Source organism: Nannocystis punicea (assembly GCF_026965555.1).
Lineage (GTDB): Bacteria > Myxococcota_A > Polyangia > Nannocystales > Nannocystaceae > Nannocystis > Nannocystis punicea.
The window spans coordinates 4,598,351-4,655,309 of record NZ_CP114040.1; the positions used below are offsets into that span (position 1 = coordinate 4,598,351).

Annotated in this window: 50 protein-coding genes (2 of these 50 cut by a window edge); 27 read left to right on the forward strand and 23 right to left on the reverse strand. The window is 72.5% G+C overall.

What is annotated here, in order from left to right; translation table 11 throughout:
• The 4 genes from O0S08_RS17800 to O0S08_RS17815 all read right to left on the reverse strand — a co-directional run.
• Positions 1-975 carry the 5' end (the start) of a VIT domain-containing protein gene (locus O0S08_RS17800; RefSeq protein ID WP_269040364.1) on the reverse strand. The gene continues 1,629 nt to the left of window position 1, outside the view, so 975 of the gene's 2,604 nt are visible here — the first part of the coding sequence; its start codon is at positions 973-975; the stop codon falls past the left edge of the window.
• 2 nt (positions 976-977) lie between these two features.
• Positions 978-1,667, reverse strand: a complete 690-nt coding sequence (locus O0S08_RS17805; RefSeq protein WP_269040365.1) for a helix-turn-helix domain-containing protein — start codon at positions 1,665-1,667, stop codon at positions 978-980.
• Positions 1,668-2,014: 347 nt separating this feature from the next.
• A complete protein-coding gene (locus O0S08_RS17810) occupies positions 2,015-3,358 on the reverse strand; it encodes a DUF1552 domain-containing protein (protein ID WP_269040366.1) in 1,344 nt (447 codons plus the stop codon).
• Positions 3,355-5,118, reverse strand: a complete 1,764-nt coding sequence (locus tag O0S08_RS17815) for a DUF1592 domain-containing protein (protein WP_269040367.1) — start codon at positions 5,116-5,118, stop codon at positions 3,355-3,357. The genes O0S08_RS17810 and O0S08_RS17815 overlap by 4 nt, the downstream gene beginning before the upstream one ends.
• Before the next feature lie 402 nt (positions 5,119-5,520).
• On the opposite strand from O0S08_RS17815, the gene O0S08_RS17820 reads away from it, so the two are divergent.
• On the forward strand, positions 5,521-7,032 hold the full coding sequence (locus O0S08_RS17820) for a hypothetical protein (RefSeq protein WP_269040368.1): 1,512 nt from the start codon (positions 5,521-5,523) through the stop codon (positions 7,030-7,032).
• Between the two features lie 4 nt (positions 7,033-7,036).
• Here the strand turns inward: O0S08_RS17820 and O0S08_RS17825 are convergent, their stop codons facing one another.
• From O0S08_RS17825 to O0S08_RS17845, 5 genes are all read right to left on the reverse strand, one after another.
• On the reverse strand, positions 7,037-7,735 hold the full coding sequence (locus O0S08_RS17825) for a hypothetical protein (RefSeq protein ID WP_269040369.1): 699 nt from the start codon (positions 7,733-7,735) through the stop codon (positions 7,037-7,039).
• 145 nt (positions 7,736-7,880) lie between these two features.
• The gene (locus O0S08_RS17830) at positions 7,881-9,599 is read right to left on the reverse strand and encodes a glycoside hydrolase family 71 protein (protein ID WP_269040370.1); all 1,719 of its coding nucleotides are present in this window, start codon (positions 9,597-9,599) and stop codon (positions 7,881-7,883) included.
• Between the two features lie 62 nt (positions 9,600-9,661).
• Positions 9,662-10,063, reverse strand: a complete 402-nt coding sequence (locus tag O0S08_RS17835; RefSeq protein WP_269040371.1) for a VOC family protein — start codon at positions 10,061-10,063, stop codon at positions 9,662-9,664.
• Positions 10,064-10,272: 209 nt separating this feature from the next.
• Positions 10,273-10,770, reverse strand: a complete 498-nt coding sequence (locus tag O0S08_RS17840) for a hypothetical protein (RefSeq protein ID WP_269040372.1) — start codon at positions 10,768-10,770, stop codon at positions 10,273-10,275.
• A 250-nt stretch (positions 10,771-11,020) separates the two neighbouring features.
• Positions 11,021-11,851 carry an amidohydrolase family protein gene (locus O0S08_RS17845; RefSeq protein ID WP_269040373.1) on the reverse strand — a complete coding sequence of 277 codons (831 nt, stop codon included), beginning with the start codon at positions 11,849-11,851 and terminating at the stop codon, positions 11,021-11,023.
• Positions 11,852-12,096: 245 nt separating this feature from the next.
• Between O0S08_RS17845 and O0S08_RS17850 the strand changes: the two genes are divergently transcribed.
• From O0S08_RS17850 to O0S08_RS17875, 6 genes are all read left to right on the forward strand, one after another.
• Entirely contained in the window at positions 12,097-13,560 is a 1,464-nt protein-coding gene (locus O0S08_RS17850; protein WP_269040374.1) for a hypothetical protein, read from the forward strand.
• A gap of 292 nt (positions 13,561-13,852) precedes the next feature.
• The gene (locus O0S08_RS17855) at positions 13,853-14,707 is read left to right on the forward strand and encodes a ketopantoate reductase family protein (protein ID WP_269040375.1); all 855 of its coding nucleotides are present in this window, start codon (positions 13,853-13,855) and stop codon (positions 14,705-14,707) included.
• Positions 14,708-14,940: 233 nt separating this feature from the next.
• Entirely contained in the window at positions 14,941-15,360 is a 420-nt protein-coding gene (locus O0S08_RS17860) for a nuclear transport factor 2 family protein (RefSeq protein WP_269040376.1), read from the forward strand.
• Positions 15,361-15,553: 193 nt separating this feature from the next.
• A complete protein-coding gene (locus O0S08_RS17865; protein WP_269040377.1) occupies positions 15,554-16,069 on the forward strand; it encodes a hypothetical protein in 516 nt (171 codons plus the stop codon).
• 294 nt (positions 16,070-16,363) lie between these two features.
• Positions 16,364-16,966: a hypothetical protein gene (locus O0S08_RS17870; protein WP_269040378.1), complete on the forward strand. Its 603-nt coding sequence runs from the start codon at positions 16,364-16,366 to the stop codon at positions 16,964-16,966.
• A complete protein-coding gene (locus O0S08_RS17875) occupies positions 16,963-17,766 on the forward strand; it encodes a ferritin-like domain-containing protein (RefSeq protein ID WP_269040379.1) in 804 nt (267 codons plus the stop codon). Before O0S08_RS17870 ends, O0S08_RS17875 begins: the two co-directional genes overlap by 4 nt.
• Positions 17,767-18,060: 294 nt before the next feature.
• On the opposite strand, the gene O0S08_RS17880 is transcribed toward O0S08_RS17875, so the two are convergent.
• On the reverse strand, positions 18,061-18,990 hold the full coding sequence (locus tag O0S08_RS17880) for a LysR family transcriptional regulator (RefSeq protein WP_269040380.1): 930 nt from the start codon (positions 18,988-18,990) through the stop codon (positions 18,061-18,063).
• A 53-nt stretch (positions 18,991-19,043) separates the two neighbouring features.
• Entirely contained in the window at positions 19,044-20,024 is a 981-nt protein-coding gene (locus O0S08_RS17885; RefSeq protein ID WP_269040381.1) for a hypothetical protein, read from the reverse strand.
• Between the two features lie 140 nt (positions 20,025-20,164).
• On the opposite strand from O0S08_RS17885, the gene O0S08_RS17890 reads away from it, so the two are divergent.
• From O0S08_RS17890 to O0S08_RS17905, 4 genes are all read left to right on the forward strand, one after another.
• Positions 20,165-20,422, forward strand: a complete 258-nt coding sequence (locus O0S08_RS17890) for a hypothetical protein (RefSeq protein WP_269040382.1) — start codon at positions 20,165-20,167, stop codon at positions 20,420-20,422.
• Positions 20,423-20,825: 403 nt separating this feature from the next.
• Positions 20,826-21,125, forward strand: coding sequence for a hypothetical protein (locus tag O0S08_RS17895; RefSeq protein ID WP_269040383.1), 300 nt, complete (start codon positions 20,826-20,828; stop codon positions 21,123-21,125).
• 25 nt (positions 21,126-21,150) lie between these two features.
• Complete coding sequence (locus tag O0S08_RS17900; RefSeq protein WP_269040384.1) at positions 21,151-22,179, forward strand: hypothetical protein; 1,029 nt, start codon at positions 21,151-21,153, stop codon at positions 22,177-22,179.
• Between the two features lie 510 nt (positions 22,180-22,689).
• Positions 22,690-23,109: a hypothetical protein gene (locus O0S08_RS17905; protein WP_269040385.1), complete on the forward strand. Its 420-nt coding sequence runs from the start codon at positions 22,690-22,692 to the stop codon at positions 23,107-23,109.
• Positions 23,110-23,297: 188 nt separating this feature from the next.
• Here the strand turns inward: O0S08_RS17905 and O0S08_RS17910 are convergent, their stop codons facing one another.
• A complete protein-coding gene (locus tag O0S08_RS17910) occupies positions 23,298-23,939 on the reverse strand; it encodes a hypothetical protein (RefSeq protein ID WP_269040386.1) in 642 nt (213 codons plus the stop codon).
• 301 nt (positions 23,940-24,240) lie between these two features.
• On the opposite strand from O0S08_RS17910, the gene O0S08_RS17915 reads away from it, so the two are divergent.
• The 3 genes from O0S08_RS17915 (at position 24,241) to O0S08_RS17925 (ending at position 26,673) form a co-directional block, all read left to right on the forward strand.
• On the forward strand, positions 24,241-25,506 hold the full coding sequence (locus O0S08_RS17915) for a Ca2+-dependent phosphoinositide-specific phospholipase C (protein ID WP_269040387.1): 1,266 nt from the start codon (positions 24,241-24,243) through the stop codon (positions 25,504-25,506).
• Between the two features lie 116 nt (positions 25,507-25,622).
• On the forward strand, positions 25,623-26,069 hold the full coding sequence (locus tag O0S08_RS17920) for an NADH-quinone oxidoreductase subunit E (RefSeq protein ID WP_269040388.1): 447 nt from the start codon (positions 25,623-25,625) through the stop codon (positions 26,067-26,069).
• A gap of 124 nt (positions 26,070-26,193) precedes the next feature.
• Complete coding sequence (locus O0S08_RS17925; protein WP_269040389.1) at positions 26,194-26,673, forward strand: hypothetical protein; 480 nt, start codon at positions 26,194-26,196, stop codon at positions 26,671-26,673.
• 264 nt (positions 26,674-26,937) lie between these two features.
• Here O0S08_RS17925 and O0S08_RS17930 read toward each other — a convergent pair whose 3' ends face one another.
• Positions 26,938-28,332: a serine hydrolase domain-containing protein gene (locus tag O0S08_RS17930; RefSeq protein ID WP_269040390.1), complete on the reverse strand. Its 1,395-nt coding sequence runs from the start codon at positions 28,330-28,332 to the stop codon at positions 26,938-26,940.
• 467 nt (positions 28,333-28,799) lie between these two features.
• Here O0S08_RS17930 and O0S08_RS17935 point away from each other — a divergent pair, with 467 nt between their 5' ends.
• The gene (locus O0S08_RS17935) at positions 28,800-29,960 is read left to right on the forward strand and encodes a choice-of-anchor L domain-containing protein (protein ID WP_269040391.1); all 1,161 of its coding nucleotides are present in this window, start codon (positions 28,800-28,802) and stop codon (positions 29,958-29,960) included.
• Positions 29,961-29,988: 28 nt separating this feature from the next.
• Here O0S08_RS17935 and O0S08_RS17940 read toward each other — a convergent pair whose 3' ends face one another.
• Complete coding sequence (locus tag O0S08_RS17940) at positions 29,989-30,969, reverse strand: AraC family transcriptional regulator (RefSeq protein ID WP_269040392.1); 981 nt, start codon at positions 30,967-30,969, stop codon at positions 29,989-29,991.
• Between the two features lie 94 nt (positions 30,970-31,063).
• On the opposite strand from O0S08_RS17940, the gene O0S08_RS17945 reads away from it, so the two are divergent.
• The 3 genes from O0S08_RS17945 to O0S08_RS17955 all read left to right on the forward strand — a co-directional run bounded on the left by O0S08_RS17945 (position 31,064) and on the right by O0S08_RS17955 (position 35,022).
• Positions 31,064-32,044 carry a quinone oxidoreductase family protein gene (locus tag O0S08_RS17945; protein WP_269040393.1) on the forward strand — a complete coding sequence of 327 codons (981 nt, stop codon included), beginning with the start codon at positions 31,064-31,066 and terminating at the stop codon, positions 32,042-32,044.
• 203 nt (positions 32,045-32,247) lie between these two features.
• Positions 32,248-32,940, forward strand: coding sequence for a formylglycine-generating enzyme family protein (locus O0S08_RS17950; RefSeq protein WP_269040394.1), 693 nt, complete (start codon positions 32,248-32,250; stop codon positions 32,938-32,940).
• A 288-nt stretch (positions 32,941-33,228) separates the two neighbouring features.
• Positions 33,229-35,022, forward strand: a complete 1,794-nt coding sequence (locus O0S08_RS17955; RefSeq protein WP_269040395.1) for a VWA domain-containing protein — start codon at positions 33,229-33,231, stop codon at positions 35,020-35,022.
• 60 nt (positions 35,023-35,082) lie between these two features.
• Here O0S08_RS17955 and O0S08_RS17960 read toward each other — a convergent pair whose 3' ends face one another.
• Positions 35,083-35,862, reverse strand: coding sequence for an SDR family NAD(P)-dependent oxidoreductase (locus O0S08_RS17960; RefSeq protein ID WP_269040396.1), 780 nt, complete (start codon positions 35,860-35,862; stop codon positions 35,083-35,085).
• Between the two features lie 514 nt (positions 35,863-36,376).
• Between O0S08_RS17960 and O0S08_RS17965 the strand changes: the two genes are divergently transcribed.
• Positions 36,377-37,429: a radical SAM/SPASM domain-containing protein gene (locus O0S08_RS17965; protein WP_269040397.1), complete on the forward strand. Its 1,053-nt coding sequence runs from the start codon at positions 36,377-36,379 to the stop codon at positions 37,427-37,429.
• Here the strand turns inward: O0S08_RS17965 and O0S08_RS17970 are convergent.
• From O0S08_RS17970 to O0S08_RS17980, 3 genes are read right to left on the reverse strand one after another with little or no spacing between them, the layout of a single operon-like run.
• The gene (locus O0S08_RS17970) at positions 37,410-38,684 is read right to left on the reverse strand and encodes a TIGR02270 family protein (RefSeq protein WP_269040398.1); all 1,275 of its coding nucleotides are present in this window, start codon (positions 38,682-38,684) and stop codon (positions 37,410-37,412) included. The genes O0S08_RS17965 and O0S08_RS17970 overlap by 20 nt on opposite strands.
• 4 nt (positions 38,685-38,688) lie before the next feature.
• Positions 38,689-38,817: a hypothetical protein gene (locus O0S08_RS17975; RefSeq protein WP_269040399.1), complete on the reverse strand. Its 129-nt coding sequence runs from the start codon at positions 38,815-38,817 to the stop codon at positions 38,689-38,691.
• 18 nt (positions 38,818-38,835) lie between these two features.
• Positions 38,836-41,010: a type VI secretion system Vgr family protein gene (locus tag O0S08_RS17980; protein ID WP_269040400.1), complete on the reverse strand. Its 2,175-nt coding sequence runs from the start codon at positions 41,008-41,010 to the stop codon at positions 38,836-38,838.
• Positions 41,011-41,343: 333 nt separating this feature from the next.
• On the opposite strand from O0S08_RS17980, the gene O0S08_RS17985 reads away from it, so the two are divergent.
• The 5 genes from O0S08_RS17985 (at position 41,344) to O0S08_RS18005 (ending at position 47,521) form a co-directional block, all read left to right on the forward strand.
• Entirely contained in the window at positions 41,344-42,327 is a 984-nt protein-coding gene (locus O0S08_RS17985) for a DUF2169 family type VI secretion system accessory protein (RefSeq protein WP_269040401.1), read from the forward strand.
• 11 nt (positions 42,328-42,338) lie between these two features.
• Complete coding sequence (locus O0S08_RS17990; RefSeq protein WP_269040402.1) at positions 42,339-43,358, forward strand: 3-oxoacyl-ACP synthase; 1,020 nt, start codon at positions 42,339-42,341, stop codon at positions 43,356-43,358.
• A 212-nt stretch (positions 43,359-43,570) separates the two neighbouring features.
• Complete coding sequence (locus O0S08_RS17995) at positions 43,571-44,950, forward strand: DUF4150 domain-containing protein (RefSeq protein ID WP_269040403.1); 1,380 nt, start codon at positions 43,571-43,573, stop codon at positions 44,948-44,950.
• A gap of 12 nt (positions 44,951-44,962) precedes the next feature.
• A complete protein-coding gene (locus tag O0S08_RS18000) occupies positions 44,963-45,703 on the forward strand; it encodes an SMI1/KNR4 family protein (RefSeq protein WP_269040404.1) in 741 nt (246 codons plus the stop codon).
• Positions 45,704-45,706: 3 nt separating this feature from the next.
• Positions 45,707-47,521, forward strand: coding sequence for a serine/threonine-protein kinase (locus O0S08_RS18005; protein WP_269040405.1), 1,815 nt, complete (start codon positions 45,707-45,709; stop codon positions 47,519-47,521).
• A 96-nt stretch (positions 47,522-47,617) separates the two neighbouring features.
• On the opposite strand, the gene O0S08_RS18010 is transcribed toward O0S08_RS18005, so the two are convergent.
• The 3 genes from O0S08_RS18010 to O0S08_RS18020 are packed head-to-tail and all read right to left on the reverse strand — an operon-like array spanning position 47,618 to position 50,877.
• Positions 47,618-48,553, reverse strand: coding sequence for a formylglycine-generating enzyme family protein (locus O0S08_RS18010; RefSeq protein ID WP_269040406.1), 936 nt, complete (start codon positions 48,551-48,553; stop codon positions 47,618-47,620).
• A gap of 1 nt (position 48,554) precedes the next feature.
• On the reverse strand, positions 48,555-49,523 hold the full coding sequence (locus O0S08_RS18015) for a peptidase associated/transthyretin-like domain-containing protein (protein ID WP_269040407.1): 969 nt from the start codon (positions 49,521-49,523) through the stop codon (positions 48,555-48,557).
• Positions 49,524-49,575: 52 nt separating this feature from the next.
• Positions 49,576-50,877, reverse strand: a complete 1,302-nt coding sequence (locus tag O0S08_RS18020) for a serine/threonine-protein kinase (RefSeq protein ID WP_269040408.1) — start codon at positions 50,875-50,877, stop codon at positions 49,576-49,578.
• A gap of 441 nt (positions 50,878-51,318) precedes the next feature.
• Between O0S08_RS18020 and O0S08_RS18025 the strand changes: the two genes are divergently transcribed.
• Complete coding sequence (locus O0S08_RS18025; RefSeq protein WP_269040409.1) at positions 51,319-52,176, forward strand: hypothetical protein; 858 nt, start codon at positions 51,319-51,321, stop codon at positions 52,174-52,176.
• Here the strand turns inward: O0S08_RS18025 and O0S08_RS18030 are convergent.
• A complete protein-coding gene (locus O0S08_RS18030) occupies positions 52,157-53,512 on the reverse strand; it encodes a monooxygenase (protein ID WP_269040410.1) in 1,356 nt (451 codons plus the stop codon). The genes O0S08_RS18025 and O0S08_RS18030 overlap by 20 nt on opposite strands.
• A 91-nt stretch (positions 53,513-53,603) precedes the next feature.
• Here O0S08_RS18030 and O0S08_RS18035 point away from each other — a divergent pair, with 91 nt between their 5' ends.
• A complete protein-coding gene (locus tag O0S08_RS18035; RefSeq protein ID WP_269040411.1) occupies positions 53,604-54,503 on the forward strand; it encodes a LysR family transcriptional regulator in 900 nt (299 codons plus the stop codon).
• 402 nt (positions 54,504-54,905) lie between these two features.
• Here the strand turns inward: O0S08_RS18035 and ahcY are convergent, their stop codons facing one another.
• A complete protein-coding gene (ahcY, locus tag O0S08_RS18040) occupies positions 54,906-56,177 on the reverse strand; it encodes an adenosylhomocysteinase (protein ID WP_269040412.1) in 1,272 nt (423 codons plus the stop codon).
• A 593-nt stretch (positions 56,178-56,770) separates the two neighbouring features.
• Here ahcY and O0S08_RS18045 point away from each other — a divergent pair.
• Positions 56,771-56,959 carry the 5' portion of a LysR family transcriptional regulator gene (locus O0S08_RS18045; RefSeq protein WP_269040413.1) on the forward strand. 744 nt of this gene lie beyond the right edge of the window, so the window shows 189 of its 933 coding nt (coding positions 1-189); its start codon is at positions 56,771-56,773; its stop codon lies beyond the right edge, outside the window.

Below are 56,959 nucleotides of genomic sequence, written 5' to 3' on the forward strand. Positions count from 1 at the left end.
CGCGGCGGCCCGCCGCGCTGCGACCATCTTCCACCCGCCCATCGAGCCGGAGCGATCGAGCACCAGGACGACGTCGCGCGGCCGGCCCTGGGCGGCGGCGCCGACCGGCGGCACGAGGGTGATCATGGCGGTGGCACCCTCGCCGTCGTCGTCGAGGGCCCACACCGCGGCGCTGTGGAGGGCGGCGCCGCCGAGGGTCCAGCGGAGGATGAAGTCGCGGTCGAGGCGCTGGCCGGGCCGCAGCTCGACGTGCCAACCGTCGCGGTCGGGGACGGCGTGGACCTCGTGCAGGCTCGAGCGCAGGCCGGTGACGGGGAGGCCGGCGCCGTCGAGGGTGACGCGGATCGAGAGCCGCACGGGGCTGGCGAACCCGGGCAGGAGGACGGGCGGGGAGATCCGCGAGGCGTCGGGGACGCGATCGGTGTCGGGCGCGGTGCCGGTGCCGGCCTGCTCGTCGAGCAGCGGGACGCCGGGGATGTAGCGCGGGGCGACCACCAGCGGGAAGGCCCAGGTGACCTCGCCGTCCTCGATCGGCAGCGGGCCGACGGTGCGCAGGGTGAGGACTGCGTGGTCGCCAGGGACGAGGTTGCCGACGCGCAGGGTGAAGACGCCGGGTCGATCCTCCTCGGCGATCGCGGCGCGCTGACCGACGGCGATCGCGTGCTCGTAGACGTCGCGGGCCCGACCGCGCTCGTCGATCACGCCCTCGACGACGCGGTCGCGCAGCTGCATGCGGAAGGCGTAGACGGCGGCGCGATCGGGCAGCGGAAAGATGTAGGTGGCCTCGATCGGCGCGCCGGTGTGGTTGACGAAGGTCTGATGAATCTCGGTGGCGACCTCGAGGCCGCGGACGTGGGCCGCGACGGACAGGGCCGCGAGGGGGAGCAAACCGTGGGAGGTCTCGAGGCGACCGAAGGCGTGCTCGCCGGATGTATGGGTGAGCGTGGGATCGATGGTGAGCGCCGTGGGCATCATGGTCAGTCCTCCTGCGGTTCGGGGTCAGCGGATAGCGAGTGCGCGAGGGAGTCGGGGAGCAGGGCGAGGCCGCGGCGGGCGAGCTCGGCGAGCAGCGGGGCGGCGGCGGCGAGCAGGGCGGCCGCGTCGGCGTCGGTGGCGGGACGCGTAGGGGTGAAGGCGAGGCGGACGCCGGGGGCGAGCGGGAGCTCGAGCGTGGGGGTGAGGGCGGGCGCAGTGGCGGGCGCCGGGGTCGGGGCCGCGGGCTCGATCGGGGCGAGGCTGTTCCAGGATTCACGGATCGCCGCGGTACCGGTCGCATCGCTACGGGCTGGTTCGACCTCGCCGATCGGGGTTTCGTGGCGCCAGAAGTCGCGGCGGCCCGCGGTGCGCGGGGCGGGGTGCAGCGCGACGCCCGAGAGGCGCGCGAGGGTGGCGTCGTCGAGGGTCGGCAAGAGGCGCTGGATCTCCGCGAGCGACTTGCCTTCGGCCTGCAGGCGCTTGATCGCGATCAGCTGCGCGAGGTGCCGCGGGCCGTAGAGGGCGGTGCGACCCTGCAGCGTGGGGCGATCGAGGAGGCCGAGAGTGGTGTAGTAGCGGATGCTGCGCTCGTCAGGGACGGCCCGCACCTGGCCGTTGGCCGGGGCTTCGTCGCTCGCCAGGCGCTGCTCGGCCTGCCGGCCGAGCTCGCGGATGGTCCAGGTGGCGCTCACGGTGATAGCATGACACTGTCATATAACAGTGTCGAGGACGAAGTCTCAAATTGTTGAAATCAAACGGTGAAATGTTTCTGGTGCAAGAGGAAATTGCGCAAAAACGCGCCTTGCTCGGAGCGGCGGTGAGCGCCGCTGGCCAGGGGATGTCTCGAGGGACAGGTGAGAGCGCGGCCCGGCGGAGCTGTCTCGTGAGACAGGTTCTCTGCGAGTGGTTCGATCTGCCTGGAGAGACAGGTTAGAGAAACACTCGCGCGGCTGTCTCGAGAGACAGGTACGTGTCGCCGGGCCGCGGATGAATGTAGCGGGCGGCGGTCGGATCGGGTGTCCTTCGGGACAGCTTGCGATCAGGCCAGGAGCTCGGGGATCGTCTCGCTGACGAGGCCCTCGGCGGCGCCGAACGAGGGCTCGGGGCTGCCGAACAGCTTGAGGAGGGAGAACGGGACCTTGCTGGCGTTGTCGCCGGCGGTGCGGTGGTGGAGGTCGCCGCGGAGGAGGCCGCCGGCCTTGCCGAGGATCAGCAGGGGGAAGTCGTCCATGCGGTGGTCCCACGGCTGGCCGACGCACGAGGTGGTGTAGATGACCGCGTTGTCGAGGAGGTTGCCGGTGGCGTCGGGGGTGTCGCGGAAGCGCTTCAGCAGCTCGGCGAGGCCGGACATGGCGTAGGCGACGCCGGTGCGGAAGCCGCCGGTGGCGTAGTCGATGCCCATCGGGCTGAGGCGGTGGCCGAAGTCCTCGTGGAAGGTGACGTTGCCGAGGCCGGCCTCGGTGTAGGGCGCGTGGCAGGCGGCGCACGAGAACACGAACGAGGCCACGCGGGTGAGCTCGCACGAGAACGCGAAGGCGAGCAGGTCGGCGAAGGCGCGGCAGCGGTCGATGCTGATCGAGCCGTCCTCGCCGCGGTTCGGGTAGGCGACGTCGGGGTCGATTGGGGTGCCGCAGTCGGCGGCGCTGATGGTGGCGTCGATCTGGGTCTGCAGCTCGGCGACGCCCTCGAGGTGGCGATCGAGGCGCGCCCGATCCTCGGCGCCGAGCCGGCTCTGCAGCGCCTTGGCCTCCTCGGCCACCGCGTCGAGGATGCTCTTGCGGCGGAACAGCGAGGGGTCGGGCTCCTGCGCGCCCGAGAGGGTGAGCAGGGTGGCGAACAGGTCGGCGGGGCTGTAGTTGGGCGGGTTGGGGGCGTTGGGGGCGTTGAAGGAGATGTTGAAGTCGAGCGCGCCGGCGCCGGTGACGTTGCTGATGCCGACGTGGACGCCGCTGGGGAAGGCGGTGTCCTTGTTGATCAGGGCGGCGATCTTCTGGTCGATCGAGGGCGCGGTGACGTCGCCGTTCATGGCCGCCTGGGCGCCGGTGAGCACGGCGGCGGGGGCGGACTTGTGGGCGTAGAGCGCGGGGATCTTGACCTCGTAGCCCGACAGCACCGACAGCCACGGCTTGTACTCGGCGAGCGGCATGAGCGAGGGGCTGACGCTCCACGCGGCGCCCTGGCCGGTGGCCTCGGGGACCCATTGCGTCGGGTCGGCGCCGTTGCCGAAGAACCACGTCAGGTAGCGCGGCAGCAGCGGGGTCGAGTCGGCGTAGGCGGTGCCGTTGCCGTCGAGCATGCCGGCGAGGCGCGGCAGCGGCAGGGCCACGGCGACCCCGGCGATCATGCCGCGGAGGACGGTGCGACGCGGGATGGGGCGGCTCACGGCTTGTCTCCTTCGGTGTCGTCTTCGGCGACGACGGTGCCCGCGGGGTGGGCGAAGCGGAAGTCGTCGTGGGTGACGAGGGCGAGCAGCAGCCGGTCGAAGCGGTTGCCGGCGAGCGTCAGCTCGCCCTCGATCTCGGCGATCGTGTCGGTGTCGCGCGTCAGCGGCAGGCGGCCGCCGGCGTAGGTGTAGAGCTTGCGTGCGAGGCAGTTGGCGACCATCGGGTGCTGGCGCAGCAGGACGGCCAGCTCGCCGCCGTCGGCGAAGTACTCGCCGTCGAGCTCGCCGCTGGCGTCGATGGTCAGGCCCTGATCGTTGTCGCGCCAGCGGCCGATGGTGTCGAAGTGCTCGAGGGCGAGGCCGAGCGGGTCGGTGATGTTGTGACAGCCGGAGCACTCCGGCTTCTCGCGGTGGGGCTCCAACTTCTCGCGCAGGGTCTTGGGGCCGGGGTCCTCGACGTCCTCGTCGTCGAGGTTGGTGTCGACGGTGGGCGGCGGCGGCGGGACGGTGCGGCAGAGCAGGGACTCGGCGATGAACTGGCCGCGCTCGGTCGCCGAGGTGCGGGCCGGCAGGGAGTTCATCGCCAGCACGAGTGCGCTGCCGATGAGGCCGCGGCGCGGGCTGCCCTCGGGCAGCTGGGCGGCGCGGAAGACGTCGGGCTGGACCTCCTCGAGGCCGTAGATCCGCGCCAGCTCGTTGTTCACGAACACCTTCTGGCCGTCGTACAGGCTGAAGAAGTCGGCGGGCTGATCGAACACGACGTCCTCGACGCGGGCCAGCAGCTCGTCGCGCATGACTGCCTTGAGGGTCGGGGTCCACTGGGGGAAGAGGGTGTCGTCCTTGACCTTCTCGCCGAGGGCCCACAGGCCGTAGAGCTCGGCGATGAAGTTGTGCACGCCCTGGCGCGCGCGCGGGTCGGCGAGCATGCGCGCGGCCTGCTCCGTCACGCCGGGGCCGTCGCTCAGCTGGTCGGCCTCGGCGGCGTCGAGCAGGGCCTCGTCGGGCAGGGTGTTCCACAACGTGAAGGCCAGGCGCGAGGCCATCTCGTAGGAGGTGAACTCGAGGCGGCCGCCGTGGTCGGGCGAGGGCTCGCCGAGCTCGACGCGGTAGAGGAAGTGCGGGGCCTGCAGCAGGGCCCACACTGCGTGGCGCAGGCCGACGACGACGTCGCCGGTCTCGCTGCCGATCGTGGTGGCGATGCCGAGGTAGCGCTCGAGCTCGACGCCGGTGAGGGGGCGTCGCCAGGCGCGGCGGCCGAAGGTGGCGAGGGCGTCGCGCATGCAGGTGACGTCGGTGAGTTGGGTCGGCACGCAGCGGAGGATCTGGGCGACGCGCGCCGGATCGGCGAAGGCCTGCGCGGTGGCGTCGCCGATCGCCTGCTCGTACCTGGCGACGCCCGCCGGCGACAGGGCCACGCGGGCGGCGCCCACGGCGAAGAAGCCGTCCTGCAGCGAGTCCGCCTCGACGTCGCCGAGGGTGACGGGGCCGAGCAGGTCCTGCATGCTGTGCGTGAATTCCGAGGCGGTGAGGCGGCGCAGCGTCGGGCCGGGGACGGCCTGCGGGGGGGCAGGCTCGTCGCCGTCGCTGTCGGCGGCCGTGGTGGTCGGTGCGGTGGCGTCGGTGCTGTCGCCCGTGGCGGTGGCGGCGGTGGTGGTGCCCGCGCTGCCGTCGGCGTTGGCGGTGTCGCCCTGATAACAGGCCGGGGCGCCGAGCAGCGCCGCGAGCAGGGCGCCGAGGTGGTGCGAATCGCCGCGTCTCATGGACCTCCAGGCGCTCGCTTCGCGCAGGCGAAGGCGGACGCCCGGGCAACGTAGCCGCCGGCGGATACGGGCGTCAACGCGGGTCTGCACGATCGGGCGAGGCGGCGCACGGTCTCGGGACGGGGCGCGCGATTTGAAGTCGGGGATTGTCCCGGGCAGGCGCGAGGTCGGGGCCCGCGGCCCGCACGCGAGGTCGGGGGCGACCTCGCGGCCGCGGGGCCGGGCAGGCGGCGGAGGGGCAGCGGGGGCGTGGGATGGCGTATGTCCTTCGGGACATGTAACTGGCGAGGCGGCGAACGGAGTGTTTGAATGGACATGTTCGAAGAGACATGCCATGAATGAGGTGCGCGCGAGCCGCGACTACCGCGGGCGCGGGGGCTGTGCTAGCCTCGCGGCATTACCATGACCTATCTTGATCGCTTCTCATTGTTGTTCATCGCCTCGATCCTGGCCGCCTGCGGCCCCGGCGACCCTTCCGATACGGACACCGCCACCGACACCACGGGCGAGCCGACCTCGACCACGACCGGGCCGACCTCCGGCGAGCCGACGACGACGTCTGCAGGCGAGGAGACGACGGGCGATCCGCCGATCGTGGGCGTCGAATGCGAGCAGCTGGCGGGGCCGGCCGACAGCGCGGTCGACTGGTACCTCCGCTGCGGCGGCAAGCAATACGAGGACGTCAACGGGATCGCCACCGACGCGGCGGGCAACATCTACCTCGCGGTCGAGACGCGCGTGTTCGACGGCTCGCAGACGCTGAAGTTCGGCGAGTTCGTGGTCAAGCCCGACGAGTTCTCCGACATCCTGCTGATCAAGCTGTCGAGCGCGGGGGTGCCCCAGTGGGTGCGCCACTTCGGCGGGCCGATGGAGCAGAGCGTGTCCGGTCTGGTCGGCTGCGGCGACGGCTTCGCGATCCACGGCTGGGCCTCGCCGGGCGCGCTCGACCTCGGCGATGGGCCGATCGACGGCACCTACGTCGCCTCGTTCGACCTCGACGGCGAGCTCCGCTGGAGCCGCTCGGTGCCGGTGCTCGGCGAGGACGCGCGGGTGACGTTCCGCGGCATGGCGTGCGACGACGCAGGCAGGGTCGCGCTCACGGGCAACCTCGAGATCGGCGTCGACTTCGGCGGCGGACCGGTCGAGCCGCCCCAGCTCCACGACGGCTTCGTCGTCTCGTACGACGCCGCCGGCGAGTTCCAGTGGGTGCGGGGGTTCAACCCGAGCTCGAGCGACCGCGGGGCGCGTGGGAGGGCGCTGGCGTTCACGCCGGGCGGCGAGCTCGTGGTGACCGGCTCGTTCGGCGGGACCGTGGATCTCGGCGGCGGCCCGTTCACCTCCGACGACTACGACGACATGATCGTCGCCGAGTACAGCGCGGCCGGAGAGCACCTGTGGAGCCGGCAGTTCGGCGGCGCGGGCCAGCAGATGGGCAACGCGGTCGCGGTCGATTCGGCCGGGCGACGGGTGGTCGGCGGTATGTTCATCGAGGAGATCGCGGTCGGCGACGACACATTCGTCAACGTGAACCCGGAGCCGCACTCCGACGAGTTCGGGAGCCTGCACGACGGCGTGCTCGCGGAGCTCGATCCGTCCGGCGCGGTGCTTGGGTCGCAGCAGCTCGGCACCACGCTCGACGACCAGATCCAGGGCCTCTCGTTCGACGCGGTGGACTCGCTGGGGATCGCCGGCATCGCCGACTCGGCGGTCAGGCTGCGCGCGTTCAGCGGGCAGGAGCAGACCTGGGAGTGGTCCACGGAGGAGACTGAAATGGTGTCGTTCCTGCGGTCGGCGTGGTCGGGCGAGGACGCGGTCGTCCTCGCGGCGAGGCCGCTGGGCAACGTCGACCTCGGCTCGGGCCCGCTGGGCCCGCGCGGCAACGGGGACATGCTGATCGCGCGGATCCGCCGCTGAGGCGTCAGACCGGGCGGGTCAGGTCGACCTGGTCGATGGGATAGGTCGCGTGCAGCGGCGCGAGCACCTCGTCGACCAGGCGGTGCACGTACGGGACGATCCGGTGGTTGCGATAGACCGGGACCTTGTTGATGCGGATGCCGGTGGCGCCGGAGATGAGCCCGCTGCGCAGGACGAGGTCGCGGTCGCCGGCTTGCTGGACGCCGGGGTTGGCGTCGATGCGGCCGAGGACGCCCTGCACGAGGTCGAGCGGCGGGGTCTCGCCGGCGAAGCGGACCTGGACCATGAGCACGGCGCCGGACACGGGCCTCTGCTGCAGCGCCTCGAAGTAGCCGCGGACCGGGAACGGGCGCCCGGCCAGCCACGCGCGCTCGCGTTCGAGCTCACCGGCGCCGGCGACCGGCTCGACGAAGGAGACGCCGAGGACGCCGAGCAACAGGACGGCCATGCCCGCGGTGAGGTAGTCGACAGCCAGGTAGCCGGAGGCCATGCTGGCGACGAGGCCGGCGCCGACGACCAGGGGGACGTAGAACGCGCGCTGGCGTCCGCTGCCGTGGTGGACGCCGAGGGCGACGCGCATGTGCTTGTCGGCCTGCGCCAGCTGGCTCTGGTCGGCGCGCTGGATGTTGCGGGCGCCCTCCTCGGCCAGGCGGAGCAGCTCGGGCGACGGGGCGCGACCCGGTTCTCGTGCGTCGTGGGACACGGGCGGACGATAGCGGTGCGGGCGGCGCCCGGCAACCGCGCGCAGATCCACGCGGCTGGCGCGGGCGCGCGAGATGACATGTCTCTCGGGACATCTATGTCCATAGCGGCGGACGCGCGACGGTCTGCGCGAGCCGCGGCGAACGCTATTGCATGAGCGGGGCGCGGTCGCACGGGAGGCTGCCGCCGGAGCGGTAGAGCATGTCCTGGTAGACGATGGCGTTGCTGATCGGGAAGGCGCTGTCGACTTCGGCGACGGTGCTGCCGTCGCGCACGATGCGGAACTTCGGCGTGCCCTCGACCAGCGGGACGCGCAGCGACTGGATCCCGGCGGGCGCCGCGGTGCTCTCGATCTCGCCGGCGATCTCGATCTCGAGCGTCGCCGGGGCGGTGAGGAACGCCAGCAGCTCGATCTCGTCGGCCGGGGTGCTGCCGTTGACGGGCTCGTAGACCGACTCCTGCAGCATGAGGTCGGGCTGGGCGGCGGTGGCGTGCAGGCGGTGCGAGTAATAGATCGCGTCGCGCACGATCGGCGGCTGCTGGCCGGTCTTGAACCAGGCGACGTAATAGGCGGTCAGGTCGAACAGGGCCCATTGCGTGCCGCTCGACGGCGAGACCTCGGAGGCCTCGGAGTAATCGTTCCAGGTGACGAGCTGGACCCACTCGGCGTCACCGGCGACGGCGGCGTCCCACAGCGATCGCATGAGCTGCGTGTTGCCGGCCTCGCTGTAGATGAGGTCCTTGGGCCGCGAGTCCTGCGGGCGCACGGGCGACATCCACTGCACGCCGAGGGCGTGGGCCTGCTCGGCGTTGCTGGCGTAATCGGCGGCGCCCGGGACCGTGGCGGGGCCCCACGAGGAGGTGCCGAGGAGCGGGAGCTCGGCCTGGAAGCTGATGGTGGCGGCCTCCCACGGCGAGACGAACACCGGCCACAGGGCGGCGTCGACGCCCGCGGCGGCGAGGGCCTGCAGGGTGCCGGCCCACCACGCGGGGCTGCGCTTGTCGGCGGCGAACGGGGCGAGGACGAGCTCGCCGCCGCCGAGGCGATACACTGCGGGGTGCGCGGCGACTGCGACGATCGAGTCGACGAAGGCAGTTTGGGCCTCGGGGTCGCTGCCCTGATAGGTCGAGGTCATGTCCGGCATGAGCACGATCCGGAACTCGGGGTCGGCGTTGCTGGCGGCGTCGAGCAGCTTGAGCAGGCGGTTCCAGTGGGTGCCCTCGGTGTTGAGAATGTCGTACGTGAAGCCGTCGAGCCCCAGAGCGGCGGCGCGCCGGACCTCCTGCTCGAAGTTCAGCAGCTCGTAGTCGAGGCCGCCTTCCCGCGGCGGCTGCGGCAGCGGGCGCTCCTTGATGAAGCCGCCGCAGTAGGCGAACTTGCCGTTCTCGCCCTCGGGCTCGAGGTAGTTCTTGGCGTAGTAGTCCTCGGCGGGATCCTTGTTGTCGAGCGAGAGCGGGTAGGGCGAGAAATAATGGGCGAAGACCTTCTTGTCGGCGGCGCGCAGCTCGGCGAGCGGCGGCTGGTCGAAGGGCCAGCACGGGGTGACGTCGCCCTCCGTGCCGGTGTCGTCGGTGTCGCCGGTGGTGGGGTCGGTGGTGCTGGTGGTGGGGTCGGTCGCGGCGGAGGTCGGATCGGCGGAGGTCGAGGTCGAGGTCGACGTCGTGGTCGTGGGCGAGGACGGATCGGCGGCGCTGGCGGTGGTGCTGGCGTCGCCGGTGCTCGTGGTGCCGGCGGTCGACGTGCTCTCGGCGGTGCTGTCGCCGCAGGCGACGGCGAGCAGGGCGGTGAGCAGGAGGTGGCGGCCGCGAATCGTCGACGTCGGCATGGTGGCGGGCAGCAGACCGAACGGGGTGCGAGGTGTCAAGGGGCGCTCGCCCCCACGGAGCGGGTCCGCGCGAGGTCGACGGCGCAGTGCCGTGATATGTCCTAAGAGACAGACTCGCGGGTGAGCATCACGAGGTTGCCGTCCGGGTCGGCGACGTAGGCGATGCGCTCGCCCCACGGGGTGTCGCGCGGGGTCAGCACGATCGGCGCGCCGGCGCCGGCGAGGCGGTCGAGGGTGGCGTCGACGTCGTCGACGTAGACGCACAGCTCGACGCGGTGGCCGCTGGCCGGCCGCAACGGCTGACCGTGCAGCGCGGGCGAGCCGTCGATCCGACCGATGCCGAGCTCCGAGCCGCCGAATTGCAAGGCGACGAACGCGGGCGGACCCGCAGGCGGGAATCGATACGACTCGCGGCCGCCGAGCTGGTCGCCGTAGAAGGCGAGCGAGCGCTCGAAGTCGACGGCCGACACCATGGGGAAGAGCTTCTTCGCGGGGGAGTGCACGCGGCGAGTATGGCCGGACGCTCGAGGTCGCGCCAGGCGCTCGCGCGGGTGAGCCGGCGAGCGGGTGTCGATATTCGTATCATCGAGGGGGGCCCGCCGAAGTATCACAGCGGCGCGAGCCCCTGCGAATGCTTCGAGCAGGGGCCATTCGGCGAGCTGCGGAACGCGGGCGGGATTGTCAGTGCCGCCGCGTCGCAGCTCGCGCGCGCTCAGGGGGCCTGCAGCTGCCCCATGAGCCAGTACGGGCCGACGCACGCGGCGTCGAGCGGCGCCTTCAGCTGCTTTTGCAATTCGTCGCTCATCGGGACCTGCCCGCCGCCCGTGCGCAGCGGCTCGCCGACGCGGGCGACCACCTTGCCGGTGCCGTCGACGACCTCCAGCTGCTCGCCGGTGCGGCGCGCGGTGTAGCCGGGCTGCCAGATCAGCAGGTGACCGGGCTGCTTGCCGTCGGGGCTGACGCGCAGGCAGCCGGACTGCTCGATCAAGGTGCCCGAGAGCAGGGCCTCCATGAAGGCGTCGCTGGCCTGGCGCAGCTCCGGCAGGACGGGGATCGATCCGGCCGCTGCGGGGGGCTGCGCGGCGGGCTCGGGGGCGGGTGCGGGGGCGGGCGCGGGGGTCGTCGGGGCCGGGCGCGAGCCTGCTTCCTGGGCGGGCGCGGAGCAGGCGAGCACGAGGGCGATCATGGAGAGGATAGGTAGGGCACGCATGTGGTGATTGTCGCACGGAGGCGACACCGTCCACAAGCGGAGGCGTCGTCCGCGGCGCGATGGCCGAGGGGTCGGAGAACGCCCTCCAGGTGCCCCGGAGCGGGCGTTCCGGGTTGTCCGCGGATCTGCAACCGTCGGAAACCTCGGTGTAATCATCGGTGAAGCAGTCCGCGCAATCCCTGAAATCGTGCGCCGGACGTGCGATTGGACGGTCGGGTGAATGCTCGGCGAGCCCGACCGACTGCGAGCGTCACGCGAGCTTGAACACGCGCTGGGCGTTGCCGGCGAGGAACAGGGCGCGCGCCTCGTCGTCGAGGCCGAGCGCGTCGAGCCCGGCGAGCGCGTGCGCCGGGCTTATCATCGGCCAGTTGGTGCCGAACAGCACCTTCTTGCGCCCGTGCGCGGCGAGGTACTGCACCAGCGCGGGCGGGTAGCGCTTCACCGTGTACGCGGAGGTGTCGATAAACACGTTGGGGTGCTTGGTGCACACCGCGACCATCTCCTCGGTCCACGGATAACCGATGTGGCCGCCGACGATCACGAGCTCGGGGAAGTCGATGGCGATCTGGTCGATGTAGGGGATCGGGCGTCCGACCTCGGAGGGCTTGAGCGGGCCGGTGTGGCCGACCTGCGTGCAGAACGGGACGCCGAGCTCGCAGCATTCGGCGAACAGGGGATAAAACCGCGGGTGCGTCGGCGGCAGCTCCCATAGCCACGGCAGCACGCGCACGCCGCGGAAGCCGAGCTGCTTGACGCAGCGTCGGAGCTCGCGCACGGCGTCCATCGGCCGGGTGATGTCGACCGAGCCGACGCCGACGAGGCGATCGGGCGCCTGCGCGACCCAGGCGGCGACCTCGTCGTTGGCCACCAGCGCGCCCATGGGCCCGACCCACGCGCTGATGATGCCGCGCGTGACGCGGCCCTCGTCCATGGCCGCGAGCGTGGCCTCGAGCGGCCACGGGCCGGCGAAGTCGTTGCCGGTCCAGCGCTTCAGCGAGTCCAACCACGGCTGCGCCATGAAGCGCGGGGTCGGGTGTTGCATCCAGGCGTCGATGATGGTCGGCGGGGCGTCGGAACGCATGCGCGCGGAGCCTATCACGAGGCGCCCGGCAGAATGATCGGCGATCGAGCGTGGAGATGCTGCGGAACGAAGACGCTCCGCGCCCACTCGCGCGGGGCGGCCGCGAACGTGTGGCGGAATTGCTGACAGCGACGATCGAGCCGCGGACGGCCCGGGTCTGCGACGGCGATGAATCATCGATCTCGCGCCCAGGCATGCCGTGGGATCGGGTATAAGTCCCGCCGCTCTCTGGAGAGTGAGGACTGATGAGACAATTGCTTGGATTCGGGATGGTGGTTGCTGCCGCGCTGCTCACCGCGTGCGGCGACGGAGGCAACGGAGGGACGAGCACCGGCACGGACGGGAGCGGCACGACGTCGCCCTCGACGACGGGAGGAGACGGCACGAGCTCGAGCGGCCCCAGCCCGTCCTCGCCCACGACCTCGAGCGACGGCTCGAGCTCGAGCGAGCCCGGCACGTCCGAGCCCAGCACGTCGTCGCCCACCACGACGGGCGACGAGGCAGCGCCCGACTGGGTCGTGGAGGTGCCCGAGGGCGGCGGATGGTTCGAGCTCACGGCCTCCGAACCGTTCGAGCAGTGGGCCGCCGCGAACCTCGATCCGCCGACCGGCTACCTCGGCTCGGCGGCCATCGGCGCAGTGCGCGACGCGTACTGCAACCCGATCTTCGATCACGCGGGCAAAGCCTTCTACATGTTCGGCGGCGGTCACTCCGATGGCAGCATCAACGCCGTCTTCAAGCTCGATGCGGCGACGCTGAAGTACAGCATCGCCGTGCCGCCGACGCCGCCCTCCGCCTACCCGCCGGACTACACCGCGCCGAACTCTCCCATCGTCTATCCCTCGGGCGCGACGAACGGGTTCTTCCAGAGCGCGGAGACGCTGACGGACCCCGCCGACCTGCCCTACGCGGCGCCGTTCGCCGCGCCGCAGGCGAGCCACACCTACTCGGCGATGAGCTTCGTCGACGGCAAGTTGATCCTGCACTACGGCCCCGTGCGCGACGCCGACGTGGTGAGCGGGACGTGGACCTACCTCGACAAGGACACCTACGGGCCGCAGCTCGTCAAGTTCGACCCCAACTACGGCGAGGCCGTGCTCCAGTCGGGTACGCACACGGCCAACGATCCGGAGACCGGCAAGGCGTGGACGACCCTCGTCTCCGGCGATGCCGGCCTGAACTGGCGCGCCCGCGTGCTCGTGATCGACCCCGCGACGCACACGATCGAGGACGTGGTGAACGCCCCCTGGGACGTGAACGGCAGCTCGTCGATCGTGGTCGGCGGGTCGCACGTCTACCTCTTCACGCCGACGGTCGCCGACGACATGGCGACCTCCACTCGCGGCTGGCGCATCGACAAGGCGACGCTCGCGGTGGAGCACCTGTCGCTCACCGGCGACCTGCCGAGCTGGCCGGACGGCGCTCCGACCCAGGAGAGCGTCGTCGTCTTCCATGACGGGACCCGGCTGAACTTCTGGAACTACAGCGTCGACGCCGATCGCGACGCGTTCTTCCGCCTCGATCTCGAGCCCGAGAGCGGCGCCGGCACCCAGGAGGACCCCTTCGTGCTGGCGGCCGAGCGAGACCAGCGCCCGCTCTCGGCGATGCCCTCGCCCGCGCTGACGTACGATCTGACCTACATCGCGGACTGGGGCGTCGTGCTGTTCCTGCCGAAGGCCAGCGCCAAGCTCTGGGCCATCAAGCTCTGACTGGTTCGGGGCGCCGCGAGCCCGACGAACTTCCCGCTGGTCTGTCTTCACGCTTTCTTCGAGCAGGAGGCGCCGGCGGGGTTTGGCCACGGTGGCCGCGAGCGAGGACCCGACGACGTGCGCCGGGATCGCCGCGGACGCTGCCGCGGTGTCGGGTGGCGATGGGCGACGCCGCGGTCGGGGTGTGAACAATGGCGGTATCATCGATGTTACCTTCGCCCCGAAGCGCTTCGCGGCGGTCCGGGGCGGGTGCGGGTTGTTCGGCGCAGGAGGGCGTGCTATTCGCGGCGGCATGCGGATCGCGGTGATCGGACCGGGCGGAATTGGCAGCACCTTCGCGTTGCAGCTGGCGCGCGCGGGGCACGAGGTGACGGTGGTGGCGCGGACGAAGCGGCTGGCGCAGCTCCAGCGCGACGGGGCGATCGTGACGGCGAAGGGCGAGCGCGCGGCGGTGCGGGTGAGCGCCGCGCTCGACCCGGGCGAGGCTTATGACTTGGTGCTGGTGACGGTGCTGGCGTCGCAGGTCGACGCGGTGCTGCCGGCGCTGGCCGCCAGCGCGGCGAAGTCGGTGATGTTCATGTTCAACACGTTCGAGCCGCTGACGCGCCTGCGCGAGGCCGTGGGGGCGGAGCGGTTCGCGTTCGGCTTTCCGGCGATCCTGGCGAGCGTCGACGAGGGCGTGTTGACGACCCAGATCGTCTCCAGACCGATGCGCACGCCGGTGACCGAGCGACGCTGGGCGGAGCTGTTCACTGCGGCGGGGATCCCCAGCGTGGTGGAGGCCGACATGGAGAGCTGGCTGCGCACGCACGCGGCCTTCGTGGCGCCGGTGATGGTGCTCGCCGGGCACAGCTACCAGCGCAAGGCGGGCGCGTCGTGGGCGGAGGTGATGCAGTACGCGCGCGCCCTCCAGGAGGGGTTCGGCCTGGTGCGCCGGCTGGGCAATGCCATCATTCCGGGGCCGATGGTCGCGACGGATCGGATGCCGCTGCCGGTGCTGGCGTCGCTGCTGTGGTCGCTCAGCCGGGTGCCTGCGATTCGCAAGTCGGGCGCGGCCGGGTTCGGCGAGCCGCGGACGCTGATCGACGCGATGCTCGCGGCGGCGGGGCCGAACGAGTTGCCGGCGCTGCGGGCGATTCGGCCGTGAGGGCGAGGGCGCGACCAGGTATCGCGCGGTCCTGCATCGATCGCGGTGCGGGTCCACCTCGACGAGAACGACGCGGCGGCGCGATGCGCCTGGCGAGGCCGCGGAGCGAACGCGCGGCGGTCGTCAGGGCAGGGGCGAGGCCGACGTGATATCGTGCCGGGGTCGACGACGAGGAGTGGTAGATGGCTGATTTCGCGGATGACGACGAGCAGAGGCGGCAACTGAATCGACTCGTGAGCCGGGCGGCGATCGAGGTGTTGAAGGCGGAGTACGCCCGCAAGGCCGACGCGGTGTTCAACAGCCCGGGGGCCGCGAGCGCCGCGGCGCTCGCCGACCTCTTCACCGAAGACGGTGTCCTCGACCTCGGGCCTTTCGGGCGCTATCAGGGCCGTGCGGCGCTGCGGAACGCCTGCGAGAACATCCTCCCGCAGGCGACGAAGTGGACCACGCACTACATCGTCAGCCCGATCCTCGAGGTCGGCGCTCACGAGGCGACCGGCTCGTGGTACTTCCTCATCAAGTCGGTGCCGCAGAGCCCGCCCGGAGCGGGGGTGAGCGAGATCCTGGGCAGCTACGCCGACAAATACGCGAAGACGGCGGACGGGTGGAAGATCCGCGAGTCGATCAGCAGCTTCTTCGTCCCGCCGAGCTGAGGTCGGCCGGAGCTCCGCGAGCATTCGTCGCGACGCGCGAGACGCGAGGTGTGACGACGACGGCTGTGATGCGCGGCGGTTCGCGCGGCCTCGCGCGGACAGGCCGCCGATTTGCGTCGAGTCCGGAAATGGATGCCGCGAGCAATTGTTCCGCGGGGGGCGGTCACTGTCCGAACGAGTACGGAGGAAAACCATGAATTCATCGAAGATTGTCACCCTCGTTTCAATGACTCGTATCCGCGTGTGGATGCCGGCGCTGGCGCTGGCGGCTGCGGCCTGTGACGACGCGGAGGAGCTCGGCCAGGACTCCGAGGCGGAGCTCGCCGAGGCCGCCGACGCGGCGGACGAGCTGGCCCTGCCGGAGGAGGACGCGGACGCCGAACAATCGCCGCTCGAGGGCCCGGAGTCCTTGCAAGCCGCGCCCCAGGACCCGGCGGCGTTGACCCCGAGCGTCTGTTGCGAGCTCGAGTTCGAAGACCCGTTCCTGATCTCCGTCCGGTTGACCAACCCGGGCCCGGTAGGCATCGGGCCGTGCAGCGATTTCTTCGCCGGTCAATCCAACCTCATCTACAAGGTGACGCACGCCTTCGGTAGCCCGGCGCCCTTCTTCGGTACGACCGGTCCGCTCCCGCTGGGCTCGACCCGGAAGATCCCGCTGTCGCACACGGGCTACTTGAATGCGATCAGCTGCGAAGCCTTCCGCCCGTAGGCGAATGGCACGTTCGTCGGGGCCGGCCACGAGCGGGGTTCGAGGTTCGGACACGAGGACGGGCGCCCCGCGCTCGTACCCGTGCGCTTCGTGGTGGACGCGAGTCGAGGAGCGCGCGGCTCGCGGTGCCCGATGTGATTATGAACATGTCCTTGTGAGCATGTCTTTAAGAGCATGTGATTGCCTGACCGGGCCCGGGCGATTGTAAACCGGCCGTTGACAGCGCAGCCAATGCAAGATCGCTTCCGCAGGCGCGGTCCGTGGGCCATCGTCGATGCGGGAGGAACCTTGGATATGGCTCATTTGTTAAAGACATCGCATCACGAGCGGGCGCTGGCGGCTGCGGCGGGGCTGGTCGGGCGGCCGCGGCTGCGCCTCGGGCTCGTGTTGACGCTGGTGGCGGCGTGCGGGCCGGGGGCGGGCGAGGGCGAGACGGAGTCGCCGGGCGAGGGGTCGACGGGGTCGAGCGCGGCGGAGGCGACGACGCTGGCGGCGACGACGACCGAGGTCGGCGAGACCGGCGGCGCGACGGGGGCCGGAGCCGCGACGACGGGTGCCACGAGCACCGGCGAGGCGAGCACCGGCGAGGCGAGCACGACGATCGGCGAGGACACGCTGCTCACGGACGCGACGACTCTGGCGAGCACGACGACGTCGACGAGCACGGGCGAGACCGGGACGGGCGAGGCGACGGACACGGACTCGGGCACGGGCAGCAGCTCCGGCGGGCTCGACGATTGCGTCGACATGCGCACGGGCGAGGTCGACTGGGTCTGCTGCGAGCGGCAGATGTGGGAACCGGCGCCGCAGTGCACGCCGTGGGGCCCGCCGGCGCCGCCGGCCGCGGCCAACGAGCGCATGCTGCGGGCCCGCGCGGCCCGTGGGAGGTGGGTATGACCAGCCTCGATCTGCGCGGCGCGGCGGACCGCGCCGAGCTGCGCCTCGACGCGCGCGCGCTGGCGGAGCTCGACGAGGTCGAGCGGACGGCGGCGATCCTGACGTGGCGCGCGCGCATGCTCAACGAGCACGTGTCGGCCCGCGTGTTCACGGCGCTGGCGCGGCAGCTCGAGCGGGCCGGGCTCCACAGCGGACGGCCGGCCCGCGTGGCGGCGATGGTGGCGGAGGAGTGGCGCCACGCCGATCGCTGCGCGGCGGTGGTCGAGGTGCTCGGCGGCGCGGCGGTGGTCGAGCTGCCGGCGCTGCCGCCGGTGCCCGAGCACGAGGACGCGGACGCGCTCGAGGCGGTGCTGCGCAACGTGATCAGCGTGTCGTGCCTGAGCGAGACGGTGGCGGTGGCGCTGATCGACGCCGAGCGCCGCTCGGCGGGGCCGCCGGCGCTGCAGCGACTGCTGAGCGAGATCCTCGCCGACGAGGTCGGGCATGCGCGATTCGGCTGGCGGCTGGTCGAGGATCTGGCGCCGTCGCTGTCACCGACGCTGCGCGAGCGGCTCGGCGACTACCTGGTGATCGCGCTCGACGAGCTGGCGTCGCACGAGCTGGCGCACCTGCCGGCGCGTCCGAGCCCGTCGGTCGCCGCGGAGGCGCTCGGGGTGTGCGACGGGCACGCGGCCCGGCGGCTGTTCTTCGCCACTGTGAACGAGGTGATCGTGCCGGGCCTGCAAGCGTCGGGGCTGCCGGCGCTGTCGGCCTGGCGCGCGGCGCAGGAGAGCGGGGCCTGGGCCGGGTCGGCGGCGTAGGCGAGAGAGCGCCGGTAGCCTCGGGTCGTTCGCTCACGACACCGTGGGTGACTGATTGGACATGTTTTTTAAATCATGTCTTTTGGGACATATAATCTACGGCTGGGCCGCCGCTCGGGACATCTCCCGCGGCCGTCTGCCTCTGCACCGCGCCCTCTTCCGACGCCGTGTGGGATCGGCGCGGCACGGCGCATCCTTCACGATCCGCTGCGGGATGTCTCTTGGGACATTCCCTTCAGAGCATGTCCATCGTGACATGCTCCGAAGGGCATGTCCATGGGGACACCCGCGTGCTCAGGCGATCGGGGTCCGGGCCAGCTCGGCCGCGAGGGCGCGGTAGACGGCCTGGCGCGGGTCGTGGTCGCGGTAGAGGAGGCGGAAGTAGTCGATGAGCAGGGCGACGGCGGGGAGGACCCGGCGCAGGCGGCCGGCTCGCAGCTCGGGCTCGATCATGTAGAGCGGCAGGACCGCGACGCCCTCGCCGGCGAGGACCTGGACCTTGACGGCGGCGCCGAGCCCGAGCCAGCGGTGGCCGCCGAAGCGCGGCAGGGCCGGGGCGGCCGGGGCGGCGCTGAAGTACTGGAACAGGGGGGTGCGGGCGTCGATGTCGAGCAGGACGTGGCGCGGGACGTCTTCGGGGCGCGCCAGCGGGATGCGGTCGAGCAGCTCGGGCGCGGCGACGAAGGCGTAGCGCTCCTCGTGCAGGCGCTCGGCGAGCAGGCGGTTGTCGTCGATCTTGGCCGAGGTGACGGCGCAGTCGACGAGGCCGCTGCGCAGGCGGTCGACGATCTCCTGACCTGACCCGAAGAACAGGTGCATCGTGACCCGGGGGAGGGCGGCGCGCAGCCGCGGCAGGCTGGGGACGATCCACGACATGCCGAGCTCGAAGCGGGTGCCGAGGGTGAGCTCGACCGGCGGCGGGTCGTCCTCGCCGCGGACGACGCGGACACACGCGGCCGCCTCGCCCAGGCAAGCGCGCGCGCGCGGCAGCAGCGACAGGCCGGCGTCGGTGAGCCGCACGGAGCGGGTGGTGCGGACGAACAGGGTCGCGCCGAGCTGCTCCTCGAGCAGGCGGATCCGCTGGCCGACGGCCGCGGGGGTCAGGGCGAGGGCGCGTGCGGCTGTCCTGAAGTTCAGGTGCTCGGCGGCGGCGACGAAGCAGCGCAGGCTGTCGATCGCGGGCAGGTCGCTGGCGGCCGGCGGGGCCGGGCGGGGCGGGCTCACGCGTGGTCCAGGCGGCAGGTCGCTGGCGGTCGGCGGGGCGGGGCGGGGCCGGCTCACGCGTGGTCCAGGCGGTACGACGCCAGCGCCGACTCGTGCGCGCGGCGGCCCCGGGCCTGCGCGCGCTCGCGTTGCTCGGCCCAGCCGGCGGCGGCCAGCCAGTCGGCGAGCGGGTCGATGACGCCGGCGAGGGCGCCGGCGCGGCGCAGCAGGGTGACCCGCTCGGACAGCCACGGCTCGCGGATCGCCCGCGTGGCCTGCATGGTGTCGGCGCCCGGGTCGATGATGACGGGCATCGGCGGCAGCGCGGCCTGGTCGAGCGCGGGATCGCCGAGGCGCAGGGCGTCCCAGCCGAGCACGTACCACGCGCCCGCGGGAGTGACCCGCAGGTTGCCGGGTCGCAGCAAGGCGCCGTGCACCGGCAGATCGGCGGGGACCGCGAAGGCGGTGGAGCTGCGGACCTGGGCGGTCACGCGGTCGACCTCGGAGGCCAGCCAGGCGAGGGTGGCGGTGTCGACGAAGTCGAGGCACGCGGCGCGAGCGGCCCGCAGGGCGGTGGTGCAGCGGGCGAATTGGTCGGCGAGGTAGGCGTCGCGGCAGCTGGGCGCGGGCCCGGGCAGGCGCGAGGCGAGGTCGCGGTCGGCGTGCAGGCGGCCGACCAGCTTGCCGAGGGCGTGGGCCAGATCTGGCGCTTCGGACAGGTCGCGTACGACGACGCCGTCGACGTGCTCGAGCAGCAGGCCGGCGTACGGCGTGTCGACGATCTCGAGCCAGCCGCAGATCCGCGGGGCGTGGTAGCGGCCGGCCAGCGTGGCGCCGAGGTCGTGCCAGCGGCGGAGGGCGGCATGACCGGGTTCGTCGCCGGCGAGCTCGAGATCGTAGCGCGCGCGGGCGTCGGCGATCGAGAACGAGGCCCGCGCGGCGTCGCCTCGCTCCGGTGCGTGACGCACGGCGAGGGTCGCCGGGTCGAGCGCGAGTCCGGCCGCGAGCATGCGGACCTGAGCCGTGACGCGCGAGATGAGCTCGGACAGGATCATGCGAGGCGGGACACTATACGACCGCCCGGGCTCCAGCAGGAGGGGCCCGGCAGATCGGCGCCGGCGCCCGGGATCGCGCGGTTTCTCGGGGGCCGCTCCGCGCGCGCCTCCGCGGGGGCCGCCGTGGTAGCCTGGCGAACATGTCCAAGCCCGACTCGATGCAGCGGCTGGCCTCGCGGGGTGTCGCCGCGGCCGCCGTGATGGTCCTCCTCGGCGGCGCCGCGCTCCTCGGCCTCGAGAGCTGCGCCCAGAGCGGCGGCAGCAAGCCGATCCAGGCGGCCGAGCCGAAGCCGTCGCAGGACCCGATCGCCGACCCGGCGCCCGAGCCGAAGCCCGAGCCCGAGCCGCAGCCGGAGCCGGACGCCCCGCTGCCAGACCGCCCGCAGCCGGTGACCTGAGCGGCGCCGAGAGCGTGTAGGGACATGTCCTGGCGGACATGCGACGAGGGGCATGTCCGGAAGGACGTGTCGTGAAGAACATGGCTGAATACGCATGTCCCCGGGGACAGGTATGACAGGGCGCCGGCGGTGTTCATGGCGCTCGGCAGAGCGCTCGCCGAGTCGCGCTCGGAGACCTCTGGGACCGCCGCGAGGGCTCCGTTCGTTCGCCACCGTTGCTCGCGTCATCGAGGAGCCTGCGGCGACTGTGGACGGTGCTCGCGGGCGCTGCGTGGCTCGGCGCCATCCTCCTCGAGGCGCGAGCGGGAGGCTCCGCGGCCCTCGGCGATTGCTGCTGCCTCCGTCGCTCGCGCGCGCTGCTTCGCTCCACCCTCGCGGAGGGGCGGCGTGGTAGCGTGGGCGTATGTCGAAGCCGCCCGAACGCTCCGTCCTCTCGTCTCGTCGCGCGCCCCTCGCGGCGGTGACGACGGCCCTGTGGCTCTCGCTCGGCGGCGCGGTGGCGCTGGCCGGCTGCACCGGCGGGGCGCCGGCGCCGAAGACGGGCGACAAGGAGGCCGCGCCCAAGCAACCGGGGAATCAGCCCTACGCGCCGCCGCCGCCCGACGCCAAGCCCGACGTCAAGCCGCAGCCCGAGCCGCAGCCCGAGCCGCAGCCGAAGACCGACCCCGAGCCGCCGCGGCCGCGGGTGCCGCCGCCGACCTGATCGTTCGAAAGCGAGGAGCGTGGCGGTGGCGGTCGTCGAGCACGCGCCGGCCTTCGCGGGGTCCGTCGACTGGCTCCGCGGGCCGCGCTTCGATCTGTCGCTGATCGTCGGCGTGCTGGCGCTGGCGCTGGTGCTCGGCGCGGCCGGGTGCGCTTCGCCGGCGCTGTTCGCCGCGGTGCTCGTCGTCGACTTCTGGCTGCTGGCCTACCCGCACGCGGCGTCGACGTTCACGCGGATCGCGTTCGACCGCGAGGGCGCGCGGGCCCACGCGTTCCTGCTGTTCGGTCTGCCGCCGCTGGTGTTCGCGGCCACGGCCGGGGCGGTGGCGCTCGGCGGGGTGCTGGCGCTCAACACGATCTACTTCTTCTGGCAGTCGTGGCACTACACGCGCCAGAGCTACGGGATCGCCCGCGCCTATCACCGCAGCGCCGGCGTCGACCCGGCCGGCGATCGCCTGAGCGATCTGGTGGTGTTCTCGTGGCCGCTGTGGGGCCTGCTGCACCGCGCGCACGAGCAGCCTGCCCTGTTCTACGGCGGGCCGATCTGGTTGCCCCCGGTGCCGAAGCCGGTGGTGGTGGCCGGGGGCGCGCTGGCCCTCGGGGCGCTGGCGCTGTGGACAGCCCGTCATCTGCGAGCGCTCGGCTCGGGGCGGCCGCGCAGCGCCGGACACGCGCTGTTCGTGCTGTCGCACGTGGTGATCACTGCGGTCAGTTACCTGGTGGTCCGCGAGATCACCCTGGGCTGGCTGTTCATCAACATCTGGCACAACGCGCAGTACCTGCTGTTCGTGTGGGCGATGAACGCCCGTCGCTTCCGCCACGGCGTCGACCCGCGCCGGCCGTTCCTGTCGCGCCTGTGCCAGCCCGACCAGGCGCTGCGCTACGCGCTGGTGTGCCTGGCGCTGTCGTCCGCGTTCTACTTCACGTTGGGGCAGGCGATGGGGCGTATGGCGTGGGAGGTGCTGCCGTTCGTGCTGATCTGTCACCAGACGGTCAACTTCCACCACTACATCGTCGACGCGGTGATCTGGCGCTCGCGCGGGCGTGCGGGCTGAAATGCCGAGACATGCTCTCGAGGACATGTAGGAAAGGGGGAGCGTCGACGCGGCGGTCCGGCGCTCGCGGCGATCCGGTTCGCGCGGCGAGAGGGCTGAACATTGCGACATGCTCTGCGGAGCCTGGCGAAGAAGGCATGTCGTTCAGGATATGTTCTCAAGGTCAGATCTTTGCGGGCTGCGGCGCGGGGCTCGCGGCGTCGCAGGCGCACGGTTCTGCGGGCTGCCCCGAGCGGGCGGGCGCCGACAGGCTCCGCGGTGCACCGACCCCGGCTCGGGCTCCAGGTGCCGGACGGCGGCGGCCCGGCAGGCGGTGCAGGGCGCCGGACGGGCGCGCAGCGTGCCCTGCAGGACAGGCGCGGCGCTCTCGAGGCCGGACGGCCACGGAGAAGACGCGTTCACGCTTCGGCCTCCGGCTTGCGACCGCCACTCGCCGCTGCTCTCCCTGCCTCGCGGCAGCCGGCTCGCGCCTTCATGGGTCGGGACGACCCGTGCTAGCTTCGTCCGCGAATGCGCCGCCTGCTCGCGCTCCTGTTCGTCCTCGCCTCCGCCTGCGCCGAGGGCGAGGGGCACATATGCGTCGACCCGGCCGCGGCTGCCTCCTTCGAGGAGGGGGACGATCTCACGGTCCATGTCATCCTCGAGAGCTGCATCAGCTCGTGCGCCCGCCGCGTCCGGACCTCCTGCGAGGTCAGCGTCGACGGCGACTCGATCCACCTCGACGCGCGCGGCTCGTACATCAAAGGCAACCCGCTCCAGCCGTGCATCCAGCTCTGCGCCGATCTGACGGCCGAATGCGTCGTCCCCGATCTACCCCCCGGGACCTACGAGATCCACGCCGGCGACAACATGATCACGCTGGTCCTCCCTGCCACCGGGCCGATCAGGCTCGCCTCCGAGTGCGGCAGCGTCGTGGACGTCTCGCCGTAGGGGCCAGGCGCTGCGCCTTGCGCGGGTTTCTTCACGCTTCGGGCAAGCGACGGGCGCGCGCCGTGTCGTGATCGACGACGTCACCGCGGGCTCGTCGACAGGCGGCGCTCGAGAGAGCGGGGAGCGTGAGTATCACGACATGCCCTGAAGGGCATGTTTTTTAGGGCATGCGAAAAAGAACATGTCTCTCAGGGCATGTCCTCGAGCGCGGCGGCGCGGGCGAGGTGCTCGCGGGCGGCGCGGTGGGTCGTTCCGCGGGCGGCGGCTCGCTCGCGGTGGGCGAAGGCGACGAAGCGGCGGAGCTGGCGGTCGTCGGGCCGATCGCGTGCGAGGGCCTCGTAGACGGCGAACACGCCCGGCCAGCCGGGCTCGGGGCAGCGCCAGCGCCGGACCTCGGCGCAGCCCTCGGCGAGGGTGTACTCGTCGAGCCAGCGGTCGTCGCCGTCGCCGGTCGAGCGCACGAACAGGCGCGCGTCGACGAGGAAGACGGCCAGGCGGTCGAGGGCCCAGTGCAGGTTGCGGGCGTCGATGTAGCAGACGTCCGACAGCTGCTCGAGCGAGAGCAGATCCTGGCCGGGCTCGCCGCGGTCGAGCGACCAGCCCCACGCGTGCTCGTCGCGGTTGATGCGCTGCAGCGGCCAGTTCTGCTCGGGCAGGGCCGCGATCACGGCGTCGAGCTCGGCGGTGGCTCCCGGCCGCACGGGGATCAGGGCGCGATAGTCGTCGTGCCACGGCGCTACCTGCTGGAACCACAGGCGATAGCGGCCGAAGAAGGCAGGATCGCGGTCGCGGATGAATTCGCGGACGACGGGGAAGGGCTCGGGGAGCATGCGGCCAGGGCGGAGCATGGCACGGCGCGGTGGACCGGGCAGCATGCGGGCGCGTGGGCGAGTGCCGGAGCAGAGGCACGAGGGCGCGCGAGCGATGGCGGCGGCCTGGGCAGGGGCACGAGGGCGCTCGAAGCGTGCGGGTGCGCGAGCGATGGGGCTCGAAGCGTGCGGGTGCGCGAGCGATGGGGCTCGAAGCGTGAGGGTGTGCGAGCGATGGGCTCGAAGCGTGCGGGTGCGCGAGCGATGGGGCTCGAAGCGTCTGGCCGTGACACGGGCGCGGTGCACGTGCGAGGATGGCCGCATGCGCGCGAACGGGCTCATACGCGGGGTGTTGTGCGGGGCGCTGGCGGGGGCGGCGTGCGGCGAACCGGCCCCGGGCGGGGCGGCGAGCGAGACGGACGGCTCGTCGGGCACGAGCTCCGGCAGCAGCACGACGGGGAGCACGAGCACGACGGGTGAGGCGCCGACGACCGAGGTCGTGCCGACCTCCGGTTCGGGGTCCGGCGGGGAGACGACGTCGACGAGCTCGGGGACGTCGACGTCGGAGGGATCGAGCTCGACCACCGAGGCGCTGACGTCGTCGACGACGACGACGTCGACGTCGAGCACGAGCACCACGGGGGACACGACCGACGGCGAGACCGGCACCACCGGCGGATCCCTCGACGAGGTGTTGACGCTGCAGCACGTGCAGGTCAAGGGCACCCACAACAGCTACCACGTCGAGCCCTTGCTGCCGTTCGACGCCAGCCACGAGTACAGCCACGCGCCGCTCGACGTCCAGCTGGGCGAGCAGGGCGTGCGAGCGTTCGAGCTCGACGTGCACAAGGGCATCAGCGAGTTCGAGGTCTATCACATCACCGTGATCGACTCGTCCGCGACCTGCACCGACGTGCCCGAGTGCCTCGGCCTCATCCGCGACTGGTCGCTGGCGCACCCGGGCCACCTGCCGATCGTGGTGTGGATCGAGATCAAGGACTCGACCGGGGGGCTGCCGATCGGCGCGTCCGACCTCGACGCGCTCGACGACACGATCCGCGAGGTCCTGCCGCCCGAGCAGCTGTTCACGCCCGACGACCTTCAGGCGGGTCATCCGAGCGTGCGGGCGGCCCTCGAGGCCGACGGCTGGCCGACGCTGGCGCAGCTGCGCGGGCAGATCGTGATGGTGCTGCTCAACGTCGAGGACGGGCACGCGGACAACTACACCGCCGGCTACACGTCGCTGGCCGGGCGGGCGATGTTCGCCCGGGCGACGCCGGACCAGTTCTCGGCCGATTGGGCGGCGATCGCCAAGCTCGGGATCGACGACAGCGAGGCGATCGCGGACGCGCACGCGGGGGCCCTGTTGATCGCCACCAACGTGTGCGGCGCGGGCGAGGAGGACGCCGACTGCGAGGCGAAGGCGGCGGCGGCCAAGGCCGCCGGGATCCACATGCTCAAGGACGACTTCCCGGCGCCGGTCGACGGGATGACGTATTTTCTCGATTTTCCCGACGGCAACCCTGCTCGCTGCAACCCGGTGACCGCGCCGCCGGAGTGCACGAGCGTCGCGCTGGAGGACCTGTGATGCGGGCGATCGTGATCTTGGGGGTGGTCGTGAAACTCTCCCGACTGGAACCGTCCTCGCTGCAATCCGAGAACCGTGGCTGGCGAGCGCACGAGCGCCGCATTGGAGGGCCTGGGATGCGTGCGAGCGTGATCGTGGCAGTGCTCGTCGGCGGCTGCGCTCGCGGTGAGACGCCGGCCGAGGCGGTGCGTCCGTCGCCGGACGCGGCGAAGGTCGCGGAGCCGGCGGAGGCCGCGAGCTCCGTCCCTGCGAGCGAGGGGAAGAGCGGGGCTGCGGAGCCTGCGGAGACGTCTTCGAAGCGAGCGCCCGGGGGCGCGAAGACGGACGACACGGTCGGCGGGGCTCCGAGCCCCGCGGGGGACGCGAAGGGCGAGCGAGCCGAGCCGCCGAAGCTGCGCCGAAGCGTCGACGGCCGCTGCGAGCCGATGCCGAAGGGAGGCGACCCGTGCCGCGCGGACGACGGCTACTGCGTGCTGTCGTGGGGGGAGCCCGGCGGGTACAGCGAGGCGCTGTGGTGCCGCGACGGGCGCTGGGCGCTGGAGCAGGAGCGCAACTTGGAGTGAGATGGGACCGATTGGGCATGTCCTGAAGGTCAGGATTAAAAAGTCTCGCAGGAGCGCGGGGACTCCCGACACCAGCCGTCAGGGCTCGAGCATTGGTTCGGAGCGGCGCGCGCCGAGCGGAGGGATGGATCTTCGTCCGCTCGCAGCCCTGCAGATCGGCGTCACGCCGGCTAGACTCTCCGCCGTGACGGACCACCTCGACGACCCTGCGGAGAGCACCGAGCGTCGTCCCGACGAAGCATGGCTCGCGCACCAGGAGCGCCTCGCACGCCTCGCGTACGCGGCGCAAGGCCTCGGGCCCGAGCGCGGGGCCGAATTGCTGCGGCGCGTGTGGTCAGCCGCGGAGTACCGCGATGTCTTTTGGCAGATCGCCAAGCTCGTGGTGACGTGGGGCGCGGGCAGCGTCGCATTCTTGCGCACGAAACTCGCGGAAGACCCCTCGCGCACGATCGGCGTCGTCGTGCAGGCGAAGTCCTACGGCGCGGAGGGGCTCGACGCACTGCTACCCGACCTTCGCGCGCTCGCCTCGGACCCCGACCCGGACCTGGCGGACGCCGCGGGGAGCGCGTGCGACTGGCTCGACGGCACCCGCGACGCCGACTGACAGTGAGCCCTGCCGTCGTCCGGAGTGCGCGCGGGCCGGCCGTGTCGCGAGGCCCGGACGATGTGGGGTGCAGAGACGGGGTGACGCTGGTCGTCGTGAGAATGTCCGGACGGGCGTGCTCGCGTGGTCGTGCCCGAGTCGTCACCACGAAGGCGGCAGGCCGGTGGTGATGTCTTATTGGACATGCTCTCTCGAGCATGGTTTTTAGGGCATGGTTATAAGGACATGCCCATGAGGGCATGTTTTAAAGACCACACTATGCGCTCAGGCCGGCGGGAGCGCGGCGAGCACGGCGGCGGCGAAGCCGTCGAGGTCCCAGGCGGCGCGGTCGTGGGTCATGCCCAGGCGGACGATCACCGCGTCGCGGGAGGGCACGACGAGGACGGCCTGGCCCTGGAAGCCGGAGGCCTGGTAGGCGTCGGCGGGGACGTGGGGCAGGCGGCGCTTGGCGGGGTCGGCAGGGTCGGCGGCGTTGGCCCAGAAGTGGGCGGCGTAGTCGCCGGGGCCGGTGCGGGTGGGCGTGCGGCTGTACTCGACCCAGCCCTCGGGGAGGAGCCGCCGGCCGTCCCACACGCCGTCCTGCAGGTAGAGCAGGCCGAAGCGGGCCCAGTCGCGGGCGGTGGCGTAGACGAAGGAGGAGCCGAGGAAGGTGCCGCTGGGGTCGGTCTCGAACACGGCCGAGCGCATGCCGATCGGCGCGAACAGGGCCTCGTGGGGGAAGCGGTGGTAGTCCGCGAGGGCCGGGAACTGGTTGCGGACGATCCAGCTGAGGATGTTGCTGGTGCCGCTCGAGTAGGCGAACACGGTGTCGGGGTCGTGCGCGAGCGGCTTGGCGAGGGCGATGTCGGCGGCGTCCTCGACCTCGAACAGCATGTGGGTGGCGTCGGCGAGCGGGCCGTAGCGCTCCTCGAACTCGAGGCCGCTGCTCATGCGCAGCAGGTGGTCGAGGGTGATCGCGCGGCGCGAGTCGGCGGCCCAGGCGGGCACCGGCGCGGGCGCGTCGCGGCTGAGGAGGCCGCGGCCGACGAGGATCCCGACCAGCGCCCCGGTGACGCTCTTCGACATCGACCAGCCGAGGTGACGGGTGGCGCGATCGAAGCCGTCGGCGTGGCGCTCGGCGACGATCGCCCCGCGGTGGACGACGACGACGGCGCGAGTGCGACGCAGCGAGTCGGGGTTCGGCTCGGTGAAGGCGGCGGCGACGGCCGCGTCGAGGGCGGCGCGGTCGAGGCCGGGCGGGTCGGCGACGAGGCGCTCGCCCTCGCCGGCGGGCCACGGGGCGTCGCTGGGCGGGGCGTGGGAAAAAGCGACGGTCTGGGCCTGCAGGGCGTCTGCGGCTGCGCCGATCGCCAGGGTGCAGCCGAGGCCGTCGCGGTGCACCGCGGTGCGCCCGGCCAGGCCGAGGACGCTGGCGTGGACGCGACGCCGCTCGCGGTCGACGCTGAACGAGACGTACCACTGCGGCGCGAGGTCCTCGACGCCGAGGCGGTCCGGCTCGCGGCCGGCGACGAACACCGCGGAGCAGGCGTTCTTGGCCACGTAGCCGGTCGCGGTCGGGAGGACCCATCCGGCGGCGAACACCACGGCCGCGAGCAGGACGAGCGCGAGACCGAGGAGGAGGCGCCGACGCAGGCGAGAGGATGCTGGTTTTTCCGGCACGGAAGGCGAGTGTACCGCGGCGGAGCAGCAGTGACTTCGGGCATCGCCGAGGCGCTGCGGAGGCAGGCGAGACGGCGGTGGGCCACGGCGGCGAAGGAGTGACTTCAGGCGTCGCCGGTGAGGAGCCGTGGAGGCAGGCGTAGATGGCGATGGGCGAAGGCGAAAGAGTGACTTCAGGCGTCGCCGGCGAGGAGCTGCGGAGGCAGGCGTAGATGGCGATGGGCGACGGCGAGGGAGTGACTTCAGGCGTCGCCGGCGAGGAGCTGCGGAGGCAGGCGAGAGGATGCTGGGACGGACGGCGAGGGGTCGCGGCGGCACACCCGTGATTGCAGGCATCACCGGTGAGGAAATGGCGACGAAGGCGAGAGGAGGGAATGGACCGCGGCGGCAAACCAGTGACTTCAGGCATCTCCGGCGCGAGAGCGCGGCGGCTCGGGGGCTGGCGCGGCGTGATACGGTGCGACGCAATGCGATCTTTGTCCTGGCATGGTCTGGTGGGCTCGTCCGTGGCGCTGCTGTTCGCGTGCGGCGACGACGGCGGCGGCTCGGGCACGAGCGCGACGGGGGTGACTGGCGCGACGTCGCTCACCGCGACGTCGACGGCGACCGAGCCGACCACCGGCGCGCCGCCGACGAGCGCGACGGGTGATGCCAGCTCGACGACGGCGGAGGACAGCACCGGCGCGCCGACGCCGACGAGCTCCGCGACGGGGGGGCCGCTGCTCGACGTCGGCGTGCCCGACCTCGGCGGTCCCGGCGAGTGCGCGGCGGAGCAGCACGCGGCCTGCGACGCGGTCGACGGCGATCCGCTGCAGGCGATCGGGCTCAACTGCCCGGGGGAGCTGACGGTCACCGGCGGCTTCGACGGCAACGCGGCGGGCCTGCGGGTGCTGTCGCAGTGGGGCCAGGCGGACACGTTCACGCCGCGCGAGGGCAGCAGCTTCCTCGTGCTCAGCACCGGCGACCTGGACGAGATGCACGACGTGCCGGCCGACGAGGGCGACGTGGCGTATCACTGCAACTCGTGGTTCGAACCGGGCGACGGGATGGACACGACCAAGTTCCCGCCGCCGATCACCAAGCAGCCGGTCCAGGGCGACTGCCTGGTCGACCCGTCGCTGGTCGGCACCGGCGACTGCTCGAAGACGATCAAGAACCAGTTCGAGCAGAGCGGCTTCAAGTACGACTACCAGGAGCTGCGCTTCACCGCGGTGGTCCCGCCCGGCGCGGAGTCGTTCAGCTTCGATCTGGCGTTCTTCACCAAGGAGTACCCGACGTGGAAGAACCAGCCGTATAACGACATGTTCGTCGGCTGGCTGGAGTCGACCCACTGGACCGGCAACATCTCGTTCGACCAGCAGGGCAAGGCGCTGTCGCTCAACGCGGCGTTCCTCGAGCTCTACGACGACGCCGGCGACCTGCCCGAATTCGCCGGCACGTGCATGCGCTACAGCGCCGGCACGAAGTGGCTGACGACCACGGCGGACGTGGTGCCGGGCGAGACCATCGAGCTGGTGCTGGCGATCTTCGACCTCGACGACGTCAACTGGGACAGCTTCGTGCTGGTCGACAACTTCCAGTGGCACTGCGGCGACGCCGGCGGGCCGGTGACCGAGCCGGTCGGCTGAGGCGGCGCCGCGGCGGGCGGTGCGTGGGTCAAGCGGGCGGCGGGGGGTCCTTGCGCCGGAACTCGCCCGGGGTCAGGCCGACCCGGCGCTTGAACGCCTTGCCGAAGGCGCTGTCGGTCTCGTAGCCGACGGCGCGGGCGACGTCCGCCAGCGAGGCGTCGCGCTCGCGCAGCAAGGTCATGGCCCGGTGCATGCGCCAGCGGGTGACGTAGGCCAGCGGCGCCTCGCCGACCAGCGCCTTGAAGCGCTCGGCGAACACCGAGCGCGACATGCCGGCCTGACGCGCCAGCTTCGCCAGGGTCCATTCGGCCTGCGGCTGCTCGTGCACGCGCTGCAGCACGGCGCCGATCCGCGGGTGGACGAGCGCGCGCAGCCAGCCGCTATCTCCTGTCCTCGAGGACATGTGAGCCCGCAGCGCCTGGACGAACAGGACGTCGGCGAGGCGGCTGACGACCGTCTCGTGGCCGGGCTGCTCGGCCTCGATCTCGGCGGCGACGAAGCGCAGGGTCGACTCGAGCCAGCGCGGCGAGTCGGGCGCGTCGCCCCGCACGTGCAGCAGCGTCGGCAGGTGCTCGAGTAGGGGGCTCAAGGTCTCGCCGGCGAAGGTGAACGAGCCGACGACCAACGTCACCTCGACGCCGCCGCCGCCGTAGTGGAGGAGGCCGCCGCAGCGGAGCGGGCCCCGCGTGGCGTAGACCTCGGCGATCGGCAAGGCCCGGGTGCCCCGGCGGTCGCGCAGGCTGAAGCGCGTGCCGGCGGGGATGAACACGAAGTCGCCGGGCGCCAGGGCGAGCTCGTGATCGCCGGCGGTCAGCAGGCAGCTGCCGCGCATGACGGCGTAAAACAGCGGGTGCGGCGAGCCGTCGATGCGCATGCCCCACGGGGCGGTCAGCTCGTAGCGCGCGTGCACGCGGCTCTGCAGGCGAACGCCGCGTAGGACGTCGGCGAGGACGTCGATGCCCGGCCGCCGGCCGGACGGTTGGACCAGAGATCCGGACTTTTGGCGCATGTTCGTCCCGTCGCCGCGGACTATAGACCGATCGACGCGAGGCGGCAGGCGGCGAGCAGGTTCGCCGGGCCGGCGGCGCGCGAGGAGTTTTTTTATGAGAGCGGTGCGAATTCACGAGTTCGGCGGGCCCGAGGTGCTCCGCTGCGAGGAGGTGGCCACGCCGACGCCGGGGGAGGGGGAGATCCGGCTGCGGGTGCATGCGGCAGGGCTGAACTACACGGATCTCGGGCTACGCGCGGGACGACTGCCGGGGGCGCCGCCGCTGCCGTTCATCCCGGGGCTCGAGGCGGCGGGGGTCGTCGACGCGGTCGGGCCGGCGGTGGAAGGGTTCGCGCCCGGCGATCGGGTGGTGGCGCTGCTGCCGGGTCAGGGCGCGTTGGCCGAGTTCGCGGTGGCGCCGGCGGCGACGGTGCTGGCGATCCCCGCGGCGCTGTCGTTCGCGCAGGCGGTGGCCCTGCCGGCGCAGGCGCCCACGGCCCTGCTCGGGCTGCGCCGGGCGGCGAAGCTGCAGGCGGGAGAGTCGGTGTTCGTGCCGTCGGCGGCGGGCGGGGTCGGGACGTGGCTCGTGCAGCTGGCGCGCGAGCTCGGGGCAGGCCAAGTGATCGGTGCGGCCAGCAGCGCCAGCAAGCGCGAGCTGGTGCGACGACTCGGCGCGGCGGCGATCGATCCCGCCGATCCGGAGTGGCCGGCGCGCGTGCGCGAGGCGACCGAAGGACACGGGGCCGACGTGGTGTTCGTGGCGGGCGACGGCGAGGCTGCCGGGCGCAGCCTGGAGGCGCTCGCACCCGGCGGGCGACTGGTGCTGTTCGGCGCCGACACGATGGGCTCGGTGCAGTGGAGCCGCGAGGAGATGACGCAGTTGATGATCGGCAATCGATCGATCGTCGGCTTCGCGACCTTCACGCTGCCGCTGGCCGAGCGACAGGCGGCCCTGGCCGAGGTGATCGAGCTGGTGAGCCGCGGCCGCGTCGCGGCGGTGGTCGGGCAGACGTTCGCGCTCGCGGCGGTCGACGAGGCCCACGCGGCGATGGCGGCGCGGCGGACCACCGGCAAGGTGGTGATCCTCGTGCCGTGAGGGCGGAGCATCGGGTCGTGCAGTTCGTTCGCGGCGAGGTTGCGCTGACGGCGTGGCCGCGACGGCGAACGAATCTCCGGTCCGCGAGTCTCGCTCCTCGACCGCGAGCGCGCGGGCATGCGCGGTCGGCGACGCGCGGGGCCGCGTTGACACTCGCCGGGGGCGTCGGTAGGACACGACGTCTTCGTCGAAGCGCCGCCGTGATGTCCGTCGAATCGTCGCTGTTCCATTCGCTCGCTGCCGGGATGATCGCGGTGCCTGCCGGGGAGATCGTCCTCCGCGACGAGGGCTCGAAGACCAACTGGAAGGTCGCGCTCGCGGCGTTTCGCCTGGCGCCGGTGCCGGTGACCCGCGAGCTGTACGCGGCGGTCTGCGGCGAGGCGCCGGCGTCGTCGGCGGGGCCGCGGACGCCGGTGACCGAGGTGTCGTGGAACGACGTGGTCCGCTTCTGCAACCTGCTGTCGGCGCAGGCGGGGCTGCGCCCGTGCTACGCGCTCGGCGGCGACCCCGAGGCCCGTGACGTGACCTGCGACCGGGAGGCCGACGGCTACCGGCTGCCGTCCGAGGCGGAGTGGGAGTACGCGTGCCGGGCGGGGACCGGCGGCGAGCGCTACGGCGAGCTCGACGCGATCGCCTGGCACCACGGCAACTCCGGCGGCGCGCCGCACGACGTGGCGACCCGCGAGCCGAACGCGTGGGGCTTTTACGACATGATCGGCAACGCCTGGGAGTGGTGCTGGGACGTCTACGATCCCAAGGTCTACGGGCCCTACCGGGTGTTTCGCGGCGGGGGCTGGAACGATCGGCCCCGCGGCTGCCGGGCCTCGTGCCGGCGCAAGAGCCACCCGACGTTCGTCGTCGACGACCTCGGCTTCCGCCTCGCGCGCTCGGGTTGAGCGCGGCGGCGAGCGTCGAAGGTCGAATGTCCTTTCGGGCATGTCCGAAAGGAAATGCGTGACGGCGCGCGCCGACGAGCTGCAGGACGCGTACGTCTGTGTCTAAAGAGACATGCCGTAAAAGCCATGTTCATGAGGACATGTCCATGAAGACCGGCGAGCCGGCCGCGCGGGAGCGCCCGCTAGCGACGCACGTGTCGCTCGGGTCCTCGGGCCGGACATTCGCGTCGTGCGATCGCGCGCCGTGGGCGGCCGGTGACCCGTCGGGCAGTGCGCTATAACTGGGCCATGCACGCTTATTCCTGGCTTTATTTCGCGCGTAACCTCGGCCTCGGGGCCGCGATCGCGGCGGCTTCGGGCTGCACCGAGCGAGACCCCGGCGAAGAGACCGACAGCGCCGGCACCACGGACGGGCCGGCGACCGACGGGTCGATGACCGAGGGGCCGACGACGAGCCCGCCGACGACGAGCCTGCCGACGACCACCGATCCGACGACCACCGATCCGACCGGAGACCCACCGCCGGACCCCACGGACGGGCCGGAGGAGCCGGCGCCGGTCGTGCCGATCGCGCTCGGGTCCGACGCCGACATCCTGTTCGTGATCGACAACTCGCTGTCGATGGCGACCCGGCAGGCCAAGCTGGCGGCGGCGATGCCCGCGTTCGTCGACGCGCTCGCCGGCCTGCGCTATCGGATCGGCATCACCACCACCGACAGCGGCAACCTGCGCTGCAACGCGCAGGACACCGGGCCCGAGCGCGGCGAGCTGGTGCTGACGAGCTGCCTCGAGCGCGTGGCCGCGGGCGAGTTCGAGGTGCCGGGGATCCTCGAGGACGTGTCGGAGGCGTGCACCGCGGCCTGCGCCCTGGGCGACGCCGACTTGCCGATCAAGCCCACCGCCACGCATTTGTCCGAGGGCGAGCTGACGCCGCGCAAGTGGGTCGAGGTCGCCGGCGGCGTGAACAACCTGCCCGACGGGGTGTCGCCGGCGCAGGCGCTGCAGTGCTTCATGCCGCAGGGGGTGACCGGCTGCGGCTTCGAGTCCCACCTCGAGTCGATGTTCATGGCGCTGAAGCGGACGGAGGACGCGGGCTCGCCGAGCAACTTCGGGTTCATGCGCCCGCTGGCGAGCCTGTCGGTGGTGCTGTTCAGCGACGAGACCGACTGTTCGCCGGTGTCTGCCTTCGACGAGATCTTCACCACCAACAAGGTCTTCTGGGAGGACCCGGACGCGCCGGCGCCGACCAGCGCGCTGTGCTGGAACGCGGGCGTGCGGTGCGAGGGCGCGGGGCCGCAGTTCGCGGGCTGCTTCTCCGAGAATCACGACGTCGGCGGCGTGCCGGGCGCGGCCGACGACGCGGCGGTGCTGCAGCCGCTGTCGCGCTACGTCGGGTTCCTGCAGGGGATCGAGGACCTGAAGCGGCAGAGCGATCCGAAGTCGGAGGTGCGCGTGATGATGATCGCCGGCGTGCCCCAGGGCTACGAGACGCACGACGCGGAGATCGTGTACGAGGAGGCGCCTGACCCGCAGGTCCAGAACGACTTCGGCATCGGCTTCGGCTGCCTCGACACCGACTCGCTCGGCGGGGTCCCGCCGGTGCGCGAGCGCGAGGTCGCCGAGGCGTTCGCGGTCGGCGACGAGCGCGACATCTTCTCGATCTGCGCCGACGACTACAGCGCGGCCCTGGCCACCATCGCGGCGCGGATCTCCGATCAGATCCGCCCGGCCTGCATGCCGCTGTGCGTCGCCGACAGCGACCCGAACTCGTCCGTGGTCGAGCCGAACTGCTCGGTGTTCGAGGTCGACTCGGCCAACCAGACCCGCATCGAGCTGCCGAAGTGCGAGGAGGTCGACGGCAACTGGGTGGTCCCCGCCGGCGCGACGCGGTGCGTCGTCCACCTGATCGACAAGGGCGGCGAGACGCCGAGCAAGATCGACGACATGTCGCCCGAGTGCGTCGCCCAGGGGCTCAACCTCCAGTTCTTGCTCGTCAGCAGCACGGCGATCGGCAGCGAGTTGAACTTCGAGGCGACCTGCGCGCTGTCGACGAACCCGGCCGTCGATTGCCCGGCCCTGTGAGCCGCGGCGACGCGTGACCTCGCGGCGCGGCTGCGAGGTCTTGTTGCGGGCGGCGGCGCTTCAGAGGATCGTCGAGACGATGCCGCCGTCGCACCGCAGCGCCGCGCCGTTGGTGGCGGCCGCGAGCGGGCTGGCGAGGTAGACGATGAGGCTGGCGATCTCGCGGTCCTCGGCCATGCGCTGCAGCAGCGAGTTCGGCTGGTCGCGCTGGAAGTACTCGCGCTCGGCCTGCTCGGGGGTCGCGTCCGGGGTGGAGGCGCGGCGCTGCAGGAACTCGCGGATCGCCCCGGAGCGGGTGGGCCCGGGCAGCACCGCGTTGACGGTCACGCCCGTGCCCCGGGTCAGCTCGGCCAGGCCGCGCGAGACGACCAACTGCCCGGCCTTGGTCACGCCGTAGTGGATCATGTCGGGATGGACCCGGACCGCGGCCTCGCTCGAGACGAACACGACGCGCCCCCAGTCGCGCGCGAGCATGCCGGGGAAGTAGTGGCGCGCGAGGCGGATCCCGCCGAGCAGGTTGACCTCGAAGTAGCGCAGCCAGTCGTCGTCGCGAATGTCGGCGAAGTCCTTCGATTCGTAGATCCCGAGGTTGTTGACGAGGATGTCGGTCTCGGGCTCCTGGCGCACGAGCGCCTCGGCGCCCGCGCGGGTGGTCAGATCGGCGACGAGGCCGCGCACTGCCCCGGGCACCGACGCGAGCGCCTCCATCAGCTTTTCGTGGTTGCGGCCGGGGACGGTCACGCGGACGCCCTCCTCGGCGAGCATCCGCACGACGGCCAGACCGATCCCCGCGCTGCCGCCGGTGACGATCGCTCGCTTGCCTTTCAACTCGAGATCCATGGGCTCGTGCTCCTTCGTTCGTGCGCGGCAAGGATGGCCAGGAGACGGCGCGGTCGAGCCCGACGCGGAGGACGTCGCCGTGGCGCCGGTGTATTGGTCGCGGCAGGTCCGCCGCGCGCGGCTGCGCGGCCGACGCCCGTGGCTCGCAGTTCGAGGTCGCCGACGTCGGCGTGACGGACGCCGGAGGGATTGGCCACACCGTGAATGATCGCACCCCGATCGGGGAGCGAGGCGACGGACGTCGCGTCGGCCGGCCATGCGGTGCGCCGCTGCGGACGAGCGCACAGAGAGCGGCTCGCAGGCGACGGACGGGGCTTCGAACGGCCATGCGCGGCCGGCTCCTTCGCGGCGACGCGCCGCGGTGACGGACGCCGCGCCGCCCGGCCACTGCAACGATCAGGGGCGCGAGCGCGGGTCTGCTTCGAGATCGGCGGCGGCGTCGCGGAGGTTTTTTCATGATGTCTCAAGAGACATGTGTTTGCATTCATCGGGGCCGCGGGCAAGAGGTGCGGTCATGACGAGCGCGTCGCCCTCGGGGGGCTTGCTCGCGCGGGCGCGGCGGCTGGTGGCGAGCTCGCCGGCCGCGGTCGCGCTGGCCAAGCGGGTCTATCGCTCGCCGCGGCTGCAGCGGACGCCGGCGTTCCGCAGCTTCGTGCGCACCCGCGCGGCCCGGGCCGACGCGGCGGTCCGCGCCGGGGCGCCGCCGCAGCTGTGGCTGGAGACGGTGCTGACGTGCAACGCCCGCTGCTCGATGTGCGTGCACAGCGAGCGCAAGATGGTCGGGGTGATGGACATGGACCTGTTCCGCCGCCTGGTCGACGAGGCGTCGGCGTGGGGCGTCGACTCGGTGTGCCTCAGCATCTACGGCGAACCGATGGTCGACCGGCGCTGGCTCGAGCGGCTGCAGTACGTGCGCATGGCCGGCATGACCTACAACTTCTTCTCCAACGCGAGCATGCTGACGCCCGAGCTGGCGGCGGCGATGCTCGAGCTCGGCGGCTGGACGGACGTCAACTTCAGCGTCAACGGCTTTTCGAAGGCGGTGTACGAGGCTGTGATGCCGCCGCTGGCGCGCGAGCGGGTGTACGGCAACATCGAGCGGTTCCTCGAGCTGCGCCGCGCGCACGCGGGCGCGGTGCCGCGGGTCACGGTGTCGTGCGTGACCCTGGCCGAGAACGTCGACGAGCTGCCCGAGTTCGTGCGCTACTGGCGGCCGCGCGTCGATCGGGTCAGCATCGCCGACCGCACCGACTGGCTCGGCGAGCTCAAGAAGACCGACCGCGCGGTGCCGGTGCGCGGGCGCCTGCGGGTGATGGACGATTCGCAGTGGCAGACGCCGTGCCCGGCGCCGTGGCACAAGATGTACGTCTACGCCGACGGCCGCGTGTCGCCGTGCTGCGAGGACGCGGCGCTGCGCCAGCTGATCCTCGGCGACACCAATGTCCACACCCTGCGCCAGATCTACCACGGGCCCGGCTACACGGCGTTGCGCGAGCAGCACCTGCACGACCGCCGCGGCCAGCACCGGATCTGCGGCGGCTGCCGCGTCAACCCGCCGTGGATCTGAGCGAGAGGCCCATCGCTCGCGCCCACCCGTCCAGAGCTCGCCGCTGGTGGGCCGTGGGCGCGCCGGGCTGGAGGCGCGGCCGACTCGCCGGCGGCAGGTCGAGCGCGAGATCGAGGAGGTGCCCGGGGCGGCGCCGCATCGGGCCGGAGCGCAGCGCCGCGAGCAGCGCGTCGGGGGAGCGGGGCGCGCCGGCGAGGTACCTCTGGCCGTCGACGAAGCGGTCGCGGTGGCGGGTCCACCACTGCAGGACCGGCATCGGGTTCGGTCGCGGCAGGTCGTCTTCGGGGTGATGATCGAGCGCCTGGTCCTCGTCGCGCGGGAGAGACATGTGCGCGGCGTCGAGGTCGATGCCGGTCGCGGCCGAGAAGACCTCGCCGGCGAGGGGACCTGCGGCGGGATCTTCGAGCCAGTCGAGCGCGGCGTCGACGACCTCGGGCGTGCCACGGAAGCCGAGCGCCCACAGAGCGGCGAGCCGGCGCTTGCGGTCGGTCAGCGCCCTCGTGAGCGTGTCGAGGTCGCCGGCCTCGCCGCGCAGCGCGAGCAACACCATCGCCGCGGCGCCGTCGGGATCGTGGACGCGCTCGCGCGCGCGGGCCCACGCGGGGGCGAGGCCGAGGCGGACGCCGGCGTCGATCGCCGCGTCGAGGACGGTCGGGTCGAGCTCGTGGAGGCCGGCGTGGACCGCACGCACGAATCGCCCGGGGTCGGGTTCGTGGACCACGGCTCGCAGCGCGGTCGCCCGCGCCGCAGCGTCGCCGGCGGCGAGCAGCAGGCCGAGAGCGTCGCCGAGCGGCTCGTGGTGAAAGGCCAGGACCTCGGCCGTGGCCGCGACGACGCCGACGTCGTGGTCGGCGAGGAGGTCGCGCAGGCGCGGTCGAAGCGAATCCATGTCGGCGCACGCGAGCGCGAGGACCAGCGGGGCGCGCAGCGCCGGGCGGGCGCGCAGGACGTCGACGACGGCGGCGAGCGCCGCGTCGCGCTGCGGGCCCAGCAGCAGCGCCAGGGCGGCGACGCTGACCCGGGCCGGCTCGCCCTGCCGCAGCCCCGGGAGCAGCAGCTCGTCCGCGACGCGCGGCCCGTTCACCACGAGCGCCTCGAGGTGGGCGAACAGCCGCTCCTCGGGGCCCTCGGCGACGTCGTCGAGCGTGTAGTCGGGGGCGATCAGGCTCTGTCTCCACACGCCCCACAAGAACTCCGCCTCGTCGAAGTGCTCCTCGACGATGTCCCACAGCGGTTCGACCTCGGCGCGGCGCATGATGTCAATTGATCTGGACCGAGCCGCCCTTGATCCGATGGGTGCCGCGCGCGTGGGTCTCGACGTAGGCGCCGCGGAGGAGCAGCGGGACGAGCTGGAGGACGGCGGAGGAGCGAGACTTGCGCGCGGCCATCGAGGACTCCTGGGCGGCTCAGTTGAGCTTGATCGTGGCGCCTCTCACGGTGATCCGGCCGCTCGCCTGGATGTCCAGCTTGGTGGCCTGGATGGTGAGCTCGCCGGTCTTCTTGACGACGATCGTCGCGCCGCCGCACTGGAACGTCAGCTTGTCGGCGACGACCACGTTGGCGAGCTTGCCGACCGAGACGTTGAGGTTGTGCCCGGCGCCGACGTTGACGTGGCGGCCGGCCCCGAGCGCGAGGTTGTTGCCGGCGCTCTCGGTGATGTTCTCGGCGGCGGTCACGGACTTGCCGCCGCCGACGCTCTCGGAGCTGTCGCCGCCGACCGCGACGGTCTTGGCGAGGCCGACCTGCTCCGCCCTGGCGAGGCCGACCGTCTCGTTCATCGCCCCGCCGACGCTGACCTGATACGCGGCCCCGATCGACAGCGCGCTGGTCGTTGCGACGGACTCGGTCTTGGCCGCGCCGACGGCCTCCGCCAGGTTCGCCGCGACCGCGAGGGCCATGTTGCCGCCGATCGTCTCGACGTGGTCGTTGCCGACGCGGATCGTCCGGTCGCGGCCGATCGCGTCGCTCTGATCGCGGCCGACCGACTCGCTGCGATCGTTGCCGATCGCCAGCGTCGCGTCGTGGCCGACCTGCTGTGATTCGTCGTGCTCGACGACCACGTTCCAGTCGCGCTGGGCGTGGAGGAACACCTCCTCGCGGCCCTTGGCGTCCTCGAAGCGGAGCTCGTTCGAGCCGCCGCCGCCCGGGGTCGACTCCGACTTGAGGGTGCTGCGGGTCTTGTCGGCGGGGAGCGGGTAGGGCGGCGCGTTGAGGCCGGTGTAGACGCTGCCGGTGACGATCGGGCGGTCGGGGTCGCCCGCGAGGAACTCGACGATCACCTCGTGGCCGACCCGCGGGATGAACAGCGCCCCGAAGCCGTTGCCGGCCCACGCCTGGCCGACGCGGACCCAGCACGAGCTGTCGTCGTCGCGCTCGCCCTTGCGGTCCCAGTGGAACTGGACCTTCACCCGGCCGTGCTCGTCGACGTGCACCTCCTCGCCGGGCGGACCGACCACCGTCGCAGTCTGCGCGCCGTGGACCTGCGGGCGCGCGGTCCTCCGCGACGGACGGTACGGCAGCCGCTTGTCGGTGCACTCGAACTCGTTCGCATACTCGAAGTTGCCGGCGGCTCCCTCGTCGAGCGCCTGCGGCTGCTCGCCGCGATGGCTCACGCGCACGATCCGGTAGTCGCCCTCGAGGTGGCCGCGGCCGGGGTCCGCGAGGGTGAAGGCGAAGCCGGGGACGAGGCGCGGGCTGTCGCTGGTGCCGAGGCCGCGGCGGCGAGAGGCCTGCAGCGCCTCGAGCCGCAGGCGCGCCTGCTGCCCGCCGTGGTGCGGCGCGCCCTTCCCGGGGTCCTGAAAGCCGCCCGGATAGTCGTAGACCTCGCGCTCGCGGCCGTCGCCCTCGCTCGCCTCCATCGCCCGGTCGGGCTGGTGCAGGTTGCGATCGCGCAGAGAGACCCGCTGCGGCCGCAGGCCCTCGCTCAGGCGGAAGGTGTCGACGTGCTCGCGCTCGTCGGCGAAGTTGAAGCGGAGCGTGGGGTCGCCCTCGATCGGATCGCTGCTGTCGCCGCGATCCGTCATCACCAGGACGTGCCGCGCCTCGCTGTGCTCGTGGTAATGATAGATCCCCGCGTCCTCCATCAGGCGGTCGATGAAGTCGAGGTCGCTCTCGCGGTATTGCACGCAGTAGTCGCGCGGCGCGTAGTCGGCCCGCAGGTCGAGGCGAAAGTCGGAGCGCGGGATGCCGGCGGCCTCGAGCACTTTGGCGAGGATCTGCGGGGTCGACTGCTTCTGGAAGATCCGGCAGTCGAAGCGCTGCTGCAGGCGCCAGAGCGCCGGCGCGAGGGTGAGCTCGTACAGCGTGTAGCTCGAGCTCTCGCCGATGTAGCCCGCCTCGCACACGAGCCCGTGGACGTGGCGGGTGGCGTGCACGCCCTCGATCGTCAGGACGGCCGGCTTGCCGACCAGGTCGTCGAGCGGGATGGTGGCGGCGGCGAGCTCGACGCGGAATTCGAACAACGTCGAGAGCGCCTCGCGGCCGGTGAAGCGGACGACGCGCAGCTCCTCGGCGCAGCCCTCGACCGCGAACGTGAACAGCGCTCGATTGCCGAGGAGCGCCGGCAGACCCTCGGAGGACACGGCCGAGAACGTGACATGGATCGCGGGAGCGGCAAGCCGATCGATCGCGGCGATTCACGCCGGACGCTCGGGCTCGCCGGCCCGCGGGCACGAGCGAATCATCGAATTGGGGGCGAGCGGATCCTCGATGAGGTCGATCGGCTGCAATTGCGCGAGTTGCTCTCCTGCCGCATTCGCGCCGCTTCGTCGCGCGCAGGGGCCCGCCGTGGCGATGCATGGCGAATCGTCGCGGTCCGGGCCGTGCCGAGCGCCGCGGCATGTGCCAGGAGAAGGCGGCCGTGGTGACCGCATGAGTGTGCACATTCGAGCGCGCGCGGGGCGACGGGAGGGGCAATGACGGCGCTCCACAACCTGACGCCCTTCGCGGCGCAGGCGAGCCCATCCGTGGACGCGGAGGGGCGCGACGTGCTGGTCGTGTGCGTCGCCGCGACGTTCGTGATGGACGAGCCGCCGCGCGTCGCTCACGAGCAGGTCGCGCCGCCGAGCGAGGACGTCTATTGGGGGGAGCCCGGGGCCTCGAGCCTCCGGATCGCCGGGCAGACCGCGTATTTTCGGCCGGGCACGGACATCTACCTCGAGGGGTGCGCGTGGACCCCGGGCGGGCGTCCTGCGGAGCGCTCGCTCGTCGAGCTCCGCGTCGGTCCGTGCCGCGTGGCGGCGACCGTCACGGGCGAGCGGCGGTGGACCCGCGGGCTGGTGGGGTTGCGGCCGTCGGCGCCGCAGCGGTTCACTCGATTGCCGCTGCGGTTCGAGTTCAGCGCCGGCGGTGCCGACGATCCGCGCAATCCGGTCGGCCGCGGCTACGCGTCGGCGCAGGCGGCCGAGGATCAGCCGCTGCCGGCGATCGAGGCCGTGCATTCGCCGTGCGAGCGCTGGGAGGATCGCCCGCCGCCCGTCGGGTTCGGACCCGTCGCTCGTTCATGGCAGCCCCGATTGGGCTTCGCGGGCACCTACGATTCGCAATGGGTGGAGCAGCGCGCGCCGCTCTGGCCGGCGGACCTCGACCTGCGCTTCTTCAACGCGGCCGCGCCCGAGCTGGTGGCCACGCCCGGGCTCGTCGGCGGCGAGCTCGTGCATCTGGAAGGGGTGAGCCCGGACGGAGCGATCGCGTTCCATCTGCCGCGCCTGCGCCTGCGCGCGACGCTGCAGGACCGGCGCGGGCGGCGGGGCCAGGCCATGGTCCTGGACGGGCTGGCGCTGGCGGCGGAGGACCGCCGCTTCACGCTGACCTGGCGGACGTCGTTCGCGGTGGCGGAGGACTGGCTCGACCTCGAGGGGGTGTTCGTCCGCGTCCTCGAATCGTGGGAGGTGGCGTGAACGCGGGCGAGGTGGGAGTCGGATTGGCGGTGCTGCGCGTGGGGCTGGGGACGCCGCTCGGGCTGTCGGCGGCGACGACTCTGGCCGCGGTGCGCGCGGGCGTGGTGCGCTTCGCCGAGACGAAGCACTGCGATCGCCGCGGCGAGCCGCTGCGGGCCTCGCGGCTGTCGCGGCTCGATCCGTCGTGCGAGCGCAGCGGGCGGATCGCGGCGCTCGCCGGGTGGGCTGCGCGCGATTGCCTGGCGGGGTTCGAGTCGGCGTCGCCGCTCCCGCTGTACTTCGCCGCGCCGGCGCGGAGCGGCGCGCCGGTGGACGAGGCGGCGATCGTGGCGGCGCTGCAGGCCGAGGTCGCGGCGCCGCTCGAGCTCGGCGAGGTCGTTCGAGGCGGTCGCGCGGGGATGTTCCAGCTGCTGGATCGACTCGCCCGGCCCGACGCGCCGCCGCTCGCTCTGGTGCTCGCGGCCGACAGCCTGTGCGATCCGTCGACGCTGCGGCGGCTCGGGCGGCGCGACCGGGTGCTCGGCGCGCAGCGCGACGGGATCATCCCCGGCGAGGCCGCGGCGGCGCTGTTGCTCGCGCGCGGCCCGGGCGAGCAAGCGCGCGAGGGTCCGCCGGCGGCGCGGGTGCGGGCCTGCTCTTTGGGACAGGTCACCGGCGGCCGCGGGCGCGTGCAGGCGCTGGCCGACGGCCTCACCGACGTGTTCGGCCGGCTCGCGCGCGAGCCGGCCGCGCGCGGCTCGCGGCCCCGCTGCGTGGCCAGCTGTCAGACGGGCGAGGTCGTCGAGGCGCGGGCGTTCAGCTACGCGGCGCTGCGACAGGCGCCGCTGATGCCCGAGCCGCTGGTGCACCTGCGGGCCTGCGAGAGCTTCGGCGACACCGGGGCGGCAGCGCCGGCGCTGGTCCTCGCGCTGGCGCTCCATCGCCTGCGGGGGCGTGCCGGCCGCGCGCTGCTCTACGGCAGCGCCGACGACGGAGCGCTCGGCGCGTGCGTCCTCGAGGTCGCCGGCAGTCGAGCAGGAGCAGGACGATGAGCTTCGGCGACGGCGGCACGATCGTGCACGAACCAGGAGCAGGACGATGACGAGGACCTTCGGCGACGGCCGCACGATCGTGCACGAGCGGGACGGACGGGCCGACCTCGCCGACGAACCAGGAGCAGGACGATGACCTTCGCCGACGGCCGGACGAGCGTGCACGAGCGGGGCGGACGGGCCGATCTCGCCAGCGAACCAGGAGCAGGACGATGACCGGGACCTTCGCCAACGGCCGCACCATCGTGCACAAGCGGGACGGACTGGTCGACGTCGCCGGCCCGCCGGACGTGTGCAAGACGCCGTCGCCCGCGGGGCCGGTGCCGGTGCCGTACGTCAACGCGGCGCGCACTGCCGACCTGGCGCAGGGGGCCCGGCGCACGCGGATCGACGGCGCACCGATCGCGCTGGCCAGCTCGGCGATCGCCACCAGCACCGGCGACGAGCCCGGCACCGCCGGCGGCGGCGTCATCTCCAGCAAGATCCGCGGCAAGCTGAGGTGGCAGTCGACGAGCCTCGACGTCAAGGTCGAGGGCAAGGGCGTGGCCCGCTTCACCGACGCGGTGAGCCACAACGGCAACACGTTCAACACCTCGTTCTTCCAGCGCGGCACCGGCTGGGCCTACGGCGACGACTTCACCGGGCCGTGTCCGATCTGCCGGCGCGGCCCCGCCAGTCACCGCGTGCCCGAGACCGCGGAGAGCCATGGCCGCGCGCGCGAGCTGTACGAGGCGCTCGAGGCGGCCTACGGCGAGTACGCGGAGCGCGACCGCCAGCGGCAGGCGCTCGCGCCGGAGGTCGATCGGCTGCGGGCGGACAAGCGGACCTTCGAGGACGGGCTGGAGGAATCATCGAGCGGACCGGGACCGTCGAGCGGGCCGGCGGAGGCCGGGCCGTCGAACAGCCGGCCGCGGCACTCGAAGGAGCAGAAGAAGCAGCTGAAGGAGTACGACAAGCGGATCAAGGCGGTCGCCGGCGAGATGCGGAGCATCGAGGGCGAGATGGGCAAGACGGTGGTGCACAAGCGGACCACGGACCACGGCGGGTACATGATCGGGGTCATGGTCTGCAAGTCGAACAAGGTCTTCGCCGCGATGTCGGGGCAGACGCTCGCGGGATTCGCCAAGGTCGTCGCCGAGCTGGGCTGGACGCTGTGCGACGCGACCTCCGGCGTGGACGACTACATCGCCGCGAACCCGAAGATCGCCGACCTCGACAAGCGGTCCACCGTCCACGAGCGCTGGGACGACGTGCAGCGCCGCACCGACGCCCGCGAGGCGCACTACAACCTGCCGGGCATGTGCGCGGCGGCCAAGCTGCTGACCCGCAACGAGCAGCACATCCCCAGGACCATGACCGAGATGTTCTTCGCGCCGCGGCAGGCCCACCAGGTCCAGCTCCACTATCGCCATTACGAGCGGTTCCACCCGTTCCGCGTGGCGCTGGGCTACCTGACCTGCGGGCGGTTCGGCCCGGTCGACGTCGAGCGCGACGTGGCCTTCGACCCGGGGACCACGGTGCCGTCCTGCCTCACCTGCCAGACCTTGCTGCCGCTGGTCCTGTGCGACCGCAAGCGGCGCCAGTGCCCCTAGATCGGTGCAGCCATGTCGTTCTCGCAGATCCTCGCCTTCCTCGTCGCCCGCGCCCCCGACCTGCGCGCGGAGATCCGCGGCGCCGGCCCCGACGACATCGCCGAGCTGGCCGAGCTGTGCCCGCGGCCGCTGCCGCGCGAATACCTCGAGTACCTGCAGGCGATGGGCGGCTCGAGCGGCAGCTTCCAGGCGCTGCCGGTGGCGGACTGTCGCGCGGACTCGTTGTGGCCGCACCTCCTCGCCACTGCGACGTCGTACCCGGCCGATCGCTACTTCAAGATCGGGCTCGATCTCGGCATCGGCCGCGACGTCCGCCTCGACTGGTTCCTCGATCTGAAGCGCGGCGACCCGGACGACCCTCCGGTCGTGACGTTCGAGGACGAGGGCGATCCTGCGAGCTTCGTCGAGGCGCGCGCCCACGTGGTCGCGCGCGCGTGGACGGCGATGCTGCAGCGGCAGGCGTTCCTCGGCCACGCCGTCGCCCCGCGGCCGTCGCAGCACCACGAGGCGGTCGCCGGCGAGGCGGCGCGCCTCGACGAGATCGCGGCGATCTGCGGGCGGCTCGGCCTGACGCCGACGCTGCCGTCGCAACCGGGGCTGCACACGCTGGAGCGCGCGGACCTGTCGGTGCTGCTCGAGCTGCCCCCGAAGGCGCGGCGGATCGAGATCGAGGTCGGCGCGGACACGGCTCGCGCCGGGCTGCACTTCCTCGAGGTCCTCCGCGACAACCTCGACACGAGCGCGGGCAGGTGAGGCGTGAGCGCGATCGGTGACACTCTGGCGGATCGATTCGAGCTGCGCGAGCGGCTGGGAGGCGGCGGGCTCGGCGAGGTGTTCGTCGCCCGCGACCTGCAGGCGCGCCGCGAGGTGGCGGTCAAGGTCCTCGACGTCGCGCCGATCCCGGTCGAGAAGTTGACGCGACTGGCGACGTCGCTGCGCTCGGCGGCGGCCGTGGAGCACCCGGCGATCGCGTTGCCGCGGATCCTGATCGGCACGTCCGAGAGCCCGCCGTTCCTGGCCGGCGAACGGGTGGTCGGCGAGGACCTGGCCGCGCTGCGGCGACGCGTCGGGCCGCTGCCGTGGCAGCGCGCGCTCGAGGTGGTGCACGCGTGCGCCGAGGGGCTGTCCGCGCTGCTCGCGGCGACCGGGACGCCGCACCGCGCCCTGAAGCCGGGGAACGTCCGCGTCACTGCCGATGGCGAGGTCCGGGTGCTGGACTTCGGGATCGCGGAGCTCGGGGTGCAGCCGGTCCCCGCCGACGAACACGGCGTGGTCGCCGAGTACCGCGCGCCGGAGCAGCTCGCGGGCGCGCCCGGCGACGCGAGCTCGGACGTGTACACGCTCGGGGTGTTGTTGCTCGAATGGACGACGGGCGTCCACCCGTTCACCGGACCGACCGCGTTCAAGGCGGCGCGGGCGGTGCTGGCCCAGCGATCCGCGCCCCGCCCGTCGGAGCTCGCGCCGGCGATGCCGTTGCCGTCGCAGGTCGAGGCGCTGATCGTCCGTGCCCTCGCGCCGCAGCCGTCGCAGCGCTTCCAGGACGTCGCCGAGCTGGCGCGTCACCTGGCGCTGATCCGGCGCTCTCCGGGACTGACGCCGCGGACGCACGCGGCACCGGCGTCGCCCGCGATCGCCGACGAAGATCCGACGCACCGGGGCGAGACGCCGGCGCTCTCCGAGGACCGGACGACGATCGTCAGCCTGCCGGGCGGTCCGGGGCGCGGATGGACGTCGATGCGGCCTCCAACGACTTCGCCGGCAGCAGGGGGGTCGATCGCGGGCGACGAGAAGCCGGCGGAGCGGAGCGACGTCGCAACGACGGACAAACCTGCAGAGGCGACGCTGAAGTCGGTGCCGGTCGTGGCGGGTGTGGCGGAGCGGACCGAGGTGCTGGCGGCGGACAGAGCTGCAGAGGCGACGGTGAAGTCGGTGCCGGTCGTGGCGAGTGTGGCGGAGCGCACCGAGGTGCTGGCGGCGGACAGAGCTGCAGAGGCGACGGTGAAGTCGGTGCCGGTCGAACAGGGGGGCACGGAGCGCACCGAGGTGCTGCCACCGGAACGAGCTGCAGAAGCGACGGTGAAGTCGGTGCCTGTCGAACAGGGGGGCACAGAGCGGACCGAGGTGCTGCCACCGGACGGAGCTGCAGGAGCGACGGGGAAGTCGGTGCCGGTCGACACGACCGTCGCCGAGCGCACCGAGGTCGCGACGACGGACCGACCCGTCATCGCGTCGACCGAGGATGCGCTCGCCGACAGGACACTCGTCGATCGCAAAGAGCGTACCGAGGTCGCGTCGGCTCGTCCGCACGCGGCCGATCCGACGCTCGTCCTGCCCGCGGGCGAGCAGCAGCCGGCGAAGCCGCGCAGCGCGGAGGACGATCGCACGGTCCTGTTCCTGCGAGGCGCCGAGCGGGAGCCAGCGAGCCGCGTCGCAAAGGTCGTCGCAACTCCCGTCGTCGCTAGGCCCGCACCGCCGGTCAAACGAAGATCCGAGCTGTTCTGGCCCGCTCTGTTTTGCTTGATCTCGGTCGGGCTCGCGCTCGTGGCCCTGTTGCTGTTCGTGCGGACATAGCCGCCGGATGATCGTGGCAGCGCGAGCCTCTCATTCGCCGCGGTCCCACGATTGCACGTCCACGACCGTCCTCGGCCCGTGCTCCCGCCGGAGGCGTCACCGGGCGCAGCGGAAGCCGAGGAAGGTCTGTCCGGACTCCGGCAAGAAGCCGATCCGGAAGGTCGTGGCGAGCTCGACGTCGGTATGAGAAAAATCGCCGCCGCGGGCCTCGCGGCCGAAGGTCTCGTCCTCGAGGATCGCGCAATCGCGGCACTCGGGGGCCATGGTGCCGTGAAAGTCGAGGACCCATTCGGCGACGTTGCCGGCCAGGTCGGAGTGGCCCCATTTGCCGTCGCCGCCGGGGGTCGAGCCGACGACCGGCAGCAGGCAGGCCGAGACGGCGGTGTCGCAGCCGAAGTTGGCGCGCGAATCGTCGGCCGGGGCGGAGCCCCACGGGAAGGCGCGTTGCTCGTTGCCGCCGGCGGCCGCGTAGTTCCATTCGGTCTCGGTCGGCAGCCGGCCCTCGTCCCAGGCGCAGAAGGCGAACGCGAGGTACCACGAGACGCAGTTGATCGGCGCGGCCTCGTTGTCGCCCGGCTCGTCGGTCCAGGTGCGAAAGTTCGGGTCGCATTGCAGCGACACCCGCAGCGCCTCCGCGTCCGCGGGCAGCAAGGCGTCCCACTCCGGGTTCCAGCCGCTGCCGTCGATCTGCGGGTGCGTGCCGGCGTCCGGCGCCGGCCGGTTGCGCGGGTAGTCGGCGACGAACTGGCGGAACCGGCCGACGGTCACCTCGTAGCGGTCGAGCTGGAAGTCGACCACGGTGGCCGGCAGGGCCGGGTCGTTGACGCGGTCGAAGCCGCCGCCGGCGACCTGGCCCACGGCGCAGCAATCGTCGGCGGCCGCGATCCCGCAGCCCGGCTCGACGCCCTCGCAATGCGGCAAGGACTGCACGTTCGGCGCGACGTCGGGGAAGCACGCGGCCGTGCCGGCGAGCGCGACGCCGGCGAGGAGCGCCCGCAGCGGGCGAACCGGGGATCGACGATCGAGGTCCATGTCAAAACCTCCCCACGACGCCGAGCCCGCCGCCGCCCGGCGCGAACCACGGGCTCGCAGTGGCCCGTCGCTCCGACTTTCGCTTCGCCGCGGTCGACCGCGCGATCTCGACGATCGCGACCGTGACCGCGACCAGACCCGCGCTGCCCAGACCGATGAAGAGGCCGAGGTCGCGGTTCTTCCGCGCGTTGTCGGCGGCGAAGTCGTAGTCGGGGTCGCAATAGGTGCCGCCCGGGACGTCTCGACAATGGGTCTTGAGGTCGTCGATCGCCGCCCGGTTGTCGACGAGGAAGTACACCGACGCGCCCATCAGCCCCAGGCCGACGCCGCCGGTGGCCCACGCCCACGCGGGGACGCCCGGGCCGCGTCGCTTGCCGCGAGGCTTCGCGTCGGCCTCGTCGGCGCGGATCGGCGCGAGCTTCAGGCTGACGCTCTCGGTCTCACCCTCGGCGAGGTCGACCGTGCGTCGCAGCGGCTGATGACCGGGCGCGGTGGCCTCGAGCTGGTGCGCGCCCGGATCGAGCGGCACGGCCTCGCCGAACGCGCTCGCGGGGACCGGCTGACCGTCGCGGGTGACTGCGAGGCCGGCGGGCGGATCGTCGACGAGCACGCGCAGCCGCGGCAGCCGCGGCTCGAGGGCGGCGAGGCCGTCGCGCGCGAGCGCCTCGAGGCCCTTGCGCCGGCGCGCGTCCTTCGTCTCGTCGACGTGCGCGAGCGCGGCGTGATAGGCGTCCCACGCGGCCGCGAGCGCGCCCGCGTGCTCGTGGCACTTGGCGAGGTTGAGCGCGGTGCTGGTGGTCGGATAGAGCGCCATGCTCTCGGCGAACTTGGGGCAGCCGGCGGCGTAATCGCCGGCCTCGACGCGCTTTCGGGCGTCGTTGAAGAGGGCCTCGGCGGCCGCGCGATCGCTCCGCGCGGGCGCGGCAGTCGCGAGACCGGCGTGCCCGAGCCAGGCGACGCACGCGAGCATCGCCGCGGGGCGAAGGCCGCGACGGGCCTTCGTGCCGCGCGATCGAACAGGCTCACATGTGTTTGAGGAGGTCATCGCTTCGGCTCGGTCGAGGGGCGGCGCCGGAGCGCCGCGACTTGTGAGTGGGACGGACCGACTTCGCCGCGGGAGGCGGCGGAGGCTGCTCCTGTGCGGCCGGGGGAGGTGGCGTCGACTCGGGGATCGCGGACGCGGGCGGCGGCGGTGCGGGCGTGACGTCCGTCAGTGCGGCGATTTGCTCGACGACCGGCGGCGCGGCGGGAGGCTGCGAGCCTCGCCAGAAGAGGGCGACCACCAGCCCGAGCGCCGCGACGCCGCCGACGATCAGGAGCGCGGCGCGTCGGCGAGCCGGCGCCGTTCCGGGCTCGTGCGCGAGCGTCCCGCTCGCGGGCAGCGTCGGCAGGAATTCGGCGGCGGCGTCGGCGGAGTGCGAGCGGCCCGCGGCGCCGTCACGAGCGCCGGAGCCGGGCGCGACGAGCGAGTCGCCGGCCCCCGGCAGGGCCGAGAACGCCTCCGCGAGCTCCGGCGCGCTCTGGAACCGTCCGTCGACGGACCGATCGAGGGCGCGCTCGAAGAAGCGATCGACCGCGGGGCCGAGGTCGGGCGCGACCTCCGAGGCGCGGGGGATCGGGGCGGTGCAGATCGCCACGAACACCTGGCCGACCTCGCCGTCGGGGAAGGGGAGCCGGCCGGTGAGGCAGCGGAAGGCGATGACGCCGAGCGACCAGAGGTCGGTGCGATGATCGACGTCGGCGCTGCTGCGGACCTGCTCGGGGCTCATGTAGCGCGGCGATCCGAGCACTGCGTTGGCCTGGGTCGGCTGGTCGCCGTCGAGGACGCGCGTCGACTTGGCGATGCCGAAGTCGAGGATCTTGACCACCTCCTCGCCGGCCTGGCGCGCGAGGAAGATGTTGGCCGGCTTCATGTCGCGGTGGATGAGGCCGATCTCGTGCGCGCGCCGCAGCGCCTTGCCCACGTCCTCGACGATCCGCCGCGTGGCCGGCAGCGACAGCCGCCCCTCGCGCGCGAGCCGGGTCGACAGGTCCTCGCCCTCGAGCAGCTCCATCACGATGTAGGGGGTGCCGTCCTCGATGCCGTAGTCGTGCACCTGCACCGCGTTCGGGCTCTTCAGCAGCGCCGCGGCCTTGGCCTCGCGCTCGAACCGGGCCCGCAGCTCGCTCGAATCGGCGAACTCGGGCGCCATGAATTTGAGCGCGACGTCGACGTCGAGCTGGAGGTGGCGGGCGACCCAGATGCTGCCCATGCCGCCCTGCGCCAGGACGCGCCCCAGGCGATAACGAGACGCGATGATGGTGCCTGCCTCGTGCCCGGCCACGGCGGGAAACGTACTACTGGAGCCCGCACGGTCGACCGGGCGCGACCGGCCGCGCGAGCGCGACCCGCCTATCCAGGCGCGGTCGGGCCAGCGGACCCGACGCCGCTCGCAATGCGGCCCGCGGGCCGGTTTGCGCGCAGTACCCGCTCGGGGCGCTGCCCCGATCCGTCGTGGGCTCGAGCCTCATGGACACGCATTCGCTCGCCTCGGCGCGCGCGGGCCGAGGCTGTCCGCGGTGATCGGTCCGGGCGGACGTGATTGCAGCGGGGCGATCTTGCGGGCGGCGGGTGGCTCGCGGTCGGCACATTCGCTTCAGGCGAATGGCTGGACGGCCATTCGTCGGAGCACGCCGTTCACGGGGCCGATGCCCACACCCACGTGCCGATGGGTCAGGCCCGGCCGTTGACTCCGTCGATGCGAGAGTGCTGCACTGGGAAGCGCATGGCCTCGGCTCGCATCGGACTCTGGCTCTGGCTCTTGGTAGGGGCCGCCGGCTGCGTCGCGCCGCTGCGGGCGATCGAGGTCGAGGGGGAGCCGCGGGCGATCTTGCCGGGGCCGGACGCGCCCGACTCGGCGCAGCTCGTCGTCGGCAGGGTCGGCGGCACGGGCGGGCTGTTGCGGCACGGGCAGACCCAGCACTTCGTGGTGACGGATCCCGCAGGGCACCGCAGCGTGTTCGTCGGCATGGGCGACGTCGCGGACGTCACGTTCAGGGTGCCGGCGGGCCAGAAGCTCCGCGTGTCGTACTTCTCGAGCGGGTGCGGCTACGGGCTGTGCGAGCCCACGGCCGCCTCGCCGCGGTTCTGGGCGGTCCGGCGCTGTCACACCGAGATCGAGGCTCGCGCCGGCGAACAGGTCCACCTGGTGGCGGACATCCACTGGAATCGACGGCGCTGTCGGTTCCAGGCGATCGCTCCGGCCGAACGGGTCCGCGGGCTCGGCGAGCGGGCGGAGCTCGAGGTCGTGCTCGGTCCCGGGCGACCCGCGTCCGATTTTCCGCTGCGGATGATCCCCCGCCATCGCGGCGGCCTGGGCATCCGGTCAGGCCCGCCGGAGCTGCTCTCCGCCGAGGTGCTGGCGTTCCGGATCGTCGTTGCGATCCACGGGCCCGCGGTGGAAGTGCTCGAACACGTCCGCGCCGGCGGCGGCGAGGAGGAGCTTCACCCCGCGCGGCTGCTCCGCGGCGAGACGACCAGGCTCGTGATCCCTGCGCGCGACGCCTCGACGCCACCGCGTCGGGTGACGTACGAGGCGCTGCGAAGGTACGAGGCGAGCGTGACTACAGGTCGGGGACGATGAACACGCCGGCGAGGCACATCTCGTTGTTGGTGCCCCAGCCCGGCAGCACCGGATCCTTCGCGCTGCGGGTGTCGTAATCGCAGGTGATCCGCAGCTTCGAATCCTGCGTGAGCGGCAGCGGCTGCTGGTAGAAGTAATACAGCTGCCAGTCGAAGTCCCACCGCTGCACATCGGAGACGCATTGCGAGCCGCCGTCGCCCTCGATCAGCTCGACCCGCTGCTTGCGGCCGTATTGATGCATGTGCGGGAAGATCCCGTGCAGCTCGCCTGACTCGGCGCCGTGGAACTTCAGGAAGTTGCCGGGCTCGAAGTCGAAGCTGTACGTCACCGAGGCCTCGCCGGGCGCGAGCTGGACCGGGTCGCCGCTCTGGAGGCTGGAGAGCAGGTCGTCGGGCAGGAAGAAGTGGCCCTCGCGCTCGACGCTGTCGGCGTAGCGGATGTGCACCGCCGTCTGGTCCTCGAGGCCGTCCAGCGCCTCGTTGGTCAGGTTGTAGTGCACCTGCATGATCACCCAGTCGTCCTTGGAGATCCGGTAGCCGGTGCCCTCCGGCAAGTGGCTGATGCCCTGACCGGGCGCCCACGACACCGGGATCCCGCGCGGCTGCACGCCGTCGCCGGCGGCGCCGAAGCAGGGCCAGCCGTCGCGATCGGGGGACTCGGCGTCGAGGGCCTCCATGATGTCCTTGTTCTTCACGCCTCCGGCTCCCTGGGCCTCCGGATCGACCGTGATGACGAGGACGTGGTGGATCATCTCCGGGACGCCGGGCTCGACGCTGTAGGCGGTGAGGAAGCGGTCCTCGGTCAGCCCGGTCTGGACGCGGAAGCAGCGGTACTCGTCGAAGGCCGAGAGGTCGCCGCCCTCGGCCTCCGGCACGAAGCTCGGGGTCTCGTAGGTGACCGCGTCCGTCAACACCTCGACCTCGGGCGCGACGAGGTCGGTGCGCGGCTCGCCCTCGGGCGCGCCCGCGTCGGTCCACGCGCGGATGGCCTCGATCTCCGCCGGCGCGAGCGCGCGCGAGCCCTCGAAGCTGCCGCACGAGCCGTCGTCGGTCACCAGCCACGGCGGCATCGTCCGCGCCTCCACGGCCGCCGCCGACGCGGGGGCCCACTGCTTCGCCTCGGCGTAATCGTCGAGCCGGAACGGGCCGATGCCGCCCGCCTGATGACAGGTGACGCAGCGGTTGTAGAAGATCGGCGCGACGTCCTGCCAGTAGGTCACGCTCGCGTCCTCGCCGACGGTGTCGGTCGTCGAGCCATCGCCGTCGCCGCCGCCGCAGGCGACCACGAGCGCGAACAAAGGGACACCCCACGGGGCCGCGACGCCCCGACCTCTCACGCGTGGATTCATTTTGCCGTACTCCGAGCGCTATGATGATCGCGGCGCCGATTCGCAGCGATGGGTATTTCTGCTAAACCGTTTTTCGCCGATGGAAACCAGTACGCCAGTTTGGGACAACCTTCGTGTGCTGCTCGCCGTGCACCGGCAGGGCAGCTTCCTCTCCGCCGGGCGCGTGCTGGGCACGTCGACCTCGACGGTGGCCCGCCGCATCGAGGCGCTCGAGGCTGCGCTCGGGAGCACCCTGGTGCACCGCAGCAGCGCCGGGACGTCGATCGAGCCCGACGCGCTGCGGCTGGTCGCGCTCGCCGAGGAGCTCGAGCACGGCCTCGAGGCGCTGCGGCGCGACTCGGGCGGCCGCAGCTCGCAGCTCGCAGGCACGGTGCGGCTGTCGATCGGCGACGGCTTCGTGCCCGCGGTGACCCAGGGGATGGCGGAGTTCCGCCGCAAACACCCCGAGGTTTGCATCGAGCTGATGGCCGAGTCGCGCCTGGCCGACCTCGCCCGCCGCGAGGCCGACATCGGCCTCCGCACCACCCGCGCCGAGTCGCAGGTGATCGTCGAGCGCCGCCTCGGGGTGCTGCGCCTCGGCCTCTACGCGTCGCAGTCGTACGTCGAGCGCCGCCTGCGAGGCGCCCGGCTGCGCCCCGGCGACTTCGAACGCCACGACTTCGTCGGCCACAGCGGCCTGGCGGCGCGCCAGAAGGTGAGCGAGGACTGGCTGGTCGCCCGCGGCGCCAAACACTTCCCGTTCCGCTCGAACTCGATGCTGGCGATCCTCGCGGCGACCGAGCGCGGGCAGGGGATCACGATGCTGGCCGAGGTCGTGGGCCGCGAGCTCGACCGCGTGGTGCAGATCGAGGTCGACGACCCGCTGCCGTCGGTGACCGTGTGGCTGGCGTATCACCGCGAGCTGCGCCAGGTGCCGCGGATCCGCGCGGTCGCGGCGGCCCTCGAGGAGCTGTTCCACCAGCGCGTCGGCACCGGCTGAGCCCGCGATTCGAACCAGGGGCCCGAACGCCGCGCCGTCGCGCTCCCTCGTCGGCGACGCGAGCACGGGGCGGCGGGATCGAGGTCCACAGATCCGTCGTGATGCCGAGCGCGGCGTGGCGGCGCACACGAGCCTCGCTCGCAGCACCGCAGCGTCGGGTGCTCGCGCGCCACCGTCGACGGTCCTGCGGTCCGCACGAGGGACCGAGCCTCGCTCACTGAACCGCAGCGGCGTCACGCGCTTGCGCACCCCCGTCGACGCTCCTCCGGCTCGCACGAGGGACCGCCTGTCGCTCGCAGCGCCGCGGCGGTCCCACGCGCTTGCGCACCACCGTCGACGCTCCTCCGGCTCGCACGAGGGACCGCCTGTCGCTCGCAGCGCCGCGGCGGTCCCACGCGCGCGTCAGGTGCCCGCGCGCCAGCCGTCGAGGTAGGCCCGCTGCTCGCGGCTCAGGACGTCGATCTCGACCCCGAGGGCCTCGAGCTTGAGGCGGGCGACCGTCTCGTCGAGCGCGCGCGGCAGGGCGTGGACGTCGATCGCCAGTTCGCGGCCGGAGGTGAGCACGTACTCGGCGGCGAGCGCCTGGTCGGCGAAGCTGAGGTCCATGACCGCGGCGGGGTGGCCCTCGGCGGCGGCGAGGTTGACGAGGCGGCCCTCGGCGAGCAGGTAGAGCCGGCGGCCGTCGGGGCGCACGTACTCGTCGAGCGCGGGCCGGATCCGCCGCCGCTGCGGCGCCAGCTCGGCGAGCGCTTCGAGGTCGAGCTCGACGTCGAAGTGGCCGGCGTTGGCGACCACCGCGCCGTCCTTCATGGCCGCGAACTCGGGGCCGCCGATGACGCCGCGGTTGCCGGCGACGGTGACGAAGACGTCGCCGAGGGCGGCGGCGCGGGCGATCGGCAGCACCTGGTAGCCGTCCATGGTGGCCTCGAGCGCGCGCAGCGGGTCGACCTCGGTGACGATCACGCGGGCGCCCATGCCGGCGGCGCGGGCGGCCAGGCCGCGGCCGCACCAGCCGTAGCCGCAGACGACGAAGCAGGCGCCGGCGAGCAGGCGGTTGGTGGCCCGCAGGATGCCGTCGATGGTGCTCTGGCCGGTGCCGTAGCGGTTGTCGAACATGTGCTTGGTGACCGCGTCGTTGACGGCGATCACGGGGTAGCGCAGGGCGCCGTCGCGGGCCATGGCGCGCAGGCGGGTGACGCCGGTGGTGGTCTCCTCGGTGCCGCCGACGATCGCGTCGCCGAGCGCGGCGTGGCTGGTGTGCACGAGCGTGGCCAGGTCGGCGCCGTCGTCCATGACGAGCTGCGGCCGGTGGCCGAGCGCCGCGGCCAGGTGGGCGAAGTAGGTGGCCCGATCCTCGCCGGCGCGCGCGAGCACGGCCACGCCGTCGTGCACGGCCAGCGAGGCCGCGACGTCGTCCTGGGTGCTGAGCGGGTTGCTGGCGCACAGGCGCACCTCGGCGCCGCCGGCCGCGAGGGTCCGCACCAGCGCGGCGGTCTCGGCGGTGACGTGCAGGCAGGCCGCCACGCGCACGCCGGCGAGCGGGCGCGCGCGGGCGAACCGCTCGCGGATGGCGGCGAGCACGGGCATGGCCCGCTCGGCCCACTCGATCTTGTCGCGCCCGCGCGGGGCCAGAGTCTCGTCGCTGATGTCTGTCGTGTTCGTCCTGGTCGTCATGTCGTCGCTCGCCCGCGTCGCGCGGGCCCTCCCGGCGACGAAGATGCGGGCAGGCGACGCATCAGTCACGTTCGAGTTTTTCTCGCCACGGAGTAGGCGTACTAATGCGAAGCACCGCGCTCGGGTCGAGGCCGGCCTCGGCTGGTCGAATGTCGGTCCTCGCGCGATCGTGGAAGCGGCGGCGCCGGGGAGCGTCACTGGTTCGCGCTTCGGACCCACAAGCTCTGGCCGTCGGGGTGGCAGCCGTCGCTGGTGGTGATCACGACGTCGGCCGCGGTCGCGGCGGCGCGCAATTCCTGACAGAGCGTGGGAGTGACGCGGCGCGCGGGAATATCGACCTCGCGGCGACCGCCAGCAGCAGCATGAGCGCGCCCGTCACCACCGCGGCTCCGCCGAGCAGCAGCGCCGCCCGCTCGCGGGGCGCCGCCGGACCGGCGTCCCGCAGCGCGGCGGTCGTGCTCCTCGGCATACGCTCCAGAGCGTGGCCGACGCGACAGGAGCTCGCAAGGGCGCGAGGCGTGGCCAGGAGAGGGCGCGGGCGATGGACGCATAAGCCCCGATCGAGCTCGGGCGCCGTGCTATAAGGCGACCTGATGCTGCCGGACTTCAACCGCCTGCGGGTGTTCTTCCACGTCCACGAGGCGCGCAGCGTCAGCGCGGCCGCGGCGGCGCTGCACGTGACGCAGTCGGCGGTGAGCCAGAGCCTGGCCAAGCTCGAGGACGAGCTGAAGGCGCAGCTGTTCGTCCGCCGCCACCGCGCGATCGTGCCGACGGCCGCCGGC

Bases quoted from the DNA above. Each gene is read 5' to 3' on its own strand.
- O0S08_RS17815 (WP_269040367.1), bottom strand. From the start codon at position 5,118: ATGAGACGCGGCGATTCGCACCACCTCGGCGCCCTGCTCGCGGCGCTG.
- O0S08_RS17820 (WP_269040368.1), top strand. From the start codon at position 5,521: ATGACCTATCTTGATCGCTTCTCATTGTTGTTCATCGCCTCGATCCTG.
- O0S08_RS17840 (WP_269040372.1), bottom strand. From the start codon at position 10,770: ATGCGTGCCCTACCTATCCTCTCCATGATCGCCCTCGTGCTCGCCTGC.
- O0S08_RS17845 (WP_269040373.1), bottom strand. From the start codon at position 11,851: ATGCGTTCCGACGCCCCGCCGACCATCATCGACGCCTGGATGCAACAC.
- O0S08_RS17850 (WP_269040374.1), top strand. From the start codon at position 12,097: ATGAGACAATTGCTTGGATTCGGGATGGTGGTTGCTGCCGCGCTGCTC.
- O0S08_RS17855 (WP_269040375.1), top strand. From the start codon at position 13,853: ATGCGGATCGCGGTGATCGGACCGGGCGGAATTGGCAGCACCTTCGCG.
- O0S08_RS17865 (WP_269040377.1), top strand. From the start codon at position 15,554: ATGAATTCATCGAAGATTGTCACCCTCGTTTCAATGACTCGTATCCGC.
- O0S08_RS17870 (WP_269040378.1), top strand. From the start codon at position 16,364: ATGGCTCATTTGTTAAAGACATCGCATCACGAGCGGGCGCTGGCGGCT.
- O0S08_RS17875 (WP_269040379.1), top strand. From the start codon at position 16,963: ATGACCAGCCTCGATCTGCGCGGCGCGGCGGACCGCGCCGAGCTGCGC.
- O0S08_RS17885 (WP_269040381.1), bottom strand. From the start codon at position 20,024: ATGATCCTGTCCGAGCTCATCTCGCGCGTCACGGCTCAGGTCCGCATG.
- O0S08_RS17890 (WP_269040382.1), top strand. From the start codon at position 20,165: ATGTCCAAGCCCGACTCGATGCAGCGGCTGGCCTCGCGGGGTGTCGCC.
- O0S08_RS17895 (WP_269040383.1), top strand. From the start codon at position 20,826: ATGTCGAAGCCGCCCGAACGCTCCGTCCTCTCGTCTCGTCGCGCGCCC.
- O0S08_RS17905 (WP_269040385.1), top strand. From the start codon at position 22,690: ATGCGCCGCCTGCTCGCGCTCCTGTTCGTCCTCGCCTCCGCCTGCGCC.
- O0S08_RS17910 (WP_269040386.1), bottom strand. From the start codon at position 23,939: ATGCTCCCCGAGCCCTTCCCCGTCGTCCGCGAATTCATCCGCGACCGC.
- O0S08_RS17915 (WP_269040387.1), top strand. From the start codon at position 24,241: ATGCGCGCGAACGGGCTCATACGCGGGGTGTTGTGCGGGGCGCTGGCG.
- O0S08_RS17920 (WP_269040388.1), top strand. From the start codon at position 25,623: ATGCGTGCGAGCGTGATCGTGGCAGTGCTCGTCGGCGGCTGCGCTCGC.
- O0S08_RS17925 (WP_269040389.1), top strand. From the start codon at position 26,194: ATGGATCTTCGTCCGCTCGCAGCCCTGCAGATCGGCGTCACGCCGGCT.
- O0S08_RS17935 (WP_269040391.1), top strand. From the start codon at position 28,800: ATGCGATCTTTGTCCTGGCATGGTCTGGTGGGCTCGTCCGTGGCGCTG.
- O0S08_RS17940 (WP_269040392.1), bottom strand. From the start codon at position 30,969: ATGCGCCAAAAGTCCGGATCTCTGGTCCAACCGTCCGGCCGGCGGCCG.
- O0S08_RS17945 (WP_269040393.1), top strand. From the start codon at position 31,064: ATGAGAGCGGTGCGAATTCACGAGTTCGGCGGGCCCGAGGTGCTCCGC.
- O0S08_RS17950 (WP_269040394.1), top strand. From the start codon at position 32,248: ATGTCCGTCGAATCGTCGCTGTTCCATTCGCTCGCTGCCGGGATGATC.
- O0S08_RS17955 (WP_269040395.1), top strand. From the start codon at position 33,229: ATGCACGCTTATTCCTGGCTTTATTTCGCGCGTAACCTCGGCCTCGGG.
- O0S08_RS17960 (WP_269040396.1), bottom strand. From the start codon at position 35,862: ATGGATCTCGAGTTGAAAGGCAAGCGAGCGATCGTCACCGGCGGCAGC.
- O0S08_RS17965 (WP_269040397.1), top strand. From the start codon at position 36,377: ATGACGAGCGCGTCGCCCTCGGGGGGCTTGCTCGCGCGGGCGCGGCGG.
- O0S08_RS17970 (WP_269040398.1), bottom strand. From the start codon at position 38,684: ATGCGCCGCGCCGAGGTCGAACCGCTGTGGGACATCGTCGAGGAGCAC.
- O0S08_RS17975 (WP_269040399.1), bottom strand. From the start codon at position 38,817: ATGGCCGCGCGCAAGTCTCGCTCCTCCGCCGTCCTCCAGCTCGTCCCG.
- O0S08_RS17985 (WP_269040401.1), top strand. From the start codon at position 41,344: ATGACGGCGCTCCACAACCTGACGCCCTTCGCGGCGCAGGCGAGCCCA.
- O0S08_RS17995 (WP_269040403.1), top strand. From the start codon at position 43,571: ATGACCGGGACCTTCGCCAACGGCCGCACCATCGTGCACAAGCGGGAC.
- O0S08_RS18000 (WP_269040404.1), top strand. From the start codon at position 44,963: ATGTCGTTCTCGCAGATCCTCGCCTTCCTCGTCGCCCGCGCCCCCGAC.
- O0S08_RS18010 (WP_269040406.1), bottom strand. From the start codon at position 48,553: ATGGACCTCGATCGTCGATCCCCGGTTCGCCCGCTGCGGGCGCTCCTC.
- O0S08_RS18015 (WP_269040407.1), bottom strand. From the start codon at position 49,523: ATGCTCGCGTGCGTCGCCTGGCTCGGGCACGCCGGTCTCGCGACTGCC.
- O0S08_RS18025 (WP_269040409.1), top strand. From the start codon at position 51,319: ATGGCCTCGGCTCGCATCGGACTCTGGCTCTGGCTCTTGGTAGGGGCC.
- O0S08_RS18035 (WP_269040411.1), top strand. From the start codon at position 53,604: ATGGAAACCAGTACGCCAGTTTGGGACAACCTTCGTGTGCTGCTCGCC.
- ahcY (WP_269040412.1), bottom strand. From the start codon at position 56,177: ATGACGACCAGGACGAACACGACAGACATCAGCGACGAGACTCTGGCC.